Source organism: Promicromonospora sp. NPDC050249, assembly GCF_040656015.1.
Lineage (GTDB): Bacteria > Actinomycetota > Actinomycetes > Actinomycetales > Cellulomonadaceae > Promicromonospora.
Genome location: NZ_JBFAKY010000005.1, coordinates 173,015 through 228,318, shown reverse-complemented (window position 1 = coordinate 228,318; position 55,304 = coordinate 173,015). Strand labels below are relative to the sequence as shown.

The 55,304-nt window shown below is 71.6% G+C and carries 53 protein-coding genes, 4 tRNA genes and 1 riboswitch (2 of these 58 running past the window's edge); of the genes, 31 read left to right on the top strand and 26 right to left on the bottom strand.

The genetic code is table 11. The features are described from left to right. Together AB0I32_RS06065 and AB0I32_RS06060 are read left to right on the top strand one after the other, a co-directional pair. A protein-coding gene (locus AB0I32_RS06065) for an MDR family MFS transporter (protein WP_357503898.1) crosses the window boundary here: on the top strand, nt 1-510 show its final stretch. Its footprint begins 1,107 nt before the window's first position; the window shows 510 of its 1,617 coding nt (coding positions 1,108-1,617); its start codon lies beyond the left edge, outside the window; the stop codon is at nt 508-510. 141 nt (nt 511-651) lie between these two features. Continuing rightward, complete coding sequence (locus AB0I32_RS06060) at nt 652-1,209, top strand: MarR family winged helix-turn-helix transcriptional regulator (protein ID WP_357503896.1); 558 nt, start codon at nt 652-654, stop codon at nt 1,207-1,209. A 15-nt stretch (nt 1,210-1,224) separates the two neighbouring features. Here AB0I32_RS06060 and msrB read toward each other — a convergent pair whose 3' ends face one another. Both msrB and AB0I32_RS06050 read right to left on the bottom strand, forming a co-directional pair. After that, nucleotides 1,225-1,623, bottom strand: a complete 399-nt coding sequence (msrB, locus tag AB0I32_RS06055) for a peptide-methionine (R)-S-oxide reductase MsrB (protein ID WP_108495362.1) — start codon at nt 1,621-1,623, stop codon at nt 1,225-1,227. Between the two features lie 137 nt (nt 1,624-1,760). Next, nucleotides 1,761-3,263 (bottom strand): DEAD/DEAH box helicase, encoded by a 1,503-nt coding sequence (locus AB0I32_RS06050; protein ID WP_357503893.1) that lies wholly within the window; start codon nt 3,261-3,263, stop codon nt 1,761-1,763. 192 nt (nt 3,264-3,455) lie between these two features. Here AB0I32_RS06050 and AB0I32_RS06045 point away from each other — a divergent pair, with 192 nt between their 5' ends. Next, a complete protein-coding gene (locus AB0I32_RS06045) occupies nt 3,456-4,223 on the top strand; it encodes a M50 family metallopeptidase (protein ID WP_357503891.1) in 768 nt (255 codons plus the stop codon). Between the two features lie 134 nt (nt 4,224-4,357). Here AB0I32_RS06045 and AB0I32_RS06040 read toward each other — a convergent pair whose 3' ends face one another. After that, complete coding sequence (locus tag AB0I32_RS06040) at nt 4,358-4,642, bottom strand: iron-sulfur cluster biosynthesis family protein (RefSeq protein ID WP_357503889.1); 285 nt, start codon at nt 4,640-4,642, stop codon at nt 4,358-4,360. Between the two features lie 221 nt (nt 4,643-4,863). On the opposite strand from AB0I32_RS06040, the gene AB0I32_RS06035 reads away from it, so the two are divergent. The 5 genes from AB0I32_RS06035 to AB0I32_RS06015 all read left to right on the top strand — a co-directional run bounded on the left by AB0I32_RS06035 (nt 4,864) and on the right by AB0I32_RS06015 (nt 8,047). After that, a tRNA-Lys gene (locus AB0I32_RS06035) sits at nt 4,864-4,936 on the top strand. Between the two features lie 142 nt (nt 4,937-5,078). Further along, nucleotides 5,079-5,408 (top strand): metalloregulator ArsR/SmtB family transcription factor, encoded by a 330-nt coding sequence (locus AB0I32_RS06030; RefSeq protein ID WP_357444642.1) that lies wholly within the window; start codon nt 5,079-5,081, stop codon nt 5,406-5,408. Continuing rightward, nucleotides 5,405-5,881, top strand: coding sequence for an SRPBCC domain-containing protein (locus AB0I32_RS06025; RefSeq protein WP_357503887.1), 477 nt, complete (start codon nt 5,405-5,407; stop codon nt 5,879-5,881). Before AB0I32_RS06030 ends, AB0I32_RS06025 begins: the two co-directional genes overlap by 4 nt. 106 nt (nt 5,882-5,987) lie before the next feature. Further along, nucleotides 5,988-6,506, top strand: a complete 519-nt coding sequence (locus AB0I32_RS06020) for a TrmH family RNA methyltransferase (protein WP_357503885.1) — start codon at nt 5,988-5,990, stop codon at nt 6,504-6,506. 92 nt (nt 6,507-6,598) lie between these two features. Then, nucleotides 6,599-8,047, top strand: coding sequence for an FAD-binding protein (locus AB0I32_RS06015; RefSeq protein WP_357503883.1), 1,449 nt, complete (start codon nt 6,599-6,601; stop codon nt 8,045-8,047). Here the strand turns inward: AB0I32_RS06015 and AB0I32_RS06010 are convergent. Next, nucleotides 8,022-8,516, bottom strand: coding sequence for a hypothetical protein (locus AB0I32_RS06010; protein ID WP_357503881.1), 495 nt, complete (start codon nt 8,514-8,516; stop codon nt 8,022-8,024). The genes AB0I32_RS06015 and AB0I32_RS06010 overlap by 26 nt on opposite strands. Nucleotides 8,517-8,706: 190 nt before the next feature. On the opposite strand from AB0I32_RS06010, the gene AB0I32_RS06005 reads away from it, so the two are divergent. After that, on the top strand, nt 8,707-9,567 hold the full coding sequence (locus AB0I32_RS06005) for a glycerophosphodiester phosphodiesterase (RefSeq protein ID WP_357503879.1): 861 nt from the start codon (nt 8,707-8,709) through the stop codon (nt 9,565-9,567). A gap of 22 nt (nt 9,568-9,589) precedes the next feature. Here AB0I32_RS06005 and AB0I32_RS06000 read toward each other — a convergent pair whose 3' ends face one another. Then, nucleotides 9,590-10,201, bottom strand: a complete 612-nt coding sequence (locus tag AB0I32_RS06000) for an antibiotic biosynthesis monooxygenase (protein ID WP_357503877.1) — start codon at nt 10,199-10,201, stop codon at nt 9,590-9,592. A gap of 491 nt (nt 10,202-10,692) precedes the next feature. On the opposite strand from AB0I32_RS06000, the gene AB0I32_RS05995 reads away from it, so the two are divergent. After that, a complete protein-coding gene (locus AB0I32_RS05995) occupies nt 10,693-12,006 on the top strand; it encodes a D-alanyl-D-alanine carboxypeptidase family protein (RefSeq protein ID WP_357503875.1) in 1,314 nt (437 codons plus the stop codon). A gap of 111 nt (nt 12,007-12,117) precedes the next feature. Here the strand turns inward: AB0I32_RS05995 and AB0I32_RS05990 are convergent, their stop codons facing one another. Beyond that, complete coding sequence (locus AB0I32_RS05990) at nt 12,118-12,462, bottom strand: metallopeptidase family protein (RefSeq protein ID WP_357503921.1); 345 nt, start codon at nt 12,460-12,462, stop codon at nt 12,118-12,120. A gap of 100 nt (nt 12,463-12,562) precedes the next feature. Between AB0I32_RS05990 and AB0I32_RS05985 the strand changes: the two genes are divergently transcribed. The 5 genes from AB0I32_RS05985 to AB0I32_RS05965 all read left to right on the top strand — a co-directional run bounded on the left by AB0I32_RS05985 (nt 12,563) and on the right by AB0I32_RS05965 (nt 14,052). Beyond that, nucleotides 12,563-12,635, top strand: a tRNA-Glu gene (locus AB0I32_RS05985). Between the two features lie 145 nt (nt 12,636-12,780). Further along, nucleotides 12,781-12,854: transfer RNA gene (locus AB0I32_RS05980), tRNA-Asp, on the top strand. A 54-nt stretch (nt 12,855-12,908) separates the two neighbouring features. Then, nucleotides 12,909-12,981 (top strand) — tRNA-Phe (locus AB0I32_RS05975). 295 nt (nt 12,982-13,276) lie between these two features. Continuing rightward, complete coding sequence (locus AB0I32_RS05970; protein ID WP_357503873.1) at nt 13,277-13,729, top strand: phage holin family protein; 453 nt, start codon at nt 13,277-13,279, stop codon at nt 13,727-13,729. Beyond that, complete coding sequence (locus tag AB0I32_RS05965; RefSeq protein WP_357503871.1) at nt 13,726-14,052, top strand: DUF3618 domain-containing protein; 327 nt, start codon at nt 13,726-13,728, stop codon at nt 14,050-14,052. Before AB0I32_RS05970 ends, AB0I32_RS05965 begins: the two co-directional genes overlap by 4 nt. Before the next feature lie 64 nt (nt 14,053-14,116). Here the strand turns inward: AB0I32_RS05965 and AB0I32_RS05960 are convergent, their stop codons facing one another. Further along, complete coding sequence (locus AB0I32_RS05960) at nt 14,117-14,326, bottom strand: BldC family transcriptional regulator (RefSeq protein ID WP_108495333.1); 210 nt, start codon at nt 14,324-14,326, stop codon at nt 14,117-14,119. 595 nt (nt 14,327-14,921) lie between these two features. Here AB0I32_RS05960 and AB0I32_RS05955 point away from each other — a divergent pair. Next, nucleotides 14,922-15,140: a DUF3073 domain-containing protein gene (locus AB0I32_RS05955; protein WP_357503869.1), complete on the top strand. Its 219-nt coding sequence runs from the start codon at nt 14,922-14,924 to the stop codon at nt 15,138-15,140. Nucleotides 15,141-15,203: 63 nt separating this feature from the next. On the opposite strand, the gene purM is transcribed toward AB0I32_RS05955, so the two are convergent. The 9 genes from purM to AB0I32_RS05910 all read right to left on the bottom strand — a co-directional run bounded on the left by purM (nt 15,204) and on the right by AB0I32_RS05910 (nt 30,460). After that, entirely contained in the window at nt 15,204-16,310 is a 1,107-nt protein-coding gene (gene purM / locus AB0I32_RS05950) for a phosphoribosylformylglycinamidine cyclo-ligase (protein ID WP_357503867.1), read from the bottom strand. A gap of 59 nt (nt 16,311-16,369) precedes the next feature. Further along, the gene (purF, locus tag AB0I32_RS05945) at nt 16,370-17,917 is read right to left on the bottom strand and encodes an amidophosphoribosyltransferase (RefSeq protein WP_357503865.1); all 1,548 of its coding nucleotides are present in this window, start codon (nt 17,915-17,917) and stop codon (nt 16,370-16,372) included. A gap of 73 nt (nt 17,918-17,990) precedes the next feature. Beyond that, nucleotides 17,991-18,290, bottom strand: coding sequence for a hypothetical protein (locus AB0I32_RS05940; protein ID WP_357503863.1), 300 nt, complete (start codon nt 18,288-18,290; stop codon nt 17,991-17,993). Nucleotides 18,291-18,416: 126 nt separating this feature from the next. Further along, nucleotides 18,417-22,970, bottom strand: coding sequence for an ExeM/NucH family extracellular endonuclease (locus AB0I32_RS05935; RefSeq protein WP_357503861.1), 4,554 nt, complete (start codon nt 22,968-22,970; stop codon nt 18,417-18,419). Nucleotides 22,971-23,321: 351 nt separating this feature from the next. Continuing rightward, a complete protein-coding gene (locus tag AB0I32_RS05930) occupies nt 23,322-23,738 on the bottom strand; it encodes a sterol carrier family protein (RefSeq protein ID WP_357503859.1) in 417 nt (138 codons plus the stop codon). Nucleotides 23,739-23,828: 90 nt separating this feature from the next. Beyond that, nucleotides 23,829-25,967 carry an RNB domain-containing ribonuclease gene (locus tag AB0I32_RS05925; protein ID WP_357503857.1) on the bottom strand — a complete coding sequence of 713 codons (2,139 nt, stop codon included), beginning with the start codon at nt 25,965-25,967 and terminating at the stop codon, nt 23,829-23,831. A gap of 84 nt (nt 25,968-26,051) precedes the next feature. Then, nucleotides 26,052-27,014 (bottom strand): endonuclease/exonuclease/phosphatase family protein, encoded by a 963-nt coding sequence (locus AB0I32_RS05920; RefSeq protein ID WP_357503855.1) that lies wholly within the window; start codon nt 27,012-27,014, stop codon nt 26,052-26,054. A gap of 137 nt (nt 27,015-27,151) precedes the next feature. After that, the gene (purL, locus tag AB0I32_RS05915; RefSeq protein WP_357503854.1) at nt 27,152-29,491 is read right to left on the bottom strand and encodes a phosphoribosylformylglycinamidine synthase subunit PurL; all 2,340 of its coding nucleotides are present in this window, start codon (nt 29,489-29,491) and stop codon (nt 27,152-27,154) included. Nucleotides 29,492-29,578: 87 nt separating this feature from the next. Then, the gene (locus AB0I32_RS05910; RefSeq protein ID WP_357503852.1) at nt 29,579-30,460 is read right to left on the bottom strand and encodes a glycoside hydrolase family 16 protein; all 882 of its coding nucleotides are present in this window, start codon (nt 30,458-30,460) and stop codon (nt 29,579-29,581) included. 223 nt (nt 30,461-30,683) lie between these two features. Between AB0I32_RS05910 and AB0I32_RS05905 the strand changes: the two genes are divergently transcribed. After that, entirely contained in the window at nt 30,684-31,604 is a 921-nt protein-coding gene (locus AB0I32_RS05905; RefSeq protein ID WP_357503850.1) for an EamA family transporter, read from the top strand. Here the strand turns inward: AB0I32_RS05905 and AB0I32_RS05900 are convergent, their stop codons facing one another. From AB0I32_RS05900 to AB0I32_RS05890, 3 genes are read right to left on the bottom strand one after another with little or no spacing between them, the layout of a single operon-like run. After that, nucleotides 31,605-32,138, bottom strand: a complete 534-nt coding sequence (locus AB0I32_RS05900) for a GNAT family N-acetyltransferase (protein ID WP_357503848.1) — start codon at nt 32,136-32,138, stop codon at nt 31,605-31,607. After that, nucleotides 32,135-32,710 carry a hypothetical protein gene (locus tag AB0I32_RS05895; protein ID WP_357503846.1) on the bottom strand — a complete coding sequence of 192 codons (576 nt, stop codon included), beginning with the start codon at nt 32,708-32,710 and terminating at the stop codon, nt 32,135-32,137. The genes AB0I32_RS05900 and AB0I32_RS05895 overlap by 4 nt, the downstream gene beginning before the upstream one ends. Further along, entirely contained in the window at nt 32,707-33,081 is a 375-nt protein-coding gene (locus AB0I32_RS05890; RefSeq protein WP_357503844.1) for a hypothetical protein, read from the bottom strand. Before AB0I32_RS05890 ends, AB0I32_RS05895 begins: the two co-directional genes overlap by 4 nt. A 231-nt stretch (nt 33,082-33,312) precedes the next feature. Here AB0I32_RS05890 and AB0I32_RS05885 point away from each other — a divergent pair, with 231 nt between their 5' ends. The 3 genes from AB0I32_RS05885 (at nt 33,313) to AB0I32_RS05875 (ending at nt 36,271) form a co-directional block, all read left to right on the top strand. Continuing rightward, a complete protein-coding gene (locus tag AB0I32_RS05885) occupies nt 33,313-34,416 on the top strand; it encodes a histidine kinase (protein WP_357503842.1) in 1,104 nt (367 codons plus the stop codon). Further along, on the top strand, nt 34,413-35,063 hold the full coding sequence (locus AB0I32_RS05880) for a response regulator transcription factor (protein ID WP_357503840.1): 651 nt from the start codon (nt 34,413-34,415) through the stop codon (nt 35,061-35,063). Before AB0I32_RS05885 ends, AB0I32_RS05880 begins: the two co-directional genes overlap by 4 nt. Before the next feature lie 83 nt (nt 35,064-35,146). Next, on the top strand, nt 35,147-36,271 hold the full coding sequence (locus AB0I32_RS05875; protein ID WP_357503838.1) for a T6SS immunity protein Tdi1 domain-containing protein: 1,125 nt from the start codon (nt 35,147-35,149) through the stop codon (nt 36,269-36,271). Here AB0I32_RS05875 and AB0I32_RS05870 read toward each other — a convergent pair. Next, nucleotides 36,237-36,893 (bottom strand): hypothetical protein, encoded by a 657-nt coding sequence (locus AB0I32_RS05870; protein WP_357503836.1) that lies wholly within the window; start codon nt 36,891-36,893, stop codon nt 36,237-36,239. The two genes, AB0I32_RS05875 and AB0I32_RS05870, sit on opposite strands and share 35 nt — an antisense overlap. A gap of 95 nt (nt 36,894-36,988) precedes the next feature. Here AB0I32_RS05870 and AB0I32_RS05865 point away from each other — a divergent pair, with 95 nt between their 5' ends. Both AB0I32_RS05865 and AB0I32_RS05860 read left to right on the top strand, forming a co-directional pair. Continuing rightward, entirely contained in the window at nt 36,989-37,864 is an 876-nt protein-coding gene (locus tag AB0I32_RS05865; RefSeq protein ID WP_357503834.1) for a DUF2599 domain-containing protein, read from the top strand. 278 nt (nt 37,865-38,142) lie between these two features. Continuing rightward, nucleotides 38,143-38,445 carry a hypothetical protein gene (locus tag AB0I32_RS05860; RefSeq protein ID WP_357503832.1) on the top strand — a complete coding sequence of 101 codons (303 nt, stop codon included), beginning with the start codon at nt 38,143-38,145 and terminating at the stop codon, nt 38,443-38,445. Between the two features lie 53 nt (nt 38,446-38,498). On the opposite strand, the gene AB0I32_RS05855 is transcribed toward AB0I32_RS05860, so the two are convergent. After that, the gene (locus AB0I32_RS05855; RefSeq protein WP_357503830.1) at nt 38,499-40,616 is read right to left on the bottom strand and encodes an acyl-CoA dehydrogenase; all 2,118 of its coding nucleotides are present in this window, start codon (nt 40,614-40,616) and stop codon (nt 38,499-38,501) included. Nucleotides 40,617-40,699: 83 nt separating this feature from the next. Then, nucleotides 40,700-41,440 carry a TetR/AcrR family transcriptional regulator gene (locus AB0I32_RS05850; RefSeq protein ID WP_357503828.1) on the bottom strand — a complete coding sequence of 247 codons (741 nt, stop codon included), beginning with the start codon at nt 41,438-41,440 and terminating at the stop codon, nt 40,700-40,702. A gap of 185 nt (nt 41,441-41,625) precedes the next feature. Between AB0I32_RS05850 and AB0I32_RS05845 the strand changes: the two genes are divergently transcribed. From AB0I32_RS05845 to AB0I32_RS05835, 3 genes are read left to right on the top strand one after another with little or no spacing between them, the layout of a single operon-like run. Then, entirely contained in the window at nt 41,626-42,948 is a 1,323-nt protein-coding gene (locus AB0I32_RS05845; protein WP_357503826.1) for an acetyl-CoA C-acetyltransferase, read from the top strand. Nucleotides 42,949-42,976: 28 nt separating this feature from the next. Next, complete coding sequence (locus AB0I32_RS05840) at nt 42,977-44,344, top strand: 3-oxoacyl-ACP reductase (RefSeq protein WP_357503824.1); 1,368 nt, start codon at nt 42,977-42,979, stop codon at nt 44,342-44,344. Continuing rightward, nucleotides 44,341-45,273, top strand: a complete 933-nt coding sequence (locus AB0I32_RS05835; protein WP_357503822.1) for a MaoC/PaaZ C-terminal domain-containing protein — start codon at nt 44,341-44,343, stop codon at nt 45,271-45,273. Before AB0I32_RS05840 ends, AB0I32_RS05835 begins: the two co-directional genes overlap by 4 nt. 114 nt (nt 45,274-45,387) lie before the next feature. On the opposite strand, the gene AB0I32_RS05830 is transcribed toward AB0I32_RS05835, so the two are convergent. Then, entirely contained in the window at nt 45,388-46,251 is an 864-nt protein-coding gene (locus AB0I32_RS05830; RefSeq protein WP_357503819.1) for an alpha/beta hydrolase, read from the bottom strand. A 63-nt stretch (nt 46,252-46,314) separates the two neighbouring features. On the opposite strand from AB0I32_RS05830, the gene AB0I32_RS05825 reads away from it, so the two are divergent. From AB0I32_RS05825 to AB0I32_RS05815, 3 genes are all read left to right on the top strand, one after another. After that, complete coding sequence (locus tag AB0I32_RS05825; protein ID WP_357503817.1) at nt 46,315-47,316, top strand: helix-turn-helix domain-containing protein; 1,002 nt, start codon at nt 46,315-46,317, stop codon at nt 47,314-47,316. A 27-nt stretch (nt 47,317-47,343) separates the two neighbouring features. Further along, nucleotides 47,344-48,240: an LLM class flavin-dependent oxidoreductase gene (locus AB0I32_RS05820; protein WP_357503815.1), complete on the top strand. Its 897-nt coding sequence runs from the start codon at nt 47,344-47,346 to the stop codon at nt 48,238-48,240. Between the two features lie 122 nt (nt 48,241-48,362). Further along, on the top strand, nt 48,363-48,536 hold the full coding sequence (locus tag AB0I32_RS05815; RefSeq protein ID WP_357503814.1) for a hypothetical protein: 174 nt from the start codon (nt 48,363-48,365) through the stop codon (nt 48,534-48,536). Nucleotides 48,537-48,615: 79 nt separating this feature from the next. Here the strand turns inward: AB0I32_RS05815 and AB0I32_RS05810 are convergent, their stop codons facing one another. After that, the gene (locus AB0I32_RS05810) at nt 48,616-49,416 is read right to left on the bottom strand and encodes a hypothetical protein (RefSeq protein WP_357503812.1); all 801 of its coding nucleotides are present in this window, start codon (nt 49,414-49,416) and stop codon (nt 48,616-48,618) included. 211 nt (nt 49,417-49,627) lie between these two features. Between AB0I32_RS05810 and AB0I32_RS05805 the strand changes: the two genes are divergently transcribed. Further along, nucleotides 49,628-51,139 carry an amidase gene (locus tag AB0I32_RS05805; protein ID WP_357503810.1) on the top strand — a complete coding sequence of 504 codons (1,512 nt, stop codon included), beginning with the start codon at nt 49,628-49,630 and terminating at the stop codon, nt 51,137-51,139. Between the two features lie 14 nt (nt 51,140-51,153). Here AB0I32_RS05805 and AB0I32_RS05800 read toward each other — a convergent pair whose 3' ends face one another. Further along, nucleotides 51,154-52,575, bottom strand: a complete 1,422-nt coding sequence (locus AB0I32_RS05800; RefSeq protein ID WP_357503808.1) for an aminotransferase class V-fold PLP-dependent enzyme — start codon at nt 52,573-52,575, stop codon at nt 51,154-51,156. A 31-nt stretch (nt 52,576-52,606) separates the two neighbouring features. Then, a riboswitch (SAM riboswitch) is annotated at nt 52,607-52,720 on the bottom strand. 44 nt (nt 52,721-52,764) lie between these two features. Beyond that, the gene (locus AB0I32_RS05795; RefSeq protein ID WP_357503806.1) at nt 52,765-53,550 is read right to left on the bottom strand and encodes an aminoglycoside phosphotransferase family protein; all 786 of its coding nucleotides are present in this window, start codon (nt 53,548-53,550) and stop codon (nt 52,765-52,767) included. A gap of 230 nt (nt 53,551-53,780) precedes the next feature. Between AB0I32_RS05795 and AB0I32_RS05790 the strand changes: the two genes are divergently transcribed. Both AB0I32_RS05790 and AB0I32_RS05785 read left to right on the top strand, forming a co-directional pair. Next, nucleotides 53,781-54,230 (top strand): rhodanese-like domain-containing protein, encoded by a 450-nt coding sequence (locus tag AB0I32_RS05790; RefSeq protein WP_357503804.1) that lies wholly within the window; start codon nt 53,781-53,783, stop codon nt 54,228-54,230. Then, a protein-coding gene (locus AB0I32_RS05785; protein WP_357503802.1) for an O-succinylhomoserine sulfhydrylase crosses the window boundary here: on the top strand, nt 54,227-55,304 show its 5' portion. It continues 188 nt past the right edge of the window; the window shows 1,078 of its 1,266 coding nt (coding positions 1-1,078); it begins with the start codon at nt 54,227-54,229; its stop codon lies off the right edge, out of view. Before AB0I32_RS05790 ends, AB0I32_RS05785 begins: the two co-directional genes overlap by 4 nt.

Genomic DNA, 55,304 nt, shown 5'->3' with positions numbered 1-55,304 from the left:
ACGCTCGATTACCACACGTCGTTCGTGCTGGTGTCGATCTACCTGTTCGTGCTCGGCGCAGGCGTCGGCATGCTCATGCAGAACATGGTGCTGGCCACGCAGAACACGCTGCACATCAAGGACTCGGGATCGGGTACGTCCACCGTCACGTTCTTCCGCTCGCTGGGCGGCGCCATCGGCGTCTCGGCGCTCGGCGCGATCCTGGGGCACAGCGTGAAGACCAGCCTGCAGGACGGCATCACCGAGATCGCCCCGGAGCTCGCGAAGCAGAGCATCGACCCGTCGGCGCTCGCCTCCGGGGGCGGCACCCTCCCTGACCTCGCGACACTGCCGCACATCCTGGTGGAGGTCGTCGAGAAGGCCTACGCGAACGGCATCGCGGACATCTTCCTCGCCGCCGTGCCGCTGGCCCTGATCGCGCTGCTCTGCGTCTCCCTCATCAAGGAGGTCCCGCTGGGCCACCGCTCGGGCATCGACCAGCTGAAGGACCTGGAACCGGCCGCGAGCTGACCGACCGGGACGGCTGGGCCCGCCCGTTGGTCGAGCCTGACGAGACCCAGGTCTCGTCAGGCTCGACCGACGGAGCGCCGCATCGGGGGATTTCGGGCCCATGGACTGTGCTCCGAGGGCCTGACACGTCATCATTGGCGAATGTTCCCGAGTGAAGACAGGTCCAGCGCGGACGCTCCCGACGACCAGGTCGCCGCCGGCAAGGATGCCGACGACGCGGTCGTCGACGGCACGGTCGCTGAGGACGGGACCGACCTGGGACCGTTCGAGGGCCTGGAGCGGGAGATCCGGCTGCTGATCCGCCGCGCCCAGTCCTCAGGGACGTCGATCGCGCGCCGGGTCCATCCCGAGCTGGATGCCAGCGCGTACCCGCTCCTGGCACACGTCGCCGAACGGCCGGGCGCGCGGGGCTCCGACCTCGCCACCTTCTTCGGTGTCGGCCGTGCCACCGTGTCGCGGCAGCTCAGCCGCCTGGCTGAGCTCGGCCTCGTCGAACGCACCGTCGACCCGGACGACAGCCGCGGACAGCGCATCACCCTCACGCCCGACGGCGCCGCCCGGCTGGACCGGGCGCGCTCCAGCCGGGTGGCGATGCTGGAGGGGGCGCTGGCCACCTGGGAGACCGAAGAGGTCAGCCAGCTGGCCAGGCTCCTCAACCGTTACTCGGCGGACATCGTCGCGTGGAAGCAGAGCCACTGACCGGTCCGCCGGTGGTCAGCTCTCCTCGAACGTGAGGCTCACCGAGTTCATGCAGAACCGGTCGCCGGTCGGCGTCTGCGGCGCGTCGTCGAAGACGTGCCCCAGGTGAGAGCCGCACGTGGCGCAGCGCACCTCGGTGCGGACCATGCCGAGCGAACGGTCCTCGATCAGCTCGACCGAGTCCCCCGCGAGCGGGCTGTAGAACGACGGCCAGCCGCAGTGCGAGTCGAACTTGGTGTCCGAGCGGAACAGCTCGGCGTCACACGCGCGACACCGGTAGACACCCGTGCGCTTCTCGTCGAGCAGCTCGCCCGTCCACGCTCGCTCGGTGCCCGCCTGGCGCAGCACCGCGTACTCCTGGGACGAGAGCTGCTCGCGCCACTCCTGGTCGGACTTCGAAATCTTGTAAGTCATCTCGACACCTCCGCGCTGTGCAACTCCGGGCTGGTACTCACTGTTCCCACCTGACCACGAAAGAGAGCGTGTGCCTGGTCTCCCCTGGTGGTTACCCGGTGGAGACCAGACACACGCTCTACTTCGCGGTGCTGAGGTCAGGCGTTCGGGGTGCTCGCCCCGCGGCCACGACCGCCACGCCGACGACGGCGGGGAGCACCCGCGGCGTCCGTCCGCGGGAAGTGGTCGGCTGCGGTCCGTCCGCCGCCCGACGCCGGACGGCCCGCACTGCGCTGGCCGGTCGACTGGCCGGCACCCTGGCTGCGCGGCTGGCTCTGCCGGCCGCCGCCCTGCCCGGCACCCTGACCACCGGTCTGACCGGTGCCCTGTGCGCCGGAGCGGGAACGCCCACCCTGCTTGCGCGGCTGGCTCTGGCGGACCGGCTGCGGGGCCGGCGGCACGTACTCGACGTACGGCGCGACCTCGCCGACCAGGCTGGTCACCGTCGCGTCGCCGGGACGGACGTCCTGCGGGCGGGCGGTGATCTTCGCCTTGCGGGTCAGGTCACGCACGTCGCCGCGCTCCTCGGGCAGCATGATGGTCACGACGTCGCCGCCGGAGCCGGCACGCGCCGTCCGCCCTGAGCGGTGGAGGTACGCCTTGTGCTCGGCGGGCGGGTCGACGTGCACCACGAGCTCGACGTCGTCCACGTGGATGCCACGCGCGGCGATGTCGGTCGCGACGAGCACCCGGACCTCGCCGGACGAGAACGCGGCGAGGTTGCGCTCACGCGCGCCCTGGCCGAGGTTGCCGTGCAGGTCGACGGCGGGCACGCCCGCGGCGGTGAGCTGCTTGGCGAGCTTCTTGGCCTGGTGCTTGGTCCGCATGAAGAGGACGCGGCGGCCGGTGCCCTGCGCGAGCTGGTGCACCACGTTCTTCTTCACGTCCTTGTCGGCGACGGCGAGGATGTGGTGCGTCATCTGCGGGGGCGGCGCGGCGGCGTCGTCCACGGAGTGGGTGACCGGCTGGTTCAGGTAGCGCTTGACCAGCACGTCCACGCCGTTGTCCAGCGTGGCCGAGAACAGCAGGCGCTGGGTCTTCGCGGACGTCCGGTCCAGGATGCGCTTCACGCCGGGCAGGAACCCGAGGTCGGCCATGTGGTCGGCCTCGTCGAGCACGGTGATCTCGACGTCCTCGAGCGTGAGGTGCCGCTGGCCGAGCAGGTCCTCGAGCCGGCCGGGGCAGGCGATGACGATGTCGACGCCGGCGTTGAGCGCGGTGACCTGGCGCGACTGCGCCACGCCGCCGAAGATCGTGGTGGTCTTCAGACCCAGGGCCTGCGCCAGCGGCGCGATCGACTCGTCGATCTGGTTCGCGAGCTCACGCGTGGGGGCCAGGATCAGTGCGCGGGGGCGGCCCGACGCGCGACGTGTCTGTCCCGCGGCGGCCGAACGAGCGCCGGACGTCGCGAGACGCGTCACGACCGGCAGTGCGAACGCGAGGGTCTTGCCGGAGCCGGTGCGGCCGCGGCCGAGCACGTCGCGGCCGGCGAGGGAGTCCGGCAGGGATGCCGTCTGAATGGGGAACGGCGAAGTGATGCCGCGGTCTGTCAGTACGCGCAGGATGGGCGCGGGCAGACCGAGGTCGGCAAACGTAGTCAAAGGAGATGGGCCTCTCGGGCTCGGTGGCGGCGCGGATCGCGCCGGTTGTCCGCCGTGCTCTCACACCGGGCGGCGGGGTGCTAACCCGGGCCGGGGCCACGACGTCGGGCGGATGGAGCCGCCCACGACCACCCACTATCTCACGTCCTCGTGACCGATGGCTGCGGCGAACGTCACGTTCTGTGTGGTTCTATGTGGCGCATGATTCCCGCAGCGACCAGCTCGGCCGGACCGTTCGCCGCCATCGGCGACGTGCTCGGCACCATCTGGACCAACGCGGTCACCCCGGTGGACCCGCCGTCGAACCTGATGGTGCTCGGCATGTGCGCGGTCGCTCTGATCGTCGTCCTGTACCGGCCGCTGTGGCACGTGACGCGGCACGTCATCACCATCGCCCACGAGGCGTCGCACGGCCTCGGCGCCCTGCTCACGGGCCGCAAGCTCGAAGGCATCCGGCTGCACTCCGACACCTCCGGCCTGACCGTGTCGCGTGGCAAGCCCCGCGGCCCTGGCATGGTCATCACCGCCTTCGCCGGCTACGTGGGGCCCGGCCTCATCGGCCTCGGGGCCGCGTGGCTCCTCAAGCTCGGCTACGCCGTCGGGCTGCTGTGGCTGCTCGTCGCACTCCTCGCGCTGCTGCTCCTGCAGATCCGTAACTGGTTCGGCCTCTGGTCGATCCTCGTCAGCGGCACCGCGCTCGTCTTCGTGACCTGGTTCCTGGAGCCCGAGGTGCAGAGCGCCGTCGCCTACGCGGTGACGTGGTTCCTCCTGCTCGGCGCGGTACGCCCGGTGTTCGAGCTCCAGATCCAGCGCTCCCGCGGTCAGGCCCGGACGTCGGACGCCGACATGCTCGCTCGCCTGACCGGCGTCGGCGGGCTGTTCTGGGTGGCGATGTTCCTGCTCGTCACCCTGGGCGCGCTGGCGCTCGGCGGCGCGTGGATCCTCGGGGTCGCGCTCTGACGAGCTGTCGACCGCAAGAAGGTCCGCTGTACCAAGCGATGAGGCCCGGAACTCACTTGAGTTCCGGGCCTCATCGCTTGGTACAAGCGGACTTCAACTTGCTTGGGTTGGCGCCCGGTCAGGGGCGCCAGGGATCACGGCGTGGGCGTGAGCACGAATCCCGGACCCTCAGCACCCGGGTCGGTGTCCAGCGTCAGTGTGTCCAGGGCAGGAGCAGCCTCCGCCTCGACGAACACGTTGGTGGCACCCGAGGCGTCGACGACCTGGTCGTCGGGCTGCGGGGCCGGAACCAGCGCGAGCTCGAAGTTGCCGGGCTGGCCGGACGCCTGCGCGATGCGCAGTCCGCCCTCGACCGGCACACCAGCCTGCTGAGCGAGGTCCTGGACGGCCGTACGGGCATTGTCAGTCACGGTGAGCACGTTGAGCTCCTCAGATTGGTTCTCCGCGGTCTCGTCCACCGAACCAAGCCCACCGGCACAGCGCAAGCGTGAGACGCATTTAGGGTGAAATCTCCCGGTGAGTGAGACAGCGGGTGACAGACGCCACGCGAAGACGTACGGTGCCCCGCTCGGCCGTGTCTACGACCTCACCGCACCTGACCGGTAGGCTTTCTACTCGCGCGCCCGGATGCCGGGCATGCGGGCCTCTAGCTCAATTGGCAGAGCAGCGGACTTTTAATCCGCGGGTTCCGGGTTCGATCCCCGGGGGGCCCACCGTCGTAGTGCCCTCACCGGCCGAATGGTCCGCGCACTACCTTCCGCCCTGCAAGGCCTCCGCGAGCGCCGTGATCACCGGGCCGCCCTGGCAACACTTAGCCATTGCGCTAAGTGTCTCACTGCGCTAATACTTAGCCACATGGCTCAGCATTCAGCAGTGCTCGACGGCGTCTTCGTGGCCCTCGCGGACCCGACCAGGCGCGCGGTGGTCCGGCGGCTCGGCCGCGGGCCCGCGAGCGTCGGCGATCTCGCCAAGGACGCCCCGATGACGTTGCCGTCGTTCATGAAGCACGTGCGGGTGCTCGAGTCGAACGGCCTGATCCGCACCGCGAAGTCAGGCCGGGTGCGCACCTGCGAGCTCAACAAGGAGCAGTTCGCGCTCGTCGAGGACTGGCTCGCCGAGCAACGCAGGATCTGGACAGGCCGCACCGACCGCCTGGAGCAGTTCGTCACCGAGGAGAACGCATGAACCCCGAGCTCGATCTCAGCATCGACCGCATCATCCGCGCGCCCCGCAAGCAGGTGTGGGACGCCTGGACCCAGCCCGCCAAGCTGGCGCAGTGGTGGATCCCCGCCCCTACCCGGTGCCGCGTCGAGCGCCTCGACGTCCGCGCAGGGGGTGGCTTCGTCACGCTGATGAGCGACGACGGCGAGGCGTTCGTGCCCCACCTGGACGCCTGCTTCCTGGCCGTCGACGAGTACGAGCGCCTGGTCTTCACCAACGCGATCACCAGCGAGTGGCGCCCGACGAGCCCGGCGCCGGTCCCGATGACAGCGGAGGTCGTGCTGCGGGACCACCCGGACGGCACCGACTACCGGGTCACCGTGCGCCACGGCGATCCGGCCGACCGCGCCCGCCACGCCGAGCTGGGCTTCGCCGAGGGCTGGGGCTCGACCACCGCCCAGCTCGCGCGCCTGGTCAGCGCCGCTCCCGCGGTGTAGCGTCAGCGATCCCGCGGCGAATCCTTTGCCGCTGTCGATGGACCGGTGCCGCCGCTGAAAGGCACCCCCTCATGTTCATTCGTCCGGGAGACACCGCCACCATCGGGTGAGCGGGTCCAAGTCGAAGCCGACCGAGCTCCGCCGACGACGACGCACCAGGCAGCACGGCTGCTGGGGCCATCTCGTCGTCGCTCCGCTCTGGGTCGCATACGAAGCGAACCTCGGGACCCTGCTGCGCACGTGCGACGCCGTCGGCGCCTGCCTGGCAGTCCCCCGCACGCCCCATTACAAGGAAGCGCTGGCCAGGGGCGACACGCTGCGCGGGCGGCGACCCTGCATCCACTGGGTGGCGCCGTCGAAGGAACGCTGGCTCGACGAGCAGCGGGACGGTGGCTTCCGGCTCGTCGCCGTGGAGCTGGCCGACGGCGCGACGCCCCTGCCGCGCCTCGAACCCGCCCGGAACCCCACGGTCCTTCTGCTCGGGCACGAGCACCAGGGGGTGCCGGACGACGTGCTCGCGGACGTCGACGAGTGTGTCGAGATCCCGATGACCGGCTGGGGTGCGAGCCTGAACGTCGCGGTCGCCGGCAGCCTCGTCGTGTACCGGCTCGCGGGCCTGTCGTGACAGGTCGTCCACGGAATTCGTCCACGGAATGCGCACCACCGTGCGCTCCGCGACCGGTACCGTGGTCGCCCACCCGACGCTGAGGGGCTCTCATGACACAGCTCGACCGCCGCACAACTCTGGCAGGCGCTGCCGTCGTCGCGTTCGATCCGATGACGTCACAGTGGCTCACCAGCTTCCCGGAGAACACCGGGGCGGTCCCGAGTCCTCCCCTCGACGGCGAGCTCGTCACGGACGACGCGTCCCTCACCGAGGCGGCCACCGACTACGGGCACCTGGTCCACCGGCGCCCGCGTGCGGTGCTGCGGCCGGGTTCGGTCAGCGACGTCGTCACCGTGGTGCGCTTCGCGAACGAGCACGGACTCACGGTCGCCGTGCGCGGGCAGGGCCACTCGACGTTCGGCCAGGCGCAGGCCGACTGCGGCATCGTCATCGACTCCCGCACGCTCGCCACGATCCACGAGATCACGCCCGACCGGGCGGTGGTCGACGCCGGCGTCCAGTGGCTGGACCTGGTCCGCGCGGCGCTGGCCGTCGGCGTCGCGCCACCGGTCACCACCGACTACCTCGGCCTCTCGGTCGGCGGCACGCTGTGCGTCGGCGGGATCGGTGGCGCCTCACAGCACTTCGGGCTGCTCGTGGACAACACGTTCGAGCTCGAGGTGGTCACGGGCGACGGCCGGCTCGTCACCTGCTCCGCCGATCACGAGCGCGAGCTGTTCGACGCGGTGCTCGGCGGGCTCGGCCAGTTCGCCGTCATCGTGCGCGCCACGGTCCGGCTCGTGCCTGCCCCGGCCATGGCCCGCGTCTACACGCTGACATACCCGCTGGTCACCGACCTGACGGCCGCCCAGCGTACGGCTCTGGCCGACGGCCGCTTCGACTACCTGGAGGGTCAGCTCGTCCCCACCGACGACGACGGCTTCGTCTTCGTCCTGGAGGGCGGGGCCTGGTTCACGAGCGAGCCGCCCGACGACGACGCCCTGCTCGCGGGTCTCGCCCCCTCCGGCGTCGACGTCGCCGACCTGCCGTACTTCGAATGGCTGAACCGGATCTACGAGACCGTCGAGCAGATCGAGGCACTCCGGCTGCCCGGACCGTGGCTCAACGTGCTCGTCCCGGACGCGGCGACGGACGACGTCGTCACGGAGCTCCTGACCACCCTCACCCCCGCCGACGCCGGCGGCGTCGCCCTGCTCTACCCGACCACCCGGTCGCTGATCACCCGCCCGCAGGTGATGGTCCCAGAGGGCCCGGTGTTCTTCCTGCTCGCGCTGCTCCGCGCGGTGAGCCCGCCCGACGACGCCGAGGCGGAGCGCCTCATCGCCGAGAACGACGCGCTCTATGCCAAGGTCCGCGCCGTCGGCGGCACCAGCTATCCGGTCAACGCGCTGCGCCTGACCCCCGCCGACTGGCGCACCCACTACGGAGAGCGCTGGCCCGCCGTGCGCAGCGCCAAGGAGCAGTACGACCCCCGCCGGGTGCTCACGCCGGGTCAGGGTGTCTTCGAGGACGTCAGCAGAGCTCCTGGTACTCCTTGAGCCCCTCGACCGTCGAGGCGATGTCGAGCTCCACCTGTTCGCCCTCCCCCAGGTCGAGCGACTCCTGCAGCTGCAGGAACGGCACCCGGATCTTCTCGACCGGGCCCCTGAACTCCTCGGGCACACGCGGCTCGAGCCGGCCGAGCTCCATCGCCGTCGCGTGCATCTGGTCGGCCGCCTGGCCGTCGAGCCCGTCGCTCGCGCCGACAAGAGCGGTGCCGATGCGCTCCTCGAGCGTCTTGTCGTTGTCCACGTACATCGCGGCGCACGCCTGATTGGCGTCCAGCGGCGCATCGGGGTCGCGCTTCGCCGAGGGTGCCGTGCTCGTGCTGCCCGACGGCGACGCGCTCGCACCGGCGTCGGCATCACCGCCGGCCGAGCAGCCGGCGAGCAGGACGAGCGTGGCAACTGCGACGAGGGCGCCGCGGGCCCGGAAGCCGGCCGGGGCGGTGATGACAGATCGGACCATGGCGGACATGAAACCACCAGGCGCTGGGAATTCGCGCATCCGGCGGGTTTCGCCCGGGTGGCCGACACGGCGGCCTCAGGGCCGGGCGGTGAACTGTCCCGGAACACTCCCGGAATTCGCCCGCCTCCCACTGGGAAGCCGCGCGAGGGCGGCCTAGCGTGGTGAGTGAACCGCAGACCCGGAGGTCAGCATGGCCGTCGCCAGTCCCGCAGTCATCGCCCACCGTGGCTACTCCGCGGTAGCGCCGCAGAACACGCTCGCAGCGGTCGAGGCCGCGTGCCGCGCGGGTGCGGACGCCGTCGAGATCGATCTCCAGCCCACCGCCGACGGCGTGGGCGCCGTGATCCACGACGAGACCGTCGACGCCACCACCGACGGCACGGGCAAGGTCTCCGCCCTGACCTCGGACGAGGTGCTCGGGCTCGACGCCGGCGCACGCTTCTCCCCCGCGTTCAGGGGACAGCGCGTGCCCACGCTCGCCGACGTGCTGGGCGTGCTCGTGCGGCACCCGGACACGGACCTGCTGCTGGAGCTCAAGGGCTCGTGGACCGCTGAACAGGTCGAGCGGGTCACCGCCACGATCGCCGACGCCGGGTTCGACCACCGCGTGCTCGTCCAGAGCTTCTGGCCGGGCACCGTGGCCACGGTGCGTGACGTCGCGCCGCACCTGCCGGGCGGCCTGCTCGTCTCGTTCGACCCGCCCGGGCTGCTGCGCCTCTGCGAGCGCCTTCGTGTGGTCGCCTGCAACCCGTCGGTCGCGACGGTCGCGGGCAGCCCGCGCCTGGTGTCCCGTCTGCACGCGGCCGGCCTGCGGGTCATGTCCTGGACGGCGAACGACCCCGCCGCGTGGACCACGCTCGTCGACACCGACGACGGCGCGGGCGTCGACGCCGTCATCACCGACCGGCCGGAGCGGTTCGCCGGCTGGCTCGCCGGCCGGCTCGCGGGCCGGAACGACCAGCAGGCCGCGCCACCGTCGCCGAGCAGGGGCGGGATCCGGTTGCGGCGGCGCCGGGTCCCGGCGCCGCGGGTCGTCGCGGGCACCGCCTGACCTGTCCCGTGCGGCGTGCGGGCTAGGTCCGGTGCAGCCAGCCGTGCAGGCTGCGGGTCACCCACGGGAGCACCCAGTACGCCATGATCGGCGTCAGGATCAGCGTCGAGATCAGCACCTTGAGCACCAGCGCGACGTCGTCCCACCCGGGCACCAGGTAGGTGAACAGGGCGGTGAAGAGCAGGTTCACCGGGAAGAAGCCGAGCCAGATGCTCGTCGCCTGCTTCCACCGGGGCGGCACGACGACGGCTGCGACGTCGGCCGGCTCGTCGACGCGCGTCGGGTCCTCGAACCAGCCCTCGATGCCCGTCCGCTGCTGGTAGCGCAGCTCCTCGACGAGGCCGGTGCCCTGCGCCAGCCAGTCCCGGCGTTCGGCGGACTGCTCCCAGGCGGCGAGCCGGTCGGCGTCGGCGAAGCGGTAGAGCATGTGCCAGTCGCGGGAGCCCTCTGCGGCGCGGATCCAGCCCGAGCCGAGGAAGCCGTCCCAGCGGTTGGCGAGGTTGACGCCCGACTGCACCCAGCGGGTGACCTCGGGGATGTGGTCGGGGTTGACGATGCGGTGGATGGACACGGTGACGGGTTGTCCGGCGGGGGTGGGCACGGATCCGTTCGCGGCCTGGTCGTGATGGGCCATGCTCGAAGTGTCACGCATGCCCCTGCGCCCTTCAATGTGAGCGCGCACACCCCAGGTTGTCGGCCCTTCACGGTCGCGCCACCATCTGCGCCCAGTTTTTGTGAGGCACGCCTCCGCGGAGGGGGTTCCATAACTCTTGGACGGTCGTCCAGCATTGAATGTCGCCGCATGGAACCAACCCCCTGGGCCTCCCGGCCCGGTTCCACGCGGCGACAGCCATGACCTCCGCGACCCGTCGCGCGCCGTGGCCAGACAGCAGCAGGCGCACCCGTCACCGTCCGCCAGAGGGATCAGCCCCTCACGGTGTCAGCGTGCCCAGCCGCAGAACGGAAGCTCAGCGTGCCCCAGACGCCGAACCCCGTCGCGCCCCGCACGGCGCGCCTTGTCCCTGTCCCCGAGTGTCAGGATCGTCCTTGACGCGCGGCGACCACGCACTCGTTCCCCGTCGTACGCGACGCCCGGGCACCAGCGGAGCACATGCGGTAGCCGTGGTGCCATCGGGCCACCCCATGGTGCGCCGCTCGTCCTTCGCGATAGCCGCAGCACTCACCTCGGTCGCCCTGACCACCACGGCGGCGGTCAGCCTCACCGGGACCGACGGCGACGCCGTCGGCTCCGCGGGCAGCGCTGCAGTCGCCGAGCGTGCCGCACAGGCCGGACCCGTCGTCGTCGGCAGCGCGCTGGTCGCCGACCCGGCGATGCGGTCCGCCTCCGAGAAGGCGACCGCCGTCCTGACCGACGCCGAGTACGTGACCCGCGAGGGCGACCTCGACCGCAAGGAGCGCAAGCAGCTCCGGGCGGCCGCTCAGAACCTGCGGTCCATGCTGGAGCAGGCGAGCGTGGGCTCGGGTACGGGCATCGCCGGTACCCGGCAGGCTCCCGCTGCCTCCCGGGACGGCGAGCGTGCCTCGCTCGCCGAGCGTGCGGCGGGCGTCCCCGCCGCCGGTGAGCCGACTCCGAACGCCACCCCCAGCGCGGCTGCCACCGAGCCCACCAACCTGGCGGGCACCCTCACGGGGGTCGCACCGCTCAGCGAGCAGGGGACCACCGGGCGCCCCGTCCTCGAGACCCCGCTCGCAGCCCCGGTCGACCTGACCCCGGCGGCGCGGCAAGCGGACGCCGCGGCCGGCGCCGGGACGTCCGCCGCCACGGCGGCGCCGTCGGCCACCCGCATCGAGAAGGTGACGGCTTCGCTCCAGCGGCTCATCACCAAGGCCGACGGCGACGCGGTCGTGTCCGTCAAGGCGGGCCCGACGCCGGAGGAGATCGCCGCCGCGAAGAAGGCCGCCGAGGAGCGGCGTGAGGCCCGTGCGGCCCGCGCCGCCGAACGCGCGGCAGCCAAGGCACGGGCGGCAGCTGCCGCCCGGGTCGCCGAGGCGAAGGAGATGGCCGAGGCCGCGCAGAGCTACGGCAACGGGCAGATCCCGTCGAGCGTGCTCTGCGGCCTGGGCTGGGCACCGGACCAGCTGCTGCGGTGCGACGCCGCAGCGGAGCTCGAGAACCTGAACAGCGCCTTCCGGGCGGCATTCGGCCGGAACCTGGACGTGACCGACGGATACCGCTCCTACGCGGAGCAGCTGTCGGTGGCAGCGTCGAAGGGTGGCCTCGCGGCGGTGCCCGGCACCTCCAACCACGGTTGGGGGCAGGCGGTCGACCTGTCCGGCGGCATCGAGTCGTTCGGCACCGCGGAACACGCCTGGATGGTCGCGAACGCCGGCAGGTACGGCTGGACGCACCCCGCCTGGGCCCAGGCGGGCGGCAGCAAGCCGGAGGCCTGGCACTGGGAGTACGGCACCTCGTACTGACCGGTGCGCGCTGACCGGTGCGCTATGTCCCCTGCGCACCGGTCAGCGCCACGAAGCCGGCCCCGCGAAGCTCGGCTCCTGTCGGAGCCGGCTCTGTCGGGGCCGGCTTCGTCATGCCCAGCCGAGCTCGTGGAGCCGTTCGTCGTCGATCCCGAAGTGGTGGGCGATCTCGTGGACCACCGTCACCGCCACCTCCTCGACGACGTCCTCGCGCGTCTCGCAGAACGCGAGCGTCGGGTTACGGAAGATGGTGATGCGGTCAGGGAGCGCGCCGGCGGCCCACATGTGGTCGCGTTCCGTGAGCGGCACACCCTCGTAGAGCCCCAGCAGGTCCGGATCGTCGGCGGGCGCGTCGTCCTCGACGAGCACCACCACGTTGTCCATCTGCGCCGCGAGATCCGGCGGAACGAGGTCAAGCCCCTCGCTGACCGCTGCCTCGAAGTCCTCTCGCGTCATCTCCACCACGCACCCATCATCCCTGACAGGAGGCAGTTCGAGACCATGTGGTGGATGGTGCAGCGAGACCGCCGACCGACTGTAGACTTGCCAGGTCCCAGCCCCCATCGTCTAGCGGCCTAGGACCCCGCCCTTTCACGGCGGTAGCACGGGTTCGAATCCCGTTGGGGGTACGAAGGGGCTCGTCAGAGCCACGTTTCGAACGTTGTGAGGCAAGTCATCCTGCCGGAGTCCGAATCTGATTTCAGGTTCGGGCCCGGGATGGGTTAGGGTTCTCACGGTTCGGAAAGAGCCCCCCGGATGCGGGTAAGCATCCAAGGCCCTGTAGCGCAGCTGGTTAGCGCGCCGCCCTGTCACGGCGGAGGTCGCGGGTTCAAGTCCCGTCAGGGTCGCGCGAGGTACGCCCGGGTTGTCGGTTGTCTCGACTATCCGGGCGTTCGCGCTAGGGCTCTGTAGCTCAGTTGGTAGAGCGTTCGACTGAAAATCGAAAGGTCACCGGATCGACGCCGGTCGGAGCCACAGCCAAAGGATCGCAGGATCCAGCGATCTCGATGGGCCGCACTTCTTCGGAAGTGCGGCCCATCGGCGTTTCCGCGGCTGACGTGGGCGCCAGGGCTCACCGACACTCCACAGAAGTGGTGGCCGTCCTCAGACAACTCCAAGGCAATTCCTTTCAGGAAATGTCCATTCGCGCATGGTTCCCTTCATCCCTTTTCCTCGGAGCCACGCCGCGCCAGGAATTGCCCCATGCGCACTTGACCTGTTGAGTTGTCTTCAGCGGCGCAGTTACGAAAACGGCGGCACGGGAGGGCAGATGATCGAGAACGTGAAGATCGACAGCCAGACAGGGGCAGCAGGCAGCGCCCCGACAGGTACGCCGGAACCCGAGCGGCCCGCGTCGCTGGGGAAGCTCGTCGAGCAGATCTCCGACCAGGCGTCCCGGCTCGTACGCGCGGAGATCGCGCTCGCCAAGGCAGAGCTGGCCGAGAAGGCGAAGAAGTCCGGCATCGGTATCGGACTGCTGGTCTTCGCGCTGCTGATCCTCGTCTACACCGTGGGCGTGCTGCTCCTGGCCGCCGTGTACGGCCTGGGGACCGTGTGGCCGCTCTGGCTGTCCGCGCTCGCCATAGGCGGCTTCATGCTGCTCGTCACGGCCGTCCTGGCACTGGTGGGCGTGCAGCTCCTGAAGAAGGGCACCACCCCGCCGGAGAGCGTCCAGCGGGTGAAGGACGATATCGCGTCGATCAAGGAGGGGATGCACCGATGAGCACTCCGACAACACCGCCGCCCAGCAGCCATGAGCTCGAGGCCGAGGTTCTCCGTACCCGTGCGGAGCTCGCTGCGGCGATCGACGAGCTGACCACCCGTCTGAGCCCCGGCTATCAGGCCTCCCGCATCGCGCGCGAGGCCAAGCAGGCCGCCAGTGACGCCGGCGCGATGGCCACAGGCGCGTTCGGCAACAAGAACGGCCCGGCGCAAGATCCGCGCCGGGCCCGCAACGCCAAGCTCCTGATAGGAGCCACGCTAGGTCTGGTAGTCCTCGGCACGGCAGTTGCCGTGACCGCTGTACTCAGGCGCGCGCGGGGCTGAGCTGGGGGGCAGCACCCGGCGCGCCTTCGTTCTGCTTGCCGACCAATCCGTCAACGACGCCTGACTAGTTGTCAGAGTCGCCCGAGCTGTCCGCTGCCGCACCGAGCAGCGCCCGTACCTCGGACTCCTTGTAGCGGCGGTGACCGCCAAGTGTCCGGATCGACGAGAGCTTTCCCGCTTTTGCCCAACGCGTTACTGTCTTGGGGTCAACACGGAACAAGCTCGCTACCTCGGCGGGCGTGAGCAGGACCTCGGATTCTCCGTGGATGGACATCCCCGCACCTCCTCCGGAACGGTGTCGGCCTGGCCGTACCAGGCGGTTGACGACACCCGCTCTTGCACCATTGTTAGCAGCAAACGGGATTTAGGCGACTTGGGGGAGCGGTTTATTTCCTCACTTTCTCCAGGCCTCGCCACGCGCGCCCGTTTCGGGCGTGTCTCGGACACGTGCGACACGCCAATGGCACTATCCGCCCGCACCTCGTCGCCGCGTACGCCCGGTCGCAGGGGTGAGACCGGTCGACAACCGCACGTCGGCCAGGAGTCGGCAAAGCGTCAGGGAAAGGCATGCCGGTGCTGCGAGCGGGAATCCGCCGGTAGGTGAAACGGGTACTGACCAACGAGGGGCCACAGCAACGTGTCGGTCTGGTGTTGGACATGCATCCGTCAAGGAGCGGGTCGTACCCGAGCGGGGCCTGTGGGACAGGGTGATCCGAATGTCACATCAGGCGATCGGACGAATCACGTCCACGGACTGGAAGAAACGCCGTACCAGCATGTAACGTTGGAACCTGGACAGACGAAACGCTACGGGGCCGCACGTCCATGCACGGTGCCGCCCCGCTCCTACGTTGAGGGGGGTCGGAGCCATGGGCCGCGGCCGTCAGAAGGCTAAGCAGACCAAGGTTGCTCGCGAGCTGAAGTACTACAGCCCGGACACCAATTATCACGCCCTCGAGCAGGAGCTCAGCGGAAGCTCCCGCACGGATGTTGCGACTGCGACACAGTCGCGGTGGGACGCCCCGGAGGACGAGGAGTACGACAATAGGTACTCCGACTGGCTAGAGCAGGACGGCAACGCGCGTTAAAGGTGCCGGCGCCTTAGCGCCGGCACCGCGTTCAGTCCTCGAGCAGGTCTCGGCTCCGCATCATCAGCGGTAGTCGTTCACGAGCCTGACAGCGCCGCCGGACACACCCTTTGTCCCTGCGACCAGGTCTTCCTGCGCCGCAGAGGCATCCAGGGTCTCGACGCTCCCGAGCGTCCACGCGGGCACGCCCAGCGTGGACAGGCGGGAGAGGGCCGCGGCGGCGCCGTCAGCGCCCACCACCGCCACCATGCCTACGCCCAGGTTGAGGGTGTTCTCCAGGTCGCGGTTCGGTACGCCACCGAGATCGCGCACCATGCGGAACACCGCCGGCACGTCCCAGGACGCGCGGTCGACCGTAGCGACCAGTCCTGCGGGCAGCACGCGCGCCAGGTTCGCGGCAAGGCCGCCGCCGGTCACGTGCGTGAACGCGTGGACCTGTGCTGCCTCGTCCGCGGCAAGGGCCAGGCAGTCGGTCGCATAGACGCGCGTCGGCTCCAGAAGCTCCTCGCCCAGTGCCCGGCCCAGATCGTCCACGTGCCGGTCCAGGGACCAGCCCGCGTGCTTGATCACCGCGCGCACCAGGGAGTACCCGTTGGAGTGCAGACCGCTGGACGCCATGCCGATCAGCACGTCGCCGGGCTGGACCCGGTCCGGGCCGAGGACCTTGTCGGCCTCCACGATGCCGGTGGCGGCCCCCGCGACGTCGTACTCGTCGGGCTTCAGGAGGCCGGGGTGCTCGGCGGTCTCGCCGCCGACCAGCGCGGTGTCGGCCACCTCGCAGGCCTGCGCGATGCCACGGACGATGTCCGCGATCCGCTCCGGCACCACCTTGCCCGTCGCGATGTAGTCGGTCATGAACAAAGGCTTGGCGCCGATCACGACGATGTCGTCCACGACCATGCCCACCAGGTCGAACCCGATGGTGTCGTGCTTGTCCATCGCCTGCGCGATCGCGACCTTGGTGCCGACGCCGTCGGTGGACGTCGCCAGCAGAGGTGCGCGGTACCCCTTGAACGCCGACAGGTCGTAGAGGCCGGCGAAGCCGCCCACGCCGCCGAGCACGGCCGGGCCCTGCGTGCGGCGCACGGCGTCCTTCATGAGCTCGACGGCCTTGTCGCCCGCCTCGGTGTCGACGCCGGCGGCGGCGTACGTCAGGCCTTCGGATGTCACTGGTGCTCCATGAGAGTGGTCGGGGCGGGTGAAGCGGTGTTGCTGGTGAAGCGGTGTGGTCACGGGTGCTCGAGCGCGGTCGAACCGCCCCTGCTCACGGCGAGCTGCTTGAGCCCGTCCTCGGGCGGGCCGAGCGGCAGCTCCGCCTGCTCGAGCAGGTGCTTGCCGAGCTGGTCGTCCGGGGGCAGCTCGATCGGGTACTTGCCGGTGAAGCACGCGGCGCAGAGCTGCGAGCTGGGCTGCTCGGTCGCGGCGATCATGCCCTCGGTCGTGATGTAGCCGAGGCTGTCGGCGCCGAGCGACTGCCCGATCTCGTCGACCCCCAGACCGTTCGCGATCAGCTCCGCGCGCGACGCGAAGTCGATGCCGTAGAAGCAGGGCCACTTCACCGGCGGCGACGAGATGCGCACGTGCACCTCGGCGGCGCCCGCCTCCCGCAGCATGCGGATCAGGGCCCGCTGGGTGTTGCCGCGCACGATCGAGTCGTCCACGACCACGAGGCGCTTGCCCTTGATGACCTCGCGCAGCGGGTTGAGCTTCAGGCGGATGCCGAGCTGCCGCAGCGTGTCGGACGGCTGGATGAACGTGCGGCCCACGTAGGCATTCTTCGTGAGGCCCTGCCCGAACGGGATACCGGACTCCGCCGCGTAGCCGACGGCGGCCGGCGTGCCGGACTCCGGTGTCGGGATGACGAGGTCGGCGTCCACGGGGTGCTCGCGCGCCAGCTGGCGGCCCATCTCGACGCGCGCGGCGTGCACCGAGCGGCCGTTGATGGTGTTGTCGGGACGGGCCAGGTAGACGTACTCGAAGACGCAGGCGGCCCGCTCGACCTCGGCGAAGCGCTCGGAGCGCATGCCGTCGGCGTCGATGCAGATCAGCTCGCCCGGCTCGACGTCGCGCACGTAGGACGCACCCACGATGTCCAGGGCAGGGGTCTCGCTGGCGACCACCCAGCCGCGGTCGAGGCGACCGAGGACCAGCGGGCGCACACCCTGCGGGTCACGCGCCGCGTACAGGGTGTTCTCGTCCATGAAGACGAGGGAGAAGGCACCGCGCAGACGCGGGAGCACCTCCAGCGCCGTGGCCTCGAGGGTGCGGTCCGCGTCTCCTGCGAACAGCGCGGTGATGAGCGCGGTGTCGGTCGTGTTGCCGCGGGCGAGCTCGCCCCGGCGCTGCGCGCCGTAGCGCTCGGCCACGAGGTTGACGAGGTCCGCCGAGTTGGTCAGGTTGCCGTTGTGGCCGAGGGCCACCGTGCCTGACGCCGTCGCGCCGAGCGTGGGCTGGGCGTTCTCCCAGGTCACACCACCAGTGGTGGAGTAACGGCAGTGCCCGACGGCGATGTGGCCGGTCAGGGCGTTCAGGGCTGTCTCGTCGAAGACCTGGGAGACGAGTCCCATGTCCTTGTAGACGAGGATCTGCTCACCGTTGCTGGTGGCGATACCCGCGGACTCCTGTCCGCGGTGCTGCAGGGCGTACAGACCGAAGTACGCGAGCTTGGCGACCTCCTCGCCGGGTGCCCAGACCCCGAAGACGCCGCATGCGTCCTGGGGGCCCTTCTCGCCGGGCATGAGGTCGTGGTTGAGTCGGCCATCTCCGCGCAGAGGCATGCCCCGAGTATCCCATGCGGTCGGATCGAAGTCGTCTGCCCGACCTGTGACCTCTGTGTCAGGGCCCGCAGGGTCAGCGGCCGCGCAGGCTCCGGCGGTCGGCGATCACGGCGAACAGGCCGGCCAGCAGCGTCGTCACCATCGTGACAAAGGCCGTCAGCACCGTGACGTACACGCCGGGCTTCATCATGGACGCGCCGGAGGGCGAGTTCACCAGGTAGAGGGACAGGCCCAGCCCGAGGACTATCCCGATCAGCGCGCCGGTCCAGAAGAACGCCTTGTAGCGCGGAGCCCGGCGGACGCTGGCCGGGTCGATGACGTCGCGCACCTCCACGTCGTCGGCGGAGTCGCTCGGTGCCTGGGTTTCACTCACGAAACCAGGGTACGCGCCGCCCGGAGTGCCGACGTAGAACTGTGACGAGGTAGAACCCTGGCGAAGCAGAACCGCAGCGCACCCTCGACGGGTGCGCTGCGGTTCTGTCTCGGCGAAGCCGGCCGGCTAGCCGACGAGCTGCCAGGGGCTGCGCTTTCCGACGCCCGGGATCTGGAGGATCGTCGGGCGGGTCGCCTCGTAGACCAGGCCCTTGTAGGTCACCAGGTCGCCCCACCAGTAGAGCTTGAACGGCCGCCAGGCGGGCGCCTCCGGCTCCACCGGATCTGCGGCCTCGACGGTCAGCGGCAGCCGAGCCGTGGTACCGGACGGCGATGCCTGCACCAGGAGCTGGTACGCCCCGGGTGCCGTGCCTGCCGGGACGGTGACCGTCGCCGACGTCGCGCCGCCGGTGACCGTGCTGGTACCGAGGGAGACGCCGTCGGCCGCCGTGCCGCCCGACGGGACCAGGAAGGTCTCGACGGCGGTGTTCTGCGGGGAACCGAGCGAGGTCAGGTCCAGGCCGGACAGGCTGACGCCGGTCGAGGCGCCGGCCTTGACGGTGCCCGGCAGCGCCGGGGTGACCGTGCGGGTGCGGGCAAAGCTCGGCGTGATCGGCGAGGAGCTCTTCAGGTACGAGATCCAAGCCTCACGGTCGACCAGGCCCGAGTCCCGGCTCTCCGTACCCTCGGTGAAGGCCCGGAAGTTGTCGCCCCCCGAGACCAGGAAAGAGAACGTCCCGACGCGGTACTCCGCGGCCGGATCGACGGGCACGCCGTCGATGGTGATCGACGAGACGTTGTCGCCCGGCGTCGCGTTCGGGTCCGCCGTCCGAGCCGTGTACGAGACGTTGTCCGACAGGCCCAACGCCAGGAACGGGCGCGAGGGGCGGTTGCCGTTGGCGTCCGTCTGCCACTGCTGCTCGAGCAGCGTGTCGAGCTGCGCGCCCGTGAGGGTGGTCGTCCACAGGTTGTTGACGAACGGCAGCACCGCGTTGGCCTCGGCGTAGGTGATGACGCCGTCCTCGCCGAAGTAGAGCTCGTTGCGCAGGCCGCCCGGGTTCACGACGCCGATGTCGGCGCCGCCCCGCTCCTCGGCGGCGAGCGACTCACGCAGCGAGTTCGCCACCAGGTTGCCGAGCGCCGACTCCGACGCGCGGTCGTCCCGGTTGCCGCCGGTGTAGACGCCGCCCGTGTAGGAGCCGCCCGCGAACGCCGTCGTGACGTCGGCGGTCACCTCGCCGACCGGCTGTGCGCCGATCTCCTGGGCCTCGGCCAGCGCGGCGTCGACGATCGAGTCGACCTCGGCGACCGCCGGGTATGTCGCGATCAGCTCGGCGGCCGGGGTGGTCGTGCGCGCCACGTTCTCGGCGGTGTAGCCGGTGACGTCGAACGTCGCCGTGTCCACCGTGAGGGAGACGTGGCCCAGGAACTCGCCGTAGTTGCCGGTCTGGATGATCGGACGGGTCTCCCCCGCCGCACCCGGGACCGGGGCGTCCCATGCGTACTGCTTGTGCGTGTGGCCGGTGAAGATGGCCGCGATGCGCGGGTCGGTGTTCTGCACGAGGTCGGCGAAGGGGCCGCCGGCGGCGATCTCCTCCTCCAGCGTGGAACCGTCGGGCGTGCCCCCACCGGCGCCGTCGTGCGCGAGAGCCACGACCACGTCCGCCTCGCCGTTCGCGGCGTCGCCGTCGAGCAGCTCGTCCGTGACGCGGTTGAGCGCCTCGACCGGGTCGCCGAACTCGAGGCCCTCGATGCCCGTTGGCGTGACCAGGGTCGGAGTCTCCTGCGTGACGACACCGACGAAGCCGACGTCGACACCGTTCACCGCCACGACGTCGTACTCCGGCAGCGCGGGCTCGCCCGTCGCCTCGTCGTAGACGTTCGCGCCGAGGATGCTGAAGTCCGAGGCGGGCACCACACGATCGGTGAGGTCCGCCATGCCCTGGTCGAACTCGTGGTTGCCGACCGCGGAGGTCTTCAGGCCCAGCGCGTTCAGCACGTCGAGGGTGGGCTGGTCCTGCTGCAGCGCGGAGGCGAACAGCGAGGCGCCGATGTTGTCACCCGCCGAGACGAAGGCGGTGCCCTCAGGGTTCTGCGCGCGGATCTGCTCCACCGTGCCCGCGAAGTTCACGGTGTTCTGGTCGATGCGGCCGTGGAAGTCGTTGATGGCAACGAGGTCCAGGTCGACCGAGCCGGGCTCGGAGCCGCCCAGGTCGAGCCCGACGATCGCCGGGTCGTGGTCCGAGGACCGGAACGGCGTCTCGTCGTAGAGGATCGACGCGTTGTAGTTGTAGCGGCTGTACTCGTTCGCCACCGGCTCGTACGCGTTGATGTTCCAGATGTCCACGCCGGTGACCAGCTCCGCCGCCGCGGGCGAGGCCAGCTCGTGGTCGAGCGAGCCGACCATGCCACCGAAGTTGTAGGAGTACTCGCCGGTCTCAGCGGCGAGGTCGACGTAGCCGGCCTCGGCCAGGACGTGGATCGGGTCCTCGTGCTCGTAGGCGTTGAAGTCGCCCACCAGCAGGACCTTGTCCGTCCCGGCGGCCTGCGCCTGGGCGTCCGCGAAGGTGACGAGGTCGTTCGCCTGACGCACACGCGACTCGTTCGAGGCGCCCTGGCCGTCACCCTGGTCGGCGTCGCCCGGCCACGGGCCCGCCGAGCCCTTCGACTTGAAGTGGTTCGACACCACGAGGAGGTCGTCACCGGCGTCGGTCGCGCCGCCGGCGGGCTGGAAGACCTGCGCGAGCGGACGCCGGGCGTTGTCGAAGGCGTCGCCCGTCAGCAGGATGTGCGACTCGCCCACCGGCTCGGCAGTGGCCGTGCGGTAGATGAACGCGTTACGGATCACGTCCTCGTCGGCAGGCACCTCTGCGGGCGAGGCCACGTAGGCCCACGTGCCTGCACCCGCAGCGGCGTTGAGCGCGTCCACCAGGTCCGACACCGCCTGGTCCCGGGACTTGTCGAGGAAGTAGCGCGAGTTCTCGACCTCGAGCAGCGAGACGACGTCCGCGCCGAGCGCGTTGATCGCCGCGACGATCTTGGTCTGCTGACGCTGCAGGTCCTCCTCCTCGGCCGCGCCGCGGACGTCGCAGCCGCCCGAGACGGTGACCGGGTCACCCGCACGGTCCGTGTAGTAGGTGCAACCCGTGAGCTCGTCGCCCGTGGTGCTGAAGTAGTTCAGCACGTTGAACGTCGCGACCTGAAGGTTGCCGCCCACCTCGGCGGGAGCCTCCTCGCGCGTGTTCTCGAAGGTCGCGGGCTGCACGGCGTCGGCGACGTCGGGCGTCAGCTGGGACGTCGGCTGGAAGCCCCACGCGTCGAACCGGTAGTCGAGCACCACAGGGCGCGTGAACGTGACCCCGGCGCCCACGCGCAGCGGTGCACCACCCGTCAGATAGGGCAGCGGCTTCGACTTGTTGGCGGTCGAGTTGTAGTTCAGCGACGAGCCGTCGTCGAGGAGCACGCCACGGGCCGCGTTGTCCGCGATCTGCGCGTCGTACTCCGCCGACCCCGGCCGGCCCGCCGTCGTGGGCTGCACGAGCGGGCTCGCACCGGCCGCCAGGCCGATGACGCCGTAGTAGTTGGTGTCGTAGTTGTCCGTCACCGTGAAGGAGCCCTGCGGGGCGAGGAGCATGCCCTCGAAGGCCTCACGCTCTGCGGCGGCGGCCGGCCAGGCAGTCGCCGTCGGCTCGACCGTCGCGGGCTCGTTCAGCACTGCCCAGCCGCCCGCCGACGGGGTGAGCTCGGTCAGCCCGTTGTGCTCGGAGACCGCGCCGGTCACCTCCACGTGGTCGCCTGCCGAGAGGTCGGCGGCCGCCGCTGCGGAGAACACGAAGATGCCGTCCGACGCGCCGGGCGTCGGGTCCTGGGCACCACCCGTGCCGGCGGTCTGCAGGTACAGGCCGTTGAACCCACCGGTCGGGTAGACGGCGGTGACGACGCCACGGGTCGTCACCGTCTTGCCCACGAGCGGCGAGGCGTCGCCGGTGCCCTGGATCTCGGCGATGGGGGTGACCTCGCCGGGCTCGGTCGGCACCGACGGGGTGGGGCTGGGCTCGGGCTCGGAACCCGCACCGTTGACGGGGGTCACCGCGGTGGAGAACACGAAGTCCGCCGAGTTGTCACCGGCGTCGCCGGTGCGCTCGAGGGACCCGACCACGCCGGTGCCCTGGCCGGCCGGACCCTGAGCGGTCTCGAACGTGTCGGCGGTGCCGTAACCGAGCAGGTCGACGACGCCAGGGGCGCCCTCGGCCGGTACGGCGCCCTTCGCGGGTGTGACGGCGGTGGCCTGCGACGCGAGCGCCACGACGCCGGAGGTACCGCTCGGGTTGAGGGTGCCGACGGCGTCGGGCGTGGGGAGCGGCTCGCCGTTCGCCGCGTTCGAGGCGCCCTGCACGAGGTAGTGGCCGCCGGCGGCGATGGTGCCGCTCAGCGCGGTGACGCCGGAGAACGTCGCGCCCGTCGCGGACTTGTACTGGACCGACCAGCCGTCGACGCTGACTGGCTCGTCGGTCGGGTTGTACAGCTCCACGAACTTGTTCCGGTACGGCTGGCCGGTGCTGCCACCGGCGAGGTAGGCCTCGCTGATGACGACGTGCCAGGAGTCCGGGCCGTCGGCGGTGGCCGCCGGCGCGGCGTAGGCCGCCGTCGCGGGCACGGCGAGCGCTGCGGAGAGAGCCACTGCGACTGCGGCCCTTCCACGGTGGTGGGGGTGCGGTCGCGGGGACCGGAGCGTGGTGGGTCTCACGCTGACTCCTTCTGCAATAGCCGACCGAAGGCCGGGCTGGGAGTGCACTGCTGCTGGACGTCTTGTTCGGCGGCATCGCCGTGGCCGGGCGCGCATCAGTTGCGCAGGCGGTCCGGCACGAGTGTCACCAAACCAATCACTGCCTCGTGAACCAGCGGTTACGGCTGGACACCCGCGGGGAAAACTGGTGTCCCCGCACCGGGTGAACCCTGCCGCGACAGATACACGAGATCGACGCCGAGGCTAGCGGGTGTCACCGACATCCGTTAGCACGCGCGCCCTGGTTCACCCTGGAGGGACCGGGGACTCCGGGTCCCCGTGCACTCCGGACACCGCCCGGCGTCCGACCGTCAGCGGCAGCAGGTCGGAGATGTCGGAGCGTTCGCCCGAGGCGTGCACGCGGCCGTCCATGACGGCGTCCGCCCAGGTCACAGTGCCGGTGGCCAGGCCGAGCCAGGTGGCCGGATCGGTCTCGACCACGTTGGGCGGCGTGCCGCGCGTGTGCCGTGGCCCGGCCACGGCCTGTACCGCGCCGGCGGGCGGAACGCGGACCTCCACGGAGTTGCCGGGAGCGGTGTCGGCCAGCTCCTCCAGCGTGAACCGGACGGCGGTGGTCACGTCACGCCGGTCCGCCTCGCCCCGTGCCCATGCGGCAACGGCGGTACGCCCGGCCGCCGGGTCCGTCCGGCGCCGCGGGGGCACTACCGCACCGCCAGTGGGTCGTCGCCGAGCCGCATCCGGGCGGCGGCAGGCGCTGCATGCTTCATGGAGCCAGTATCGCGGACCGCCGGATCAGTAGCGGTAGACGTCCGAGCCCGGGCCCTCGACCGCGAGCAGGTCCGCCGCCACGACCATCGGCAGCTCGAGCGATGCCACCGACGGGTAGTCCACGTGCGTCACGTCCGGGAACGCGTCCCCGCGTACCGCGGGTACGGGCTGCGACGGAGCCGCGAGCCGTCGGGGCGACCCGCTCTGCGGTGCGTGCCGTGGCCAGGGCTCCGACAGCGGCATCTCGTCGCGGACCTGCGGACGTACGGGCCGCCGCATGGGCGGGTAGCTGATGCCGTGGCCCGGGTGCCGCGGAGCCGCCAGCTCCTCGCCGTCCGGCAGCGGCTGCGGGGCCGGCTGGGGATGCTGCGGGACCGGTCGGGGCCGGGGTGTCGGGCGCGGCCCGGGGCTCGGGCTCGGCTGCGGGGCCGGCTGCGGGGCCGGCTCGGGGCTGGTCGCGAAGGCGGGCTCGACGGTGGACCGCAGGACTCTCCCGTGGGCGGGCACCGGGCCATCGGCGACCGGGACGGAGAAGGCGGCGGGGTCCGCGGCGCGTCGTGCCACGCCGGCGGCCGAGCGCGGCCCCGTGGTGGAGCGCGGCCCTGTGGTGGAGCGCCGTCCGCCGCCGTCCCACGTGTCGGCCCGAGCAGCCGCGGTCCCAGCCCCTTCACCCGTTCCCGGGTCGACCGCGCCGTCACCGGGCAGCGTGAACATCACCCGGCGCTCGGACACGTCCGCCTCGGCGAGCGTGACCCGCACCTCGTCGCCCAGCGGGAGCCGCGGACCGGTGACGCGCGCGCGCACGGCGGGGTCGCGCAGCACCACCAGGCCGCGCTGCATGTCCTTGGTGTCGTCCTCGACGTCGACCACCACGCCGTCGAACTCCTCGCCGAGCCGGTCGGCGAGGAGGGACGCCTCGACGATGTCCACGCACTCCCGCTCGAACGACGCGGTCCGGCGGCCGGTCTCGGCCATCACGGCAGGCAGGTGCGGCAGTGCGTCGAGCACCCACCGCGGGACGGCGGTACCCGCAGAGATCGCGAGGCAGACCTCGGTCGCATAGCGGTCCACCAGGCGCCGCAACGGCGCGGTGACGTGCGCGTAGTCGGCGGCGATGGCGGCGTGGCGGGTGTTCTCGGGCGGCGGCACGGGGGCGCCGTCGGGCCCTGGCATGCCGAACGCGACGTAGCCGGCACCACGGAACAGGGTCGTCGCCTCGTTGAGGAACGCCGCGTGCTCCGGGACCCGCGAGACGAGCGTCGGAACGAGGCGTGAGTACGGGACGCTGTCCGCCCAGTCGATCCCGAGCGCGCGGGCGGTGCGGTGCAGGCGGGCCAGGTCCCGGGGGTCGGCCTCGGGGAGGGTGCGCAGGATGCCGACCCCCGCCTCACGCATGAGATGGGCCGCCGCGATGCCGGTGAGCAGGGAGATCTGCGCGTTCCACTCCTCGACCGGCAGGTTGCGACGGAACGAGAGCGTGTACGTGCCGTCCTCCCGCCGCTCCACCTCCTGCTCGGGCACCTCCAGCGAGACGCCACCGCGCGCGGCCTCCAGCGACTGGCGCAGGCGCCCGACGTCGGCCAGCAGCTGCAGGGACTCGCTCGCCGTACCCGCGTCGAGGGCCGACTGGACCTCCGCGTACGTGAGCCGTTCGCGGCTGCGCACCAGCACCCGCTCCAGCGAGGCGCCGGTGATGATGCCGCGTGCGTCCAGCGTGACCGTCCACAGCACCGCCGGGCGGTCCTCCTCGGGCAGGAGGCTCGCCGCACCCTCCGACAGGATCTTCGGGTGCAGCGGTGTCCGGGCGTCCGGCCCGTAGACGGTCATGCCCCGCTTGCGCACCTCCATGTCGAGCGCTCCGCCGGGTGTCACGAAGGCGCCCAGGTCCGCGATCGCGTAGTGCACCACGTAGCCCTCGCCCGACTGCTCCACGTGCACCGCCTGGTCCAGGTCCTTGGAACCGGGCGGGTCGATGGTCACGAACTCGATGTCGCGGCGGTCGTTCCGGCCGACGGAGAGGTCCCTGTCGGCTGCGGCCCGAGCCTCCTCGAGGACGTCCTGCGGGAACATCGCGGGCAGGCCGACCTCGGCGCGGAGCGCCGCGAGGGCACTGCTCACGTCGTCGGGGGCGGCGGGCGCGAGGCGCATCTGACGAGTCGGCACATCTGCGAACATAGGCTGATTCCGCGCTCGCCGCGCGGTGTCGCTGTGTTGTCGGCCGCGCAGCGGGCCGCGCGGGCGGCCCTGCTACTCGACGACGACGGTGGCCAGAACCGCCCGGTGGTCGGTACCGGGCACCCGCATGGTGACGACGTCGGAGACCGGCATGTCCCTCTCCACCACCACGTGGTCCAGGGCGAACAGCGGGGGCACCTGGCTGCCCTCCGGCCAGGTCACGGCGGGTCCGGCGCCCCACTCACGCGTGGCGTCGGAGAAGCGCGAGCCGAGCAGGTCACGGAATCCGGCGTGGTCGTAGGTGGCGTTGAAGTCGCCGGCCAGGATCTGCGGCGCGTCGTCCGCGTGGACGTGCTCGGTCAGCTGGACCAGCTCGGTACGCCAGGCGGTGATGTCCGTGGGCATCGGCGGGTGCGGATGCACGACCGTGACGCGGACGTCCGTGCCGCCCACTCCGACGAGCGCTGACGGCATCGCGAAGCTCGTGCCGGGCAGCTCTTCCTCCTCCGTCAGCGGCGTGGACGACCAGAGGCCACTCCCCGCGGCGCTGTCGTCGGCGGGCACCGTGAAGCTGTGCGGCAGCAGCTCGCCGAGGCCTGCCTCCGTCAGCGCCTCCTCGAAGGCGGGCGTCAGCTCCTGGACCGCGAGCACCTCGACGTGCTGGGACTGCACGAGGCCGACGACGCTCTCGGCGTCGGCCTGCCCGTACAGGACGTTGACGGTCATGACCCGGAGCGTGCCGGAGCTGGCGGGATCGGCCGGCGACGACGTGCTCGGCGGCACGAAGAAGGGCGCCAGCCAGTACACGTAGCCGGCCAGCGCGGCCGCGAGCAGCACCGCCAGTACCTTGCGTCGGGCGAAGAGCGTGACGATCAGCAACGGCAGCGTCACCAGCGTCGCCCACGGCGTGAACGCCACGAGGTGCGGCAGCGGGATCACGCCGTCGAACGGCAGGAGCCGCGCGAGGGCTATGAGGAGCAGGGGGATCGCGATGATCCAGAGCACTGACGAGATGAAGCCATGGACAAATCGCACTCCCGGACCTTACCGGCAAACGTGGAGGAGGCGAGCCGGTCTCGACAGCGGCGGCCGGCCGGGGTGATCAGGTCAGACAGGCTCGACCCCCGGTGTCGGGGGTCGAGCCTGTCGAGACCTGGTACTCGGTCAGCTGCTCAGCCGAAGATCCTCGGCAGCGTCCCCTCGAACGCCTCGCGGGCCTCGGCCAGCGGGATCTCGAACTGCCCCTCGATCACCACGGCGTCGCCGCCGGTGGTGCCGAGGCGGAGCACCGGCACGCCGGCGTCCTCGGCGAGGTGGGTCAGCTCGCCCTCGTGCTCGGGGTCGACCGCGACGATCACACGGCCCGTCGACTCCGAGAAGAGCGCCACGAACGGGTCGACCTTGTCGCGGCCGGTCACGCCCTCGAGCGCGACCGACGCGCCGACGCCGAAGCGCAGCGACGCCTCCAGGAGGGCCTGGACGAGGCCGCCCTCTGACAGGTCGTGCGCGGCGGCGGCGAGGCCGGTCTTCCGCGCCTCCACGAGCGCGGAGGCCAGCGCCTTCTCGGCCGCCAGGTCCACGCGCGGCGGCAGACCACCGAGGTGCGAGTGGACGACGTCGGCCCACGCCGAGCCGTCGAGCTCGTCCCGCGTGGTGCCGAGCAGGAGGAGCGACAGCCCCTCGGTCCGCCAGCCGGACGAGAGCGCCGTGCTGACGTCGTCGAGCACGCCGAGCACGCCCACCACGGGGGTGGGGTGGATCGACGAGTCGATCTGGCCGGGCTCGCCCGTGCCGTTGTAGAGCGAGACGTTGCCACCGGTCACCGGGACACCGAGCTCCTGGCAGGCGTCGGCGAGGCCCTCGATCGCCTCGACGAGCTGCCACATGGAGTCGGGATGCTCCGGCGAGCCGAAGTTGAGGCAGTCCGTCACGGCGAGCGGCTCGGCACCCGACGTGGCGACGTTGCGGTACGCCTCCGCGAGGGCCAGCGCGGCGCCCGTGCGCGGGTCGAGCTTGCCGTAGCGGCCGTTGGCGTCGGTCGCGAGCGCGACACCGAGCCCGGTGGTCTCGTCGACACGGATGACGCCGCTGTCGTCGGGCTGGGCGAGTGCCGTGTTGCCCTGGACGAAGCGGTCGTACTGGTTGGTGACCCACGCCTTCGAGGCGAGGTTCGGCGAGGCCAGCAGCGTCAGCGCGGTCTCCCGCAGCTCCTCGCCCGACGCCGGACGGGCGAGGCCCGCCGCCGCCGTCGAGTCGGCCTGCAGCGCGTCCTGCCACTCCGGACGCGCGTAGGGCCGGTGGTACACGGGCCCCTCGTGCGCCACGGTCTTGGGGTCGACGTCCACGATGCGCTGGCCGTGGTGGTCGATGGTGAGCCGGCCGGAGTCGTTGACCTCGCCGATGACGGCGGTCTCGACCTCCCACTTGCCGGTGATCGCGAGGAACGCGTCGAGCTGGTCCGGCCGCACGACGGCCATCATGCGCTCCTGCGACTCCGACATGAGGATCTCGCCTGCGTTCAGCGTGGGGTCGCGCAGCAGGACGTCGTCGAGCTCGACGTGCATGCCGCCGTCACCGTTGGAGGCGAGCTCCGAGGTGGCGCAGGAGATACCAGCGGCACCGAGGTCCTGGATGCCCTCCACGACCTTGGCCTGGAAGAGCTCGAGGCAGCACTCGATGAGCACCTTCTCCATGAAGGGGTCGCCCACCTGCACGCTCGGGCGCTTGGCGGGCACGCCGTCCTCGAACGTCTCGGACGCCAGGATCGAGGCGCCGCCGATGCCGTCGCCACCCGTGCGGGCGCCGAACAGCACCACCTTGTTGCCGAGGCCGGTGGCGTTGGCGAGGTGGATGTCCTCGTGCCGCAGCACACCGAGGCAGAGCGCGTTGACCAGCGGGTTGCCCTGGTAGGAGCCGTCGAAGACGAGCTCGCCGCCGATGTTCGGCAGGCCGAGGGAGTTGCCGTAGCCACCCACCCCGGAGACGACGCCGTGGACGACGCGCGCGGTGTCGGGGTGGTTGACGTCGCCGAACCGCAGCTGGTCCATGACCGCCACGGGGCGCGCGCCCATCGAGATGATGTCGCGGACGATGCCGCCCACACCGGTCGCGGCGCCCTGGTAGGGCTCAACGAACGACGGGTGGTTGTGCGACTCGACCTTGAACGTGACGGCCCAGCCGTCGCCGATGTCGACGACGCCGGCGTTCTCACCGATGCCGACGAGGAGGTGCTCCTTCATCTCGTCGGTCACCTTCTCGCCGAACTTGCTCAGGTGCACCTTCGACGACTTGTAGGAGCAGTGTTCGCTCCACATCACCGAGTACATCGCGAGCTCGGCCGCGGTGGGGCGGCGGCCCAGGATGTCCTTGATGCGCTGGTACTCGTCCTCCTTGAGGCCGAGCTCTCCGTACGGCTGCACCTCATCAGGGGTGGCCGCGGCGGTCTCCACCGTGTCCAGTCTCGGGACGGCGGGAGTCGTGCGGGAGGGTGCCTGGGACGCGGGCGCGGTCATGTAGTTCCTCGCGTGCGGGGTAGGTTTCTTGGCGCCGGAGCGCCCCGCCAGTCTACGACGCGCCACGCGCCGGTGCGGTCAGGGCTGTCAGAGCTGGGAGTCGTAGACGCGGACGTAGTCGACCACCATCTGCTGCGGGAACTGCGTGGTCCCGTCGGGGTACCCGGGCCAGTTGCCGCCCACCGCGACGTTCAGCAGGAAGAAGAACGGCTGGTCGAACACCCACTGGTTGCCGCCCGTGTCGGCGGTGGTGCGGGTCTGGTACACGGTGCCGTCCACCGACCAGCTGATCCGGCCGGGCGCCCAGTCGATGGCGAAGGTGTGGAAGTCGTCGGCGAACGACCAGCCCTGCGGGTGCGTGTACGCCGCGCCGATGCCCGCGCCGCCCGAGTAGCCGGGGCCGTGCAGGGTCCCGTGCACCATGTGGGGCTCGAAGCCGACGTTCTCCATGATGTCGATCTCGCCGGAGTCCGGCCACGGGACGCCGTTGCCGATCTGGCCACCGAGCATCCAGAACGCCGGCCAGATGCCCTGGCCGCGCGGAATCTTGATCCGGGCCTCGAGGTGCCCGAACTTCGGCTGCACCTTGCCCTGCGTGGTCAGCCGGGCCGAGGTGTAGCCGCCGTTGCCGTCCCGGCGAGCGGTGATGACGAGATTCCCGTTGCCGTCCAGCGCGGAGTTCTCGCGGGAGCTGGTGTAGTTCTGCAGCTCGTTGTTGCCCCAGCCACCCGCGCCCGTCTCCAGGTTCCAGTTCGCGGGGTTCGGTGCGCTGCCCGCCGCGCCGTCGAACTCGTCGGACCAGCTCAGCGCGCCGACGGCGGCAGGAGCGGCGGCAGACGCGGGCGCCGAACCGGCGTCGGGAACCTTGGGCGCGGCCGCGGAGGCCACCAGCGACGCCGCCAGGACGAACGTCATGGCAGCGGCGGCCGTGGCCGTGGTGCGGATGGTGCGGTGTCTCGTGCTACGCATCGGACGCTCCTTCGCGAGGATGTGTTTCCCGCCGCACAGGGGGCGGGACGGGCATGCGGCCGATCGCACCGGCATGGTGGGGCGACGCTACTTTTCACCCGCTCGGTGGGACAAGATGGTGAAAACACGTAGCCGACGCCGACGCCGACCATTCAGTCCCGCTGAACGGTCAGCCAGTGATTTGCGATGGACGTGCACGGTTGCTCCGAACGACGATGACCGCATGCCCCTGCGCCACTCGCTCCTCGCCGTGCTCGTCATGATCATCTGGGGCACCAACTTCCTCGCGATCGACGTCGGCGTCGACGACGTGCCCCCCGTGCTGTTCGTGGCGATCCGGTTCGTCGTGGTGCTGATCCCTGCGATCTTCCTGGTCCCGCGACCCGCGGCCGCCCTCAAGGACGTGCTGGTGGTGGGCCTGTTCCTCAGCCTCGGCCAGTTCGCCCTGATGTACACGGCGATCTGGCTCGACATGCCGCCCGGCCTCGCCTCGCTCGTGCTGCAGGCGCAGGTGGTCCTCACCGTCCTGTTCGCGTCGGCGGCGCTCCGCGAGCGCCCGACCGCGCCGCAGCTCGTCGGCGTGCTGCTGGGTGCGGTGGGCCTGGTGATCGTCGGTGTCGGGCGGTCGGCGGCGACGCCGGGCCTCGCGTTCCTGCTCACGCTCGCGGCCGCGGCGTCGTGGGCGACCGGCAACGTGATCGTGCGCCGGCTGGGCTCGGCCACGCAGGCGGCGGGCGGCAGGCAGAGCCCGCTGGCCGGTCTGTCCATGACCGTGTGGTCGGCGCTCGTGGTGCCGGTGCCGATGTTCGCCCTCGCGCTGGTGCTGGACGGGCCGGCCGCCGTCGGCCACGCCCTCACGCACCCGACCTGGGCCGCCGTGCTGTCGACCCTCTACACCGCGTGGCTGGCGAGCCTGGTCGGCTACGGCATCTGGAACACGCTGCTGGACCGGTACCGGGCGAGCGCGGTGGTGCCGTTCACGATGCTGGTCCCTGTGGTGGGCATGACCGTCGCCTGGCTGGCGCTGGGCGAGGTGCCGAACCTCGCCGAGACGGGCGGCGGCCTGCTCCTCCTGCTGGGTGTTGCGATCACGTCGGGGCTGCTGCGGTGGCCGGTCCGACGGCGCTACCGCCCCGGCACGTAGCTACAGCTCCAGCACGTAGACGAGCAGGTCCACGCCGGGCACCGGCGCCCAGTCCCGGCTGGGCTCGCGCACGAAACCGAGCCGCTCGTAAAGCCGGTGCGAGCCGTGTGCGACGGGCTGGGTGGACAGGACGATCCGGCGCGTCCCCGCGGACCGCGCCATGCACTCGCGCATCAGCGCGGTCCCGGCTCCCCTGCCCTGGGCGTCCGGCGCGACGCCCAGCATGCGGACCTCTGCCTCGCCGTCCCGGGCGATGTCGGCCATGGGACCGCCGTGCGGCACGAACGTCACGCCGCCGACCACGACGCCGTCGTCCAGCGCCGCGATGATCTCAGCGGCGTCCGCACGGCTCGCGACGTCGCGCAGGACGTCGGCGTAGAACTCGGAGCCGGGGGCATCGAGCTGTCCGTCCGCGAAGAACGCCTCCGCGACGATCTTGCCGACCGCCTCGTACTCCGCCGGCACGGCATCGCGCACCTCGATGGGCCGTCGCTCGCCGGTCCGCACCTCGATCGCCTGTCCCTCGTCGCTCATGCGACAAAGGTAGGCCGAGCCTCTGACAGTGTCCGCCGCATATCCGGTGCGGTGCCCCTGGCCCCGCTGCGGGGCGTGCCCTGCGAGCGCCGCCGCACGCGGCCGCCCGGCTTGTACACGGAGAGCAGGGTCGCGACCGCGAGCAGGGTGAGCGACACCGCAGGCGGGTACACGAGGAACGAGATGTCCGACGCCGGGAGCCGGCCGGCCTCCAGCGCGACGCCTGCGGCGCCGACGTCGGCCATGCCAGGCCGCAGCGCCACGACGATCAGGACGCACAGCAGAACGTTCAGGACCAGCTTGACCGCGACCCACCAGTAGCGCACCAGGCCCCACTTGGTCGCGAGACCGAGCAGCAGGCCCGAGCCGAGGCAGACCAGCGCCGAGACCAGCATCGGGGTCACCACGAACTCGGCGAGCGCCCGCAGGGCGAGCCCCCTGACGGCGTCCGAGCCGCCGCCCAGCCCCACCCCGACGAGCACGGCCACCAGCACGTCGATGCCGATCCAGGCCCCGGCGGCCACGAGGTGCACGGTGAGCACCGCTTTGCGTGCGCGCGGCGCCAGCCTCATGACGTCACCTTCCCCGTGCGAGGTGCGGAGCCCGGCCGTACCGGCCGTACCACCAGCAACGTCCCCGCCGCGAGCACCGCCAGGACGCCGAGGACCCGGAGTGCGGTACCCGCACCGAGCAGCGGCTCGGCGAAGCCGAGGTTGCCGAGGCTCCCGGTCAGGATCACGCCGGCGGCCTCGGCGACCGCCACGACCACTGCGACGACCGCCGGCCAGGTCCGGGTGCGGAACACGACGAGCAACACTGCGGCGACGACCATCAGCACGACGGCAGGCGGCACGATCGGCGCCGGCGCCCCGCCGGCCCTGGCGACATAGATGCCGATCGTCGCGACGACGAGGCCGGCGACGGCGACTCCCCTGAGATTCATGATCCTGTCCCTCCTCGGGCGCCGGGCGGCGCCTCTGTGTCCCAGCCTCCCGGCCAGGGCGCGGCGCGGGATCGGCCGTGGGACGGCACTCGCGCTGCGCCGTCCGACGTGGGCGCGGTGGCCCGTCTACGCTCCCGGACGTACAGCGGTGTACGGCGCGCAGGGGGTGACGCCCGGTCCGCCGTCGGACACAGTGGGGCCGGAGGTGAGGAACAGGGGAAGCTGCGTCTCGTGGACGTGGGAGTGGCCGCCGCGCTGACGGCGCTCACGCTGGTGTCGCTGCCGTTCCTGGAGGCGCCGGCCGGGGTGCGCCCGGTCGACGCGCTCGGGTACGCGCTGGCGGTCACCGCGGCGGTGGGGACGCTGTTCCGCGCCCGTTGGCCGGTGGTGACGCTCGGTGTGGTCACCCTCGCGACGGTCACCTACCTGCTCCTCGACTACCCGTACGGCCCGGTGATGGTGTGCGTGGTGGTCGCGGTCTACTCCGTGGCCCGACGGCGTCCGCTCCGCGCAGCCCTCCTGTGGGGCACCGCGACGCTGGCTCTCCTCCTGCTGCACGTCTTCACGCATCCGGGTGCGCTTCCCCTGCCGACCGGGCTGATCCCCGCGAGCGCCATCGTGGCGGTGCCGTTCAGCATCGGCGTGGCCCGGCGGACGTGGCACGAGGCCCGGTCCGCCGAACGGGACGCGGCGGAGCAGCAGGCCCGCGACGACGAACGGCTGCAGCTCGCGCACGAGGTGCACGACGTCGTCGGACACGGGCTGGCCGCCATCCAGATGCAGGCGGACATCGCACTTCACCTGGGCCGGCCGGAGGACGCCACCACCGCGCTGGAGGCCATCTCGAAGGCGGCGAACGAGGGCCTGACCGAGCTGCGCACCACGCTCGCGGAGATCCGCCCCGGTACTGCGTCCGGCGCGGGTCCCGAGCGTGCGCCGACGGCAGGGCTCGCCAACCTCGAGGTGCTGGCGCAGCGGGTGCGTTCGGCGGGGGTCGCCGTCGACCTCGCGGTCGGCGGCACCTCCCGCCCGCTGCCCGACGCCGTGGACCTCGCCGCCTACCGCGTGCTCCAGGAGTCGCTGACCAACGTGGTCAAGCACGGTGCCGGGGCCGCGGCGCGCGTCGAGGTGGGTTACGAGCCGGACCTCGTCCGACTCCGCGTCCGCAACCTGCGCGTCCGCGACCCGGGCGACCCCGACGACGGCTTCGTCGCCGGTTTCGGCATCACCGGGATGCGGCACCGGGTCGAGTCCCTGGGCGGACGGCTCGACGCCGGCCCCGTCGACGAGTATTTCGAGGTGCGGGCGACGCTGCCCGCCGGAGGTGTCGCATGATCACTGTGCTGCTCGTGGACGACCAGGACCTGGTGCGGATGGGCCTGCGCGCCCTGATCTCCGGGGAGGCGGACGTCACGGTCGCCGGCGAGGCCGCCGACGGCATAGCCGCCGTCGCGGAGGCCCGTCGCCTGCGGCCCGACGTCGTGCTCATGGACATCCGGATGCCGGGCATCGACGGCATCGAGGCGACCCGGCGGATCGCCGACGACCCCGCCCTGACCGCGACGCGCGTGGTGGTGCTCACGACGTTCGAGCACGACCAGTACGTGGTCGACGGCCTGCGGGCGGGGGCCAGCGGCTTCCTCCTGAAGAACACCCCGCCGGCGGACCTCGTCACCGCGATCCGCACGGTGCACGACGGCGGCGCGCTGCTGGCGCCGTCGGCCACGCGCACGCTGATCAGGGAGTTCACCGCCGCCTCGCCGCGCGCGCTCGTGCCGCACCCCCGGATCGGGGACCTGACCGACCGTGAGCACGAGGTGGTCTGCCTCGTGGCCCAGGGGATGAGCAACCACGAGATCGCCGAGCGCCTCGTCCTGAGCCCGGCGACCGCGCGGACGCACGTGTCACGCGCGATGATCAAGCTCTCCGCGCGGGACCGTGCCCAGCTCGTCGTGTTCGCCTATCAGTCGGGACTCGCATGAGCCGCGCCACTATTGAGTAGGCTCGTAACAAAGATGTCATCGGGGGGTTCCCGGCGTTTACCCGACAGTGGTTTCATTCGGACATGAAGCTGCTTCGAACTTTTCCGAAGGTTTCCTTCGAGTTCGGGCTCTCCTCATGGCAGTGGTTGGGGCTTCGCGAGCAGACCCCGCGCTTCGCGACCTGTTTCGGCGACATCTTCCTCGAGTCGCTGGACGGATGGTGGTTCCTGGACACGGTCGAGGGCACGCTCGAGCTCCGCTGGGCCTCGGCAGTCACCATGTACGCCGAGCTCGAGTCGGCAGAGGGCCGCGCCACCTATCTCATGGACGACCTGGTCCGCGACGCCCGGAGCCGTGGCATCCACCTCGGCGAGGAGGAGGTCTACACCTTCAACCCGCACCCCGCCCTCGGCGGTGAGCTCGGCGTGAACGGGCTCAGTGCCATGCGTTTCGAGCTGGCGGTCAACTGGGTCGGGCAGATGCACGACCAGCTGCTGCACGGCTCGGGCGAGATCCGCCTCGCCCCGATGCCCGACGACGGCCGCCGCACCGGCGCGTCCCGGACCGGCGCGGCCTGGGACGGCGCGTGGTCGGAGGACGAGACGTTCGACGTGCCGTTCGAGCAGTACCTCGCCACCACCACCTTCGCAGCCGTCGCCGCGCCAGGGCAGAGCGCCGGCACCCGGACCGACGGCGCCCGGCCGTACAAGGCCAAGAGATATGCCGCACCCGCCGAGCCGGAACGGTCGGCGCCGGTCCCTTCCTCGCCTACGCCGTCCTGGTCGGGACAGAGCGAGCCCGCCGCCTGGTCGGGGCAGACCGGGACGGCGCAGCAGTGGCTGGAGCCGAACCCGGCTCCCGAGCCCGCGGCGCCGCTCGACGGGTACGCGGCGGAGTACGACCCCTCGTACCCCGCCACCTACCCTGCCGCCGAGCAGTACGGAACGGGGCCGGTCGATCAGCGGGCCGGTGGGTCCGGTGCACCTCAGGGCTGGCTCCCGTACACCAACGACCAGAACAGCGGCAGCCAGGATCACCGCGGCCAGGCCGGCCCGACCTGGAACAACCCTGGCTGGGGCAGCCCCACGTGGGCCGGCCCCACGTGGGACAGCCAGGCACCGGCCATGCCTGCTGGTGGCAGCCCCCAGCAGGCGCCACGCACCGACGACCCGTTCACCGCGTGGGACGACCTGTGGGGGAAGCGCTGAGCCGCTGCCGCCGGACGGCCGCCGCCTGACGCACCACCGGTGCCGCCGTCGGCCGTTCCGGGCGTAGCCGACGCTCGCGCTCGACCCGTGCGACAAGGCTCAGCTCGCCCGGGGTGGTGCTGCGAGCGTGCTTGAGCAGGCGGGTCTCCAGCGCCACCCGGTTGGTCCGCCCCAGCCCGTCCGTATAGCCGAGGATGGTCTGCGCATGCGCGTGGGTGATGTGCCCGCCGCGCAGTGCGGCAAGCGTGCGGGGATGCTCGTGCACCAGTGCACGGGACTCCTCGATGAGCGCGACCGCCGAGCTCTCCGGCACCCGCAGGACCCTGGCCAGCCGCTCGACGAGCTCGGGCGCCAGCCCGGCCGGCTCCTCCGTGTCAGCCTCGGGAGCGTCGAACAGCTCGGGCTGGTCGGCCACCCACTCCCGGACCGATTCCATGAGCACTGCCCGGGAGGCCGCGAGCGACGCAAGGAGCGCGTCGACCGCAGCCACGGCGTCGACCGCCTCCGTAAGATTCGCGAAACCGCTCGCGAACCCCGACTCGCACGGTGCGGCAGCACCACGCGGAGACTGGCCCGGCACATCGGCGGGACCACGAGTCACCAGCACCTTGTTCGAACGCATGTTCTAAAGATAGGGGCTGACGGCGACACGCGCCACCCAGCGCGCCGGTCCGTGTCGATCACCCGCCGGCTGTCGATTGCCCACACAATGGGGTGGTGCCGATCCGACGAGCCGCCCAGTCGCCCCTCGCGGCGTGCGCCGCACTGGCCGCGCTCCTCGCCCTGAGCGGGTGCGGCCTGGCCGACCGGACCGAGGGCGCGCGGGCGGCGGACGCAGAACCGACACCCACCGCAGCACGTTCGGCGCAGCCACCCGGAACGTCGCGGACGCCCGGAGGCGGTCGGCCCGAGCAGCGTACGAGCACGGTCACCCTGGACGACGTGGGCCTCGAGATCGTCACCCGGAAGGCCGCCGACATACGCGCGGACGAGGACGGGCCGGGCACCCGGAGGGTCACCCTCACCCTCGCCCCCGGCGGCTCGGCACGCCTCGCGCTCACTTCCCCCGGCGCGCTCGACGTCGACTCGGACGGCAGCATCACCGTGCTGGACGACGGCGGTGACCCCGTCGCCGCGATCGGCCCGCCCGCGCCGCCGTCGGGCACCGAGGACGACGGGCCGCGCATCGAGGTCACCGAGGTCGACGCCACCCACGCCCTCGTGGAGGTCGACCCGATCCAGCCGCTCCAGGGGTCGGAGTCCCCTGCGCCGACGGACCGGGCCGAGCCGCTGCCCGTCAAGTTCGTCGTCGGCACGCAGGCGATCGAGAGCGCGACCTGGGGCGAGAACGAGGGCGGACGCTCGCTCGCCGTCGACCCGACGGACTGGGCGCGGTACGCCGGCCAGGCCGGGCTGGACCTGATCCGCACCCAGCTGGTGGCCGCCGAGCCGGAAGCGGATACCTCGACGATGGGCGACCAGCTCGTGTGTCACGCGGTGGGCGCACCCGACAAGTCCACGTGGAACCTGGAGCCGTGGCGGCCCGACGTCGGACTGATCCTCACCGCCACCGCCCAGTGCAACCCCGTGTGAGCTCGACGGCCCACCAGCCCGGACATCCCGCACCGTGACCCGTTCGTGACCATCGGCGTCGCGGTTCGACGTGCGAAGGTGCCCGGCTTGAGGTTTCCTGGAAACAAAGGCGAGGCAGGCTCGCCACACAATCTGATGAGCCCCAGCTCAGCCGGACCCAGCTCATGTGGTCGTGCGCACCGGGCGTCCGACCGCTGTCCGCAGGCGCCCAGCGGTCCACGGGAGTCCCCTGGGGCCAGGCATTGCTCCTCGGAGATACCTTGGCAGGGAGGCTCCTGATGACTCGTGTACTAGTCCGTGGATCAGCCGTCGCGGTAGGTTGCGGCGCACTGCTCGGATTCACCGTCGCGTACCAGCTCGTACCGCTCGCCGTGCTCGCCGCCCTCCTCGGGCTGGCGGGCACCTTTTTCGCCGTGCGGGCGACACCGGAGCCGACGACGGAGCCGGGCGCCCCGGTGACGCTCGGCGGGCCGCTCGCGCGCGGGGCGGACGACGACGAGGAGACCACGAGCGAGCCCGCCCAGGTTCCCGTGCAGCAGCTCCCCGTGCCCGTCGTGGCCGCGGTCCCCGACGCCGCGTAACCATCCCGCCGAGGTAGAACTCTGGCTCGCCAGAGTTCTACCTCGCCAGAGTTCTACCTCTGCGTGGCGGCGTCGCGCTTGCGCAGCTCCTTCTCGCTGACCGGCGCCGTGCCGCTCGCGCGCAGCGTGCGGTAGTAGGCAGCCGCCTCGTCCTGGCGGACCTTCTCCGAACCGTCGGCGATCGGGGCGCGCAGGTGCTCCTGCGTGAAGCCCCAGGCGTCGATGACGTCGAGCACGTGCGGACGGAGCTCCTTGAGCATCCGGTCGATCGTCGAGGTCACCGCCTTCGCGCGACCCGTCGAGAGGCGACCGTTGGTCAGGTGCCAGTCGAGGTGACGCTCGATGGTCGTGAGCCCGTAGATGTCGCGGAGCAGGGTGAGGACCTTGCGGGTGCCTGCGTCGGACACCTTGCCGATGGCCTTCGTGAACGCGTCCCACCGCACCAGCTCTGCCCACGCGGCGGCGGACCCGATGAGGTTCACCTGGTTGTCGTCGAAGATCTCCTGCGCGCGGATCGAGTCGGCCTTGAGCGCGGGGCGCATGCCCATCGCGGTCGAGGCGACCATGCCCTCGAAGCGTCCGGCGATCAGCTCGCGCTGCACCTCCGCGTCCAGGAGGCGGCCCGCGGAGCGTGCACGGCCGCCGTCGGCCACGGTCTGACCGAGCCGCTTCAGCGGGAGCTTGTGCAGCACCGCGTCCTTGGCCTGGCCGGCGACGATGCTCGCCATGCCGCCCGGCGACTTCGCCACCTCGGCCATCCGCTTGCCGTAGTCGCCCACGAGGCGCTTGGCCGCGAGCTGCAGCAGCACGTGGTTGTCGCCCTCGAACGTGGTGTAGATGTCGAGGTCGGCACGCAGGCTGGTGAAGCGGTTCTCCGAGAGGAAGCCGGCGCCGCCGCAGGCCTCGCGGCACTCCTGCAGCGTGTCCAGCGAGTACCAGGTGGAGGTCGCCTTGAGCGCAGCGGCCGTCGTCTCGAGGTCCTCGCGCATGGCCGGGGTGTCCTCGCGGCCGGAGAACACGGCGTCGAACATGTCGAGCAGCTCGTCGTGCGCGAAGTGCATCGCGTACGCCTCGGCGATACGCGGGAAGAGACGGCGACGGTGCGTGGCGTAGTCGAGCAGCGTCAGCTCGTCGGCGCCCGCGGACGGCGAGAACTGGCGCCGCTGGTCGGCGTACTTCGTGGCGATCGCCAGACCGATCTTCGCCGCGGAGATCGCCGCGCCGTCGAGCGAGACACGACCCTGCACCAGGGCGCCCAGCATGGTGAAGAACCGGCGGCCGGGGCTGTCGATGGTGGACGTGTACGTGCCGTCCGGGGCGACCTGGCCGTAGCGGGCGAGCAGGTCCTGCCGCGGCACGCGCACGTTCGTGAAGTGCAGCTTGCCGTTGTCGATGCCGTTGAGGCCGCCCTTCTGACCGTCGTCCTCACCACCGACGCCCGGCAGGAACTCCATGGTCCGCGGGTCCCGGATCGGCACGTAGAAGCAGTGCACACCGTGGTCGACGCCGTTGGTGATCAGCTGGGCGAACACCGTCGCCGCGACGCCGTGCTTGGCCGCGTTACCGAGGTACTGCTTCCACGCCCCGCGGAACGGGGTGTTGAGCACGAACTCCTCGGTCTCGGGGTCGTACGTGGCGGTCGTGCCGATCGAGGCGACGTCGGAGCCGTGGCCGGTCTCCGTCATCGCGAAGGCGCCGGGCACGCTCAGGTCCATCGCGCCGGGAAGCAGCCGGTCCTGCTGCTCCTCGGTCCCGAGGTGCAGGATGGCGGAGCCGAACAGACCCCACTGCACGCCCGCCTTGATCTGCAGCGACGGGTCGGCGGCGACCAGTTCCTCGAACCCCACGAGGTTGGCGCCCGCCTGCGCGCGGCCGCCGAGACGCTCCGGGAACGCCCGCAGGACGTGGCCGTAGGGCACCATCTGCTTCATCTGGGCGAGGGCGATCTCCCGGTGCTCCTCCTTGGTGATCCCCTCCCGCTTCCAGAGCTCCGGGTGTGTGGCCACCATGTGACGAGCCTCGGCACGCTCCTCGGCCCAGCGGCCGAGCAGCATCTGCTCCAGGGCGGGCACGTCCACGCGGGCGCCCGACGCCGGCCGGGGCGCCGCGGGTGCGGGCGCGGCGGCCTCGGTGGCCGTGGGGGTCGTCACGGACTCGGAGGTGGTCGTCATCGGGTTCTCCTCGGTATTGCGGCCGGCAGGCCAGGTACTGGGTCTCGGGAGGGTGGGTCGAAGAGTGTTCGGGGTCGGGCGGGTCAGGCAGTGGCGGGGGCGGAACCGGGACGGTTGTGGTGCAGCACGCCCACCGGGCCGGTCCAGAGCCAGAGCGTCACGCGCTCGGTGAGCTCTTCCCGGGTCAGCGGGCTCGCCTCGACGTTGCGGTGGCCGAGCCACCACTCGCCGGAACCCCGCACGAAGCCCACGGCGCCCGCCGCCCAGGCGGCAGCGTCGGCCTGGGGGACGTCGGTGGCCCGCGCGAACGGCTCGGCGACGAGCTCGATCACCGAGTCGAGGTAGGCGCCCAGCGGGTGCAGGTCGACAGGCGTCGTCGGGACGGCGGCGTCCGCAGCCTCCTCGGCGGCCGTGGCGCGGCGGCCACGACGCCCGCTCTCGACCGGTGCCGGCTCGTTCCCGCCGATGGCGGTTCGGGTGACGAACCAGTAGACGTTGGGCGAGCTCTCGATCATCTCGAGGTAGACCCGCACCATCTCGCGCAGTGCCATCTCGGGGTTGTCCGCGCGCTGCGCCGCGGCGCGCAGCGCGTCGTGCATCTGCATCACCACGGTCTCGGCGACGGCGAGCCGCAGGCCCGCCTTGTCGTCGAAGTACCGGTAGACGATTGACTTCGACGTACCCGCCGCGGCGGCGATCTCGTCCATCGAGACCGCGGGTCCGAGGCGGTGCACAGCCTTGCGCGCGGCCCGGACGAGCTCTGCCCGGCGTGCCGTGCGGTGGTCGTCCCAGCGGGTCGAACGACCGTCGACTCCGATGCTCATCGGTCCGCCTCCCCACCGTGACTCGCTAGAGGTCTTGTGATTCGTCTCACGAGACTGAGAGTATCAGGTACTGTGAGTCCTGGGCACCACCCCGGGTGCGAACCGGGTAGCGGCCTGTCCCGGCCTCGACGAGGCTCGATCTACGAAGCCACTTGCCCGACGACGAAGTGAGAAGGAACAGCGACGTGTCCACTACCCCCTCCCCCGTCCCGTCCACGCGCGAAGCCGTGATCATCGGCGGCAACCGCATCCCGTTCTCCCGCGCCGGCAAGAAGTACGTCCGGACCAGCAACCAGGACATGTTCACCGCAGCGCTCGAGGGCCTCGTCGCCCGGTTCGGCCTGCAGGGCGAACGCCTGGGCGAGGTCGCCGGTGGCGCCGTCCTCAAGCACAGCAAGAACTTCAACCTGATCCGCGAGTCGGTGCTGGGCTCCTCCCTCGCGCCCACGACGCCCGCCTACGACGTGCAGCAGGCGTGCGCCACCGGTCTCGAGGCCGCGATCGCAGTGACCAACAAGATCAAGCTGGGCCAGATCGAGTCCGCCATCGCCGGCGGCACGGACACCGTGTCGGACGCGCCGATCGTCGTCAGCGACCGCCTGCGGGCCGCGCTCCTCGACGCGAACCACGCCAGGACGACCAGCGCGAAGATCAAGGCGCTGCTCAAGGTCCGCCCCAAGGACCTGGCCCCGGCCACGCCCGGTACCGGCGAGCCGCGCACGCACCTCTCCATGGGCGAGCACCAGGCGATCACGACCGCCAGGTGGGGCGTCTCGCGCGAGGCGCAGGACGAGATCGCGTTCAACTCGCACCAGAACCTCGCCCGCGCCTGGGAGTCCGGCTTCTTCGACGACCTGGTCACGCCGTACAAGGGCCTGACCCGCGACGACAACCTGCGTCCCGACACGTCCCTCGAGAAGCTCGCGAAGCTCAAGCCGGTCTTCGGCACCAAGCTCGCCGAGCCGGCGAGCATGACGGCCGGCAACTCCACGCCGCTGACCGACGGCGCCTCCGCCGTCCTGTTCTCCTCGCGTGAGTGGGCCGAGGAGCGCGACCTGCCGATCCTCGCGAAGTTCGTCGACGCCGAGACGGCCGCCGTCGACTTCGTGCACGGCCACGAGGGGCTCCTCATGGCGCCGGCCGCCGCCGTGCCGCGTCTGCTGGCCCGCAACGGCCTGACCCTCGAGGACATCGACTTCTTCGAGATCCACGAGGCGTTCGCCTCCACCGTGCTGACCACGCTCGCCGCGTGGGAGGACGAGGAGTACTGCCGCACCGAGCTCGGTCTCGACGGCGCGCTCGGCAAGATCGACCGCAGCAAGCTCAACGTGAACGGCTCCTCGCTCGCGGCGGGCCACCCGTTCGCGGCGACCGGCGGACGCATCATCGCCACCGCCGCGAAGCTGGTGGCCGCCAAGGCCGCAGAGACCGGCCGTCCGGCACGTGCGCTCATCTCGGTCTGCGCGGCGGGTGGCCTCGGCGCCGTCGCCGTCGTCGAGTCCGTCTGAGCCTCCCCCCAGAACCGGAAGGAATTTCGTGGCTGACCAGTCCGCCCCGTCAGACAAGTACACGGTGGCCGTGAACCGCGGCTTCACCAAGACCATCGCCAAGAAGCTGGGCCTCCCCCGCCCGGCGATCCTGCGCCGCTACGCCGCTGACGCCCCCCTCACGGTGGGCCCGGTGCTCGTCGTGTCGGACGGTGCCTCGGCCGGCGACGCCGACGCGATCGCCAAGGCCCTCGGGTCGTGGGACGTCGACGTGCGTCGTTCCACCGAGGGCACCGACGACGTCCGCTGGGGCGGCGTCGTGCTGGTCGGCACGGCCGCAGAGTCCCCCGAGGCCGTCTCGGAGGCGGTGCTCACCCTCGGCGGCACGCTCCGCAGGCTCGCGGGCAACGGGCGGGTAGTGGTCGTCTCCCGCGCGCCGGAGGCCGGCGACTCGCCGGCCGTGGCCGCGACCCGCGCCGGCTTCGAGGGCTTCACGCGTTCGGTGGGCAAGGAGCTGCGGGCCGGCGCCACCGCGAACGGTGTGCAGCTCACCGGTGGCGCCGCCGCCGACTCGACCTCCGCGCTCGGCACGCTCCGCTTCTTCCTGTCCGCCAAGTCGGCGTACGTCGACGGCCAGGTGCTGCCCGTCGGTCCGGCGGACGCGCTCGACGACGTCGACTGGCAGCAGCCGCTGGCCGGCAAGGTCGCCGTCGTCACCGGTGCCGCCCGCGGTATCGGCGCCGCGATCGCGCGTACCCTGGCCCGGGACGGAGCCAAGGTAGTGGTCGTGGACGTACCGGCAGCCGGTGAGTCGCTGGCCGCGGTCGCGAACGAGATCAAGGGCACCGCGGTACAGCTCGACGTGACCGCCGCCGACGCCGGCACCAAGATCCTGGAGGCGACCCGACACCTGGGCGGCCTCGACATCCTGGTGCACAACGCGGGGATCCTGCGCGACAAGCTGCTCGCGAACATGAAGCCCGCCCAGTGGGACGCCGTCATCGCGGTGAACCTCGCCTCGCAGCTGCGGATCAACGAGCAGCTGCTGGCCGCAGGGGTCGAGGGGCTGCGCATCGTGTCGCTGGCCTCGACGTCGGGCATCGCGGGGAACAAGGGCCAGACCAACTACGCGTACTCGAAGTCCGGCGTGATCGGCCACACGGCCGCCACCGCGCCGCTCGTGGCGGAGCTGGGCGGCACGGCCAACGCGGTGGCGCCGGGCTTCATCGAGACGGAGATGACCCGGTCGATCCCGTTCGCGACGCGCGAGGTGGGCCGGCGCATCATCCCGTCGCTCCAGCAGGGCGGTCTGCCGATCGACGTCGCCGAGGCCATCGCCTTCCTGTCGTCCCCGGTCGCTCGCGGTGTGAACGGACAGGTGCTGCGCGTCTGCGGCCAGTCCATGCTGGGCAAATGACAGAGCTGACAGTGCCGGGAGCACCGGCGTCGTACGACGTGACAGAGCTCGCCCAGCTGCCGGGGCTGGGCGGCCTGTTCGCCAAGGGCCTCGCCGGCTCCGCGAGCAAACGCCCGAAGGGCCCCGTCCAGCTGCCCAGGCTGGCCTATCAGGTGGCGGACGTCGACACCGCGGGCGAGGCGGCGCACCTCGCGGCCTACCAGCGACTGCTCGGTGAGCCGTCGTCCGAGGTGCTGCCTGCCGGGTTCCTGCACGTGCTCGCGTTCCCGCTGGCGACTGCCGTCATGGTGCGTGGGGACTTCCCGCTGCCGCTGCTCGGCATGGTGCACCTGCGCAACACCGCGCGGGTGCTCCGGCCGGTGCGGCTCGGCGACGCCCTGACGGTGCGGGCCTGGGCGCAGGACGCCCGGGCGCACCGCCGCGGCGTCCAGGTGGACCTGGTCGCCGAGGTGCTGGTCGGCGGCGAGCTCGCCTACCAGAGCGTGTCGACGTACCTAGCCAAGGGCTTCACGGCCCCCGGCGGTGGCGCGGCCGAGGCCGAGGCACCGCGCGAGGAGTGGACGGCGCCCCTGCCGACCGCACGCTGGAAGCTCGGCGCCGGCACGGGCCGGGCCTACGGGGCGATCTCCGGCGACCAGAACCCGATCCACACCTCCGGGCTGGGCGCCAAGGCGTTCGGGTTCCCCCGGGCGATCGCGCACGGGATGTACACCGCGGCGCGGGCGCTGGCCGAGGTGGGACCGGCGCGCCGGGGCCAGACGTACGAGTGGACCGTCGAGTTCTTCAAGCCGGTGCTGCTCCCGAGCACGGTGGACGTGGCGATCCGCTACGCGGACGAGGTCTCGACCAGCGCACAGGGCTTCGTCTACGAGGGCTGGCGTTCGGGCAAGGACACTCGTCACTTCCGGGGCACGATCAAGCCCCTCTGACGTCCCGGCGTCCGGCAGAGGAAGCTCCTACGTCTGCGGGGTGTGTTGCTCTGTGTAGATCATGTCTACGCAGAGCAACACACCCCGCAGACGTGTACTCACCTCGGGAGCGCCCTACCTCGCGGGGGTGGCGGTAGCCAGGCGGGGGAGGAGCAGCTCGTCCCAGAGGACGGCACGCTTCGGGCGGAAGAAGCCCGAGTGCCCGATCCGGCTCAGTCCGTGGTCGGCGGCGCGCATCTCGACCAGCTCGACCTCTGCACGGGGAAACTCCCGGATCCAGTACCGGATCGACTCCGGGGAGATGAGCTCGTCGTCGGCGGTCCAGAGGGCGGTGACCGGCGTCCGCACCTTCGCGAACCGGTCCCGCAGCTCGGGATGCTCGCTGAACAGGTAGTCCCGGTGCAGGCACCAACGCCCCCACTGGCGCATGACGCCGGCCGGCAGGTCGTCCAGGATCCGGAGGCGACGACCTGGGTAGTAGCCGACGGCGGCGATCGCGACGGGCGCTATGGCTCGCCACAGGAGCGGCGACCAGCGCTTGATCATCGGCACGGCCTTGCCCCGCCAGCCCGTCCCCGAGGCGACCATGACACAGGTGTCCACGCCGACGTCGGACAGGAAGCCAAGGCTCTGGCCGCCGAACGAGTGCCCCACCCAGGTGAGCGGGACGCCGGCGGCGTCCGCCCGGGCGCGGGCGTGCGCGGCCGCGAGCTCCGCGTCGTGGTACCAGCTCAGGGCGGTCGCCGGAGAGTCCCGCATCGGGCCGTAGAGCTCGGGCTCCGAACCGCGGTACGAGAAGGTGAGCACCGCGAAGCCGCGTTCCGCGAGCCAGGCCGCGAGATGCCGGTAGAACCGCATGGGCATCGCCATCGCGGGCGCGATCGCCACGACGCCGACCGGGTCGCCGTCCGGCAGGAACCAGCGGCCGGCGACCGGCTCGCCGTCGGCCGCGGGAAGCCTCACGTCCTCGGTGCTCACGTGCCGGAGGGTATCCCGTATCCTCACCAGGGCGCTGCGAACTTCATCCGGCGGGAGGACACCATGCTCGGCGACGTGCTCGGCCTGACGAAGTCGCAGTCCCTCGCGTACCGCGACCTCGTGGCTTCTCCGTCCCTGGACGCCGCGGAGCTGGGCCGCCGCCTCGACTGCGACCCCGGCGACGCGCTGGACGTGCTCCGTGCGCTGGAGAGCCACGGCCTCGCGGCCCGGCAGAGCACCGACGACTCCCGCTTCCAGGCCGCCCCGCCCGAGATCGCGCTGGGTGCGCTGCTCGCCCAGCGCAAGGACGAGATCCGCGCCGCGCAGGTCGAGCTGATCGAGCTCGAGGAGGAGTTCCGACGCTCCTCCGCGCTGCGGCCGGCCACCGACGTCGTCGACGTCGTACGCGGGGCCGACGCCGTGAAGCACCGCATCATCCAGCTCCAGCTCGGCGCGCGAGAGACGGTCGAGTCGTTCACCAAGCCGCCGGTGTTCGTGATGCCCGCCGACGAGAACACCGCCGAGGACCAGGCGGTCGCCCGCGGCGTGCGGTACCGGGTGGTGATCGACCGCGTCTTCCTCGACACCGGCGTGCTGCGGGTGGACGACGTCGCAGAGGCCATCGAGAACGGCGAGGACGTCCGCTTCTCGGAGCGGGTGCCGATCAAGCTCTTCATCATCGACCGCCGGCTCGCGTTCGTACCGATCCAGACCGTCGTCGAGGCCGGCACCGAGGGTTCCGACCTCGCACCCGACCTGGTGGGCGCGCTGATCATCCATCCGTCCGGGCTGCTGGACGCCCTGATCGCCCTGTTCGAGAGCGTGTGGCGCGACGCGACGCCCTTCGCACCGCCGGGCGAGCGCGCCGGGACCTCGGAGCTCGACGAGGAGGACAGCCGGATCCTCGCGCTGATGCTGGCCGGTCTCACCGACCAGTCGGTGGCCAACCAGCTCGGGCTCTCCTTGCGCACCGTGCAACGGCGCGTCAAGGTGCTGATGGGCGTCGCCGGCGTCTCGACCCGCATCCAGCTCGGCTGGCACGCCGCACGTAAGGGCTGGATCTGACGGGCTGCTCCGTGACAGCGTGCGTCCATGACCACACTGGCGTGCATCATCCGTCCCTCGACCCCGCCGTCTCGCATCATCCCGCTCGCCCGCGCCGTCGAGTCGGCGGGCATCGCGGAGATCTGGCTGTGGGAGGACTGCTTCCAGACCGGCGGCATCTCCGTTGCCAGCGCGATCCTGTCCGCCACCGACCGCGTCCGCGTCGGGATCGGCGTCATGCCGACGCCCCTGCGGAACGTGGCGCTCACCGCGATGGAGGTGGCGACGGTCGAGGCGATGTTCCCGGGCCGGCTCATCCCCGGCATCGGGCACGGCGTGCAGTCGTGGATGGCGCAGGTCGGCGCCAAGGCCGCATCGCCTCTGACTCTCATGCGGGAGTACTCGACGGCGCTGCGCGCGCTGCTCGCCGGTGAGCGGGTCACGACGTCGGGCCGGTACGTGTCCCTCGACGACGTCGCGCTCGACTGGCCGCCCGCTCAGCCCGTGCCGGTTCCGGTGGCGGCCACCGGACCGAAGTCGCTGCGCCTCGCCGGCGAGATCGGCGACGGCGTGGTCCTCGAGGGCTCCGTCGGTCTGGCCGGGCTGCCCGCCGTGCTCGAGCGGATCGCCGAGGGCCGGGCGGCCGCCGGCCACGACGCCGCCGCACCGTTCCCGGTCATCCAGAACGTGTCCGCCGCGACCGGCCCCGACGCGACCACCCGCCTGCGCGCCGAGCTCACCGCCTGGGGCATGGGCGTGGCCGACGACGACGCCCTCGGCTCCTACGCCCTGTGGGGTGACGCGGAGGCGCTCGCCGACGGCGTTCGGCGCTACGGCAAGGCGGGCGCGAGCACCGTGGCCCTCCAGCCGACGGAGGACGAGCCGGACATGGAGCGGTTCATCGAGGTGGTGGGCGCGGCCCAGGAGCTGCTGAGCAACGCCTAGCACAGCGGCGCCGCCAAGGCCTGCACATTCGGCGTCAGCCAAAAGTCGTTGAGTCGCGGGGCGCCTTGCCTCAACGTGGTCGCGCCGGGGGACCGCCCTTCCGGCAACGAAGGAGGCGCACCATGAAGAAGTCTGCACGAATCGCTGCCGCCGGCGCCGCAGCTGTCCTCACCGCGGCCGTCGGCATCCTGGGTGCTGCATCAGCCTCGGCCGACAACCGAGACATGGGCGACAACCGGGAGTTCGGTACGGACGGCACCCGCGTGACGTCGGTGCAGGACAACCGCGACTTCTGAGCCGCACACGACGACGCCGGGGTCGTACCGTCCTGGACGGTGCGACCCCGGCGTCGTGGTGTGCCGGCTGGTCAGGCGATCAGACGTCGCGCGGCGGTGGCGCGAACGAACCCGACGTACCGGGGGCTGCGCCGGGCGCGGCGCCCGGGGTGGCGACCGGCTGGGCGACCGGGGTGACAGCGGCGGCGCCACCACCCGACAGGTTGTCGAGGACGCCTTCGACACGCGAACGCATCGGGCCGATCAGCGCACCGCCGACACCGACGATCAGAATTCCCGCCACGGTAGCCAGGAATGCCACGAGCACCGGCATTGTCACAGTGGTGCCGATGCCGATCTGGTTGACCGCGGCGATAACACCGAGCGCGATGATGAAGAACGAGACCACCTTCGCGACGAGCGGGCCGTAGGAAACGCCGCCCATCGAGTTGAGAATTAGGTCCTTCACCGCATTCGCGATCGCACCGGCGATCACGACGATCACGATGGCGACGACCAGGCTCGGGAGCCAGGCGACTATGTCGTTCACGATCGCGCTCACCGGGTTGGTGGGCCCGAACGCGCTCAGCGCGAGCTGCAGCGTGATCAGCAGGATGAAGTAGTAGATGATCTTCGTGAGCAGCGAGATCGGCTCGATGCCCGAGCCGGCGAGGAGCCTGTTGGCCCCTGCCTTCTCCAGCACCCGGTTGAAGCCGATCCGCGTCAGGATCATCCCGACGAACCGGGCGACCGCCTTGGCGATGAAGTACCCGATGAGGAAAACGATCAGGAACACGAGCAGCTTCGGGATGAAGGTTGCGATCGACCTGAGAGCGCTCGTGAGCGGCTCCAGCCAGTCGACCGCGCCCGGCACAACGAGACCTGCATTCAGGAATGGCATAGTTCTCTCCCCCTTCGAGATCTTTCTCGTCACCTCTGGCACACCTCTGTGGCGCCTAAATAGGTGACAGCACTCCACGAACATATGCCGGAGAAGCGCATTCTGCGCGACAGGATTTGCCGCCGCGCCACGCCTTTACGACATTCAGGATCTTTCTCCGCGCCGCGGTCGAGCGCCCGGCCGGCGGTGGCGGAACACATAGCCTGGCCGGATGGATGCCCTGCATGAGCGGACCGCCGTCGAGCTCCGCGACCTCCTCGCCTCAGGGGAGCTCACACCCGCCGAGATCACCGACCACTTCCTCGAGCGGGTGGAGCGGCTGAACCCCAGCGTCGGGGCCTTCGCCACGGTCACCCCGGAGCTCGCCAGGGAGCGGGCGGCAGCACTCCAGCGGGACGGCGACGGGCCGCGCCGTGACGCGCCCCCGGCGTCAGGCAGCCTGTGGGGACTACCCACGGGCGACAAGGACCTGTGGAACCGCGCGGGCGTACCCACCGGGTTCGGGTCGCGCGCGTTCGCGGACCTGCCGCCGGCCCAGGAGAGCGACGAGATAGTCCAGATCCTCGACGCCGCCGGCATCGTCAGCCTCGGTAAGACCGCAGCGCCCGAGCTCGGTTTCCCTGCCTACACCGAGCCGGTCCACACCCCGCCCGCGCGCACGCCGTGGGACCTGACCCGCGGCGCCGGCGGTTCGAGCGGTGGTGCGGCCGCGGCGGTGGCGGCCGGCATGCTGCCGTTCGCCCCCGGGTCCGACGGCGGCGGATCGATCCGGATCCCGGCGGCGGCCTGCGGCGTCGTCGGGCTCAAGCCGACGCGAGGGCTCCTGCCCGCCGGCAGCGGCGTCGACTCGCTGGGCGGGCTGGTCGTGAACGGACCGATCGCACGCACGGTCGCCGACACCGCCCTCCTGCTGGAGGCGATGCTCCCGAGGCGCGCCGGGGGCGACGTCGCGCACCCGTACTCGCTGCGGGCGCCGTCCTACGAGGCGGGGTCCTACCTGGCGGCGGCCCAGCACGCGGCGCTGCCCGCGCCGGGAACGGGCGGACGCGGGCCGGGAGGCAGCGGCGCACGCATCGGCGTGACCACCTCGTCGGCCTGGGACGGGTTCTACGACATCAGCGTGTCACCCGAGGCACGCGTCGCGCTCGAGGTCGGCGCGCGGGCGCTGTCCGGGCTCGGGCACGACGTCGAGGAGACCACGCTGGCGCGGGCCCCCGAGTACGCGCCGGCGTTCCGGACCCTGTGGATGGGCGGCGCCTCCGCGGTGCCGATCGACGACCCCGAGACGCTCGGCAGGCTGGAGCCGCTGACGCAGTGGCTGATCCGGTCGGGACGCGACGTGCCCGCGCGGCAGCTCGCCGAGGCGGTGCGCACGCTCACCGCCTTCGAACGGTCCCTCGTGGCCCAGGTGAGCGCGTACGACGCCGTGATCACGCCCGCGCTCGCCCTCACGCCCCGGCCCATCGGGTGGTACGACGCCGAGGACCCCGAGCGGAACTTCGAGCAGCAGTGCCAGTACACGCCGTTCACGTCGATGCTCAACGTCGCGGGGCTGCCCGCGATCACCGTGCCGACGCACTGGACCGAGGCCACCCCCGAGGCGCCTGCCGGGCTGCCGATGGGCGTGCAGATCATCGGGCGGCCGGGCGGCGAGCTCACGCTGCTGGCCCTGGCCGCGCAGCTGGAGGCGGAGCTCCCCCGCCCGCGGATGTTCCCGGTCTGACGCCGAACCGTAGGTCAGTCCACGTCCGGGAGGCAGCCGAAGTCCTCGTCGAAGCCCAGGGCAGCGGTCGCCAGCAGGCCCGCGAGACCCGAGCCCTCCGGGACGGGGCGCGGGTCGTCGGTCACGACCCAGAGCCCGTCGACGACGTCGTACCCGGCCTGCGGGCCCTCGGCCACCAGCCGGCCCAATGCCGCGATCAGGCGCTCGACCTCCTCGCCCGCGGTGCCGACACCGACCGAGGCGCGCACCGCACCGGCGTCGAACCCGAGGCGGCCGAGCAGCGGGTGGGCGCAGAACCGGCCGTCGCGCACGCCGATCCCGTGCTCGGCGGACAGGTAGGCGGCCACGAGGCCGGGGTCGTAGCCCGCCACGGTGAACGTCACGACGCCTACCGGGTCGACGGCGTCGGCCCACACGCGCACGACCTCGACGCGGTCGATCGCCTCGAGCCCCGACACGAGGCGGCGGCGGAGCGCGTTCTCGTGCGCCGCGACGTCGGCGGGGGCGAGCGCGGCGAGCTCCTCGCACGCCGCGGCGAGGGCCACCGCACCGATGACGTTGGGAGATCCCGCCTCGTGCCGGGCGGGGCCCTCGTGCCATTCGGTGCCAGCGACGCGCACGCGCCGCACGGCGCCGCCACCGGCGAGGTACGGCGTGCCGGCGTCGAGCCAGTCGCGGCGGCCCACCAGCGCGCCCGCGCCGAACGGGGCGTAGGTCTTGTGCCCGGAGAAGGCGAGGTAGTCGACGCCGGTGGTCTCCAGGGAGATGCGGCGGTGGGGGACGAGCTGGGCGCCGTCGAGCACGACGCGGGCGCCGAGCTCGTGGGCGACGGCGACGATCTTGTCGACCGGGAGCGACTCCCCCGTCACGTTGGAGGCGCCGGTGAGGGCGAGGAGGGCGAACGGGCGTTCCGCTGCGGCGGCGTCGATAAGCTCCTCGCGGATCTGGTCGAGCGTCTCGGCGACCGTCGCGCCGCCGGTCAGGACGGTCGCGTCCGTGCCGCGCTGCCAGGGCAGCAGGTTCGCGTGGTGCTCGACGTCGAGGACGAGCACGCGGCCGGGCTCGCCGTCGGGCTGCGCCGGGACGCAGCCCGCGAGCAGGTTCAGGGAGTCGGTGGTGTTCCGCGTGATGATCGTCAGGTCGTCCTCGCGGGCGCCCACGAACGCTCCGATGGTGCGCCGGGCGGTCTCGTAGAGCGCGGTGCTCACCTGGGAGAGGTACCCGGCGCCGCGGTGCACGCTCGCGTACAGGGGCAGTACCTGGGTGACACGGTCGGCCACGGCCTGCAGGGCAGGTGCCGACGCGGCGACGTCGAGGTTCGCGTACGGGACCCGGCTGCCGTCGACCAGCGGGACGAGGGTCGCGCCGCCGACCACGGGCCGCAGCGGGGCGACGTCGGCGACCGCGTCGTCACGGGTGAGGGTGGTTGCAGACATGACGTCCTCCAGCACAGTCCTGGGGGAAGATCCCCCGCGCTTGCCACGCGCGGCTGCGCGCGGCCAGGTCGTCACCCGGGGCACCCCACCGCGGTAGGAGGGTTGCCGACCAGCGAGCCGGGGCTTGACGCTGGCACTCATGACCTGACGTCATCCTGTGCTCCGGCAAAATCCCTGTCAACGCTCGTCTCAGATATTGGTCTCACGATTCGGTCGCCCTGGCTGTGAGATGAGGGCGGCGATCCGGTCGGCGTCGGCCCGGTACATCGCGGCGTGCTCCCGCAGCTCGGCCGGTCCGTCAGCCTCCGCCCGGGCCTCCGACCAGCCGGCCAGGTCGTGAAGCTTGTCGACCATCGCGGCCAGCACCTCCCCGCGCCGGAACGGAGTCCCGTACGCCTCGGTCAGCGTGTCGAGCCGCGCCATCGGGTCCACGCGCCCGATGTCGTAGGCGACGCCCGCGAAGGCGTCCGCAGAGAACGGCGCGATCCGGTAGGCGAGGTACGCCAGGTCGCGGACCCGCGGGCCGGGCGAAGCGGTGTCGAGGTCGAACAGGCCCGTGAGACGGCCGTCGCGGAAGACCATGTTGTACGGCGCGGCGTCGTTGTGGCAGATCACCTCGGCGGGCTCGGTCGCCGGGAGACGCCAGACGGCGTCCGACCGGGGGAACCCGGCGGTCGCGTCGTGGAAACGCCGCAGGAAGCGGCCCGCCTCGGCCAGGACGTCCTCGGACCAGAGCCACGCCGGAGCGGGCCAGCCTGGGACGTCGCCGGGCAGGTACGAGACGATCTCCCGGCCTTGGCCGTCGAGGCCGAGCGGTGCGGGGACCTCGGTCATCCCGGCGGCGCGGACATGGGCGAGCAGGCGCTGGATCGTGGGCGTCCAGGGGCCCGCCTCCCGGTGGACGCTGTCGCCGATCCGTACGACGCCGGTGGTGTTCCCGCCGGTCAGCTCCTGCTCGTCCACAGCATCATCCACAGCGTCATCCACAGCTTCCACAGACTTGTCCACAGTGCCATCCACACCCGGGACGATATCCCGACCAGTGTGCGAGACGGCATCCCACCTACCGGACGTGGTGTCGTAGGATCACAGCGACCATCCCGAGCGGCCGAGTGACGTGGCACGACGACGCCGCAGCAACCCAGCGTTCCCGCCCCTGGCGAGAACGGACGAGGGTGCTACCGCCACGACCGATGGAGGAGCACATGAGCGTCCCCGCGCACGTCGAAGCCCGCCCCGCCGACGGCTACGCCGGCGACATCACGCCCCAGGAGGCCTGGGACCTGCTCGCCGCCGACCCGGCCGCCACCCTCGTGGACGTCCGCACCGAGGGCGAGTGGCGCGCGATCGGCATCCCCGACACGGCATCCCTCGAGAAGCAGCCGGTGTTCAGCGAGTGGGTGCGTGCCGGTGGCCGCCCCAACCAGCAGTTCCTGGAGGAGCTCAAGGCCGCGGGCGTCACAGACGGCCCCGTCGTCTTCCTGTGCCGCTCCGGCCAGCGTTCGATCGGCGCGGCACGGCTCGCCACGGCGGCCGGCATCGCGCCGTCGTACAACGTGCTGGAGGGCTTCGAGGGCGCACCGGGAGCCGACGGCGTCCGCGACCAGCAGGGCTGGAAGGTCGCCGGGCTGCCCTGGACGGAGGGCGCCCAGTGACGGTCACCGGAGCCTTCCCGGCCGACGCGATCCCCGGTGGGTCAGGCCGCAAGCCGCTGCCCCGGAACGTCCGGCCCGCGACGCTCGCCGTGCGCGGCGGGCACCAGCGGACCGAGTTCCAGGAGACGGGCGAGGCGCTGTTCCTCACCCAGGGCTACGTCTACGACTCGGCGGCCGAGGCGGAGGCCGCGTTCGCCGGCGACATCGACCGGTTCGTCTACTCGCGCTACGGCAACCCGACGGTCCACACGTTCGAGGAGCGCCTGCGCCTGCTGGAGGGCGCTGAGGCCTGCTACGCGACGGCGACAGGGATGTCCGCGGTGTTCACGTCGCTCGCCGCGCTCGTGCAGTCCGGATCGCGGATCGTCGCGGCCCGGGCCCTGTTCGGGTCCAGCGTCGTGATCTTCGAGGAGATCTTCAAGAAGTGGGGTGTGCGCACCGACTACGTGGACGGGCACGTGCTCTCCCAGTGGGAGGCGGCGCTCTCGACGCCTGCCGACGTCGTGTTCTTCGAGACGCCCTCCAACCCGATGCAGGACATCGTGGACGTGCGTGCCGTCGCCGACCTCGCGCACGCCGCCGGGGCGACCGTGGTGCTCGACAACGTGTTCGCCACCCCGCTGCTGCAGCGGCCGCTGGAGCTGGGCGCCGACGTCGTCGTCTACTCCGCGACCAAGCACATCGACGGACAGGGGCGGGTGCTCGGCGGGGCCATCCTCGGCACCACCGAGTACGTGACCGGGCCGGTCCAGACGTTCATCCGCAACACCGGGCCGTCGCTCTCGCCCTTCAACGCGTGGACGCTCATCAAGGGGCTGGAGACGCTGCCGGTGCGGCTCGCGGCGCAGGGCGCCGGCGCGCTCGCCGTCGCGCACGCCCTGGAGGCGCTGCCCGGGGTGGGCGCCGTGCGCTACCCGTTCCTCGACTCCCACCCGCAGGCCGAGCTGGCGCGCGCGCAGATGAGCGGCGGCGGCACGGTGGTCACGTTCGACCTCGCGGTACCGGAGGGCACGGACGCCGAGACCGCGAAGAAGCGGACCTTCGGGTTCCTCGACGCCCTCCAGGTGATCGACA

What these genes read in the sequence shown, in the direction of transcription:
- AB0I32_RS05860 (WP_357503832.1), top strand. Translation starts at nt 38,143, where the DNA reads ATGACTCGTGTACTAGTCCGTGGATCAGCCGTCGCGGTAGGTTGCGGC.
- AB0I32_RS06015 (WP_357503883.1), top strand. Translation starts at nt 6,599, where the DNA reads ATGACACAGCTCGACCGCCGCACAACTCTGGCAGGCGCTGCCGTCGTC.
- AB0I32_RS05825 (WP_357503817.1), top strand. Translation starts at nt 46,315, where the DNA reads ATGCTCGGCGACGTGCTCGGCCTGACGAAGTCGCAGTCCCTCGCGTAC.
- AB0I32_RS05875 (WP_357503838.1), top strand. Translation starts at nt 35,147, where the DNA reads ATGAAGCTGCTTCGAACTTTTCCGAAGGTTTCCTTCGAGTTCGGGCTC.
- msrB (WP_108495362.1), bottom strand. Translation starts at nt 1,623, where the DNA reads ATGACTTACAAGATTTCGAAGTCCGACCAGGAGTGGCGCGAGCAGCTC.
- AB0I32_RS06005 (WP_357503879.1), top strand. Translation starts at nt 8,707, where the DNA reads ATGGCCGTCGCCAGTCCCGCAGTCATCGCCCACCGTGGCTACTCCGCG.
- AB0I32_RS05810 (WP_357503812.1), bottom strand. Translation starts at nt 49,416, where the DNA reads ATGCCATTCCTGAATGCAGGTCTCGTTGTGCCGGGCGCGGTCGACTGG.
- AB0I32_RS05790 (WP_357503804.1), top strand. Translation starts at nt 53,781, where the DNA reads ATGAGCGTCCCCGCGCACGTCGAAGCCCGCCCCGCCGACGGCTACGCC.
- AB0I32_RS05965 (WP_357503871.1), top strand. Translation starts at nt 13,726, where the DNA reads ATGAGCACTCCGACAACACCGCCGCCCAGCAGCCATGAGCTCGAGGCC.
- AB0I32_RS05990 (WP_357503921.1), bottom strand. Translation starts at nt 12,462, where the DNA reads ATGACGCGAGAGGACTTCGAGGCAGCGGTCAGCGAGGGGCTTGACCTC.
- AB0I32_RS05910 (WP_357503852.1), bottom strand. Translation starts at nt 30,460, where the DNA reads ATGCGTAGCACGAGACACCGCACCATCCGCACCACGGCCACGGCCGCC.
- AB0I32_RS05835 (WP_357503822.1), top strand. Translation starts at nt 44,341, where the DNA reads ATGACAGAGCTGACAGTGCCGGGAGCACCGGCGTCGTACGACGTGACA.
- AB0I32_RS05900 (WP_357503848.1), bottom strand. Translation starts at nt 32,138, where the DNA reads ATGAGCGACGAGGGACAGGCGATCGAGGTGCGGACCGGCGAGCGACGG.
- AB0I32_RS06025 (WP_357503887.1), top strand. Translation starts at nt 5,405, where the DNA reads ATGAACCCCGAGCTCGATCTCAGCATCGACCGCATCATCCGCGCGCCC.
- AB0I32_RS05905 (WP_357503850.1), top strand. Translation starts at nt 30,684, where the DNA reads ATGCCCCTGCGCCACTCGCTCCTCGCCGTGCTCGTCATGATCATCTGG.
- AB0I32_RS05880 (WP_357503840.1), top strand. Translation starts at nt 34,413, where the DNA reads ATGATCACTGTGCTGCTCGTGGACGACCAGGACCTGGTGCGGATGGGC.
- AB0I32_RS05970 (WP_357503873.1), top strand. Translation starts at nt 13,277, where the DNA reads ATGATCGAGAACGTGAAGATCGACAGCCAGACAGGGGCAGCAGGCAGC.
- AB0I32_RS06060 (WP_357503896.1), top strand. Translation starts at nt 652, where the DNA reads ATGTTCCCGAGTGAAGACAGGTCCAGCGCGGACGCTCCCGACGACCAG.
- AB0I32_RS05800 (WP_357503808.1), bottom strand. Translation starts at nt 52,575, where the DNA reads ATGTCTGCAACCACCCTCACCCGTGACGACGCGGTCGCCGACGTCGCC.
- purL (WP_357503854.1), bottom strand. Translation starts at nt 29,491, where the DNA reads ATGACCGCGCCCGCGTCCCAGGCACCCTCCCGCACGACTCCCGCCGTC.
- AB0I32_RS05890 (WP_357503844.1), bottom strand. Translation starts at nt 33,081, where the DNA reads ATGAATCTCAGGGGAGTCGCCGTCGCCGGCCTCGTCGTCGCGACGATC.
- AB0I32_RS05955 (WP_357503869.1), top strand. Translation starts at nt 14,922, where the DNA reads ATGGGCCGCGGCCGTCAGAAGGCTAAGCAGACCAAGGTTGCTCGCGAG.
- AB0I32_RS05870 (WP_357503836.1), bottom strand. Translation starts at nt 36,893, where the DNA reads ATGCGTTCGAACAAGGTGCTGGTGACTCGTGGTCCCGCCGATGTGCCG.
- AB0I32_RS06045 (WP_357503891.1), top strand. Translation starts at nt 3,456, where the DNA reads ATGTGGCGCATGATTCCCGCAGCGACCAGCTCGGCCGGACCGTTCGCC.
- AB0I32_RS06000 (WP_357503877.1), bottom strand. Translation starts at nt 10,201, where the DNA reads ATGGCCCATCACGACCAGGCCGCGAACGGATCCGTGCCCACCCCCGCC.
- AB0I32_RS05850 (WP_357503828.1), bottom strand. Translation starts at nt 41,440, where the DNA reads ATGAGCATCGGAGTCGACGGTCGTTCGACCCGCTGGGACGACCACCGC.
- purF (WP_357503865.1), bottom strand. Translation starts at nt 17,917, where the DNA reads ATGCCTCTGCGCGGAGATGGCCGACTCAACCACGACCTCATGCCCGGC.
- AB0I32_RS06010 (WP_357503881.1), bottom strand. Translation starts at nt 8,516, where the DNA reads ATGGTCCGATCTGTCATCACCGCCCCGGCCGGCTTCCGGGCCCGCGGC.
- AB0I32_RS05855 (WP_357503830.1), bottom strand. Translation starts at nt 40,616, where the DNA reads ATGACGACCACCTCCGAGTCCGTGACGACCCCCACGGCCACCGAGGCC.
- AB0I32_RS05820 (WP_357503815.1), top strand. Translation starts at nt 47,344, where the DNA reads ATGACCACACTGGCGTGCATCATCCGTCCCTCGACCCCGCCGTCTCGC.
- AB0I32_RS05805 (WP_357503810.1), top strand. Translation starts at nt 49,628, where the DNA reads ATGGATGCCCTGCATGAGCGGACCGCCGTCGAGCTCCGCGACCTCCTC.
- AB0I32_RS05960 (WP_108495333.1), bottom strand. Translation starts at nt 14,326, where the DNA reads ATGTCCATCCACGGAGAATCCGAGGTCCTGCTCACGCCCGCCGAGGTA.
- AB0I32_RS05815 (WP_357503814.1), top strand. Translation starts at nt 48,363, where the DNA reads ATGAAGAAGTCTGCACGAATCGCTGCCGCCGGCGCCGCAGCTGTCCTC.
- AB0I32_RS05895 (WP_357503846.1), bottom strand. Translation starts at nt 32,710, where the DNA reads ATGAGGCTGGCGCCGCGCGCACGCAAAGCGGTGCTCACCGTGCACCTC.
- AB0I32_RS06030 (WP_357444642.1), top strand. Translation starts at nt 5,079, where the DNA reads ATGGCTCAGCATTCAGCAGTGCTCGACGGCGTCTTCGTGGCCCTCGCG.